Consider the following 57671-nt stretch of genomic DNA (forward strand, 5'->3'; position numbering starts at 1 on the left):
CATGCTGCTCAAGACCAGCGGCATGACCTACAAGAAGTACCGCACGGCCACGCTCAGCTCGGCCAAGACGCTCGACCCGACCTGCGCGCTGTTCAACAAGACCAAGGCCGCCTGGGACGCGATCAGCGTGCCCGCGCAGACCGGTGACCCGACCTGCACCGGCGGTCCCGCGCAGAACGACTTCTCCATGAGCTTCAACCCGAACTCGGGTACCGTACAGCCCGGTTCGTCGATCACCGCGACCCTGGGCACGACCGTCACCTCGGGTAACGCGCAGTCGGTCTCGCTGACCGCGGCCGGGCAGCCGGGCGACGTCACCGTGGCCCTGAGCCCGAACCCGATCCAGTCCGGCGCCTCCTCGACGCTGACCGCGACGGCCGCGGCGGGCGCCGCGAACGGCACCTACGTGATCACCGTCACCGGTACCGGGCCCAACGCCACGCACACCGCCCAGTACACCCTGACCGTCGGCACCGGCGGCCCGGGCGGCGACGCGATCAAGAACGGCGGCTTCGAGGACGGCACCGCCAACTGGACGCAGAGCGCGAACGACATCACCAACAGCTCGCAGAACGCGGCACACGGCGGCACCTGGTACGCGTGGATGATGGGCTACGGCTCCACCGCCACCGAGACCCTGTCGCAGTCCAACGTCGCGATCCCCAACACCGCCGCACCCACGCTGAAGGTGTGGATCAAGACCACGACCCAGGAAACGGGGTCCACGGTCTACGACACGCTCAAGGTGCAGATCAACGGCACCACCCTCGCCACCTACTCCAACGTCGGCGCCACCGGTGCCTACGTGCAGCGCACGGTGAACCTGAGCGCCTACAAGGGCCAGACGGTCACCCTGCAGTTCGCGGGCGCCGAGGACTCGTCGCTGACCACCACGTTCCTCGTGGACGACGTGACGATCTCCTGACCGCGCGCGGCCGATGACGGCCCTGCTTCCGGCGCCCCACGCCGGGAGCAGGGCTTTCGGGCGTACCGAGCGTGTTCGCGGGTTTGGCCGCCCGCCGATCCGGCGACCATCTCGCCCACGGTGGCCGTCCCCCGCGCGGGCGGGCGCGCGGCGGCCGGACCGCTACGCCGCGCGTCTGGAGAACGATGGCCTCGAATCAGTCCGTGCCCTGGGTCGGCGCGTGGCGGGTGCTGCGCAATCCGCGGATCTGGGTGGGCCCGTCGATCATCATCGGCCTGCTGGCCTTCCTGCTGTCGATGCTCTACATGGGCGGCATCCTCGATCCGCGCGGGGACCTGCGCAAACTGCCGATCGGCGTGGTCGACGCGGATCGCGGCGCCGGGGACGGCACGCCGAGCCTGGGCTCGCGGATCACCGCCGGGATCGCGGCCTCCCCCGGCGGCGCGGTGTCGTGGAAGCGGCTGGACGAGGCGGCGGCCCGCCGGGACCTGGCCTCGGGCAAGCTGTACGGGGCGATCCTGGTGCCGGCCGGCTTCACCGCGTCGGTGGCGGCACTGAACACGCCCGCGCCCAACCCGCCCGCACCGACCCGCCCGACGATCCTGGTGCTGACCAACCCGGGCGTGGGCAGCCTGGCCTCGTCGCTGGCCACGTCCATCGCGCAACAGGCCGTGCACGGCGCGTCGTTGCAGCTCGGCGCGACGCTGAGCGCGAGCACGCCGACCGGGCCGGACACCGCCGCCGGCCGGCTGCTGCGCGCCGATCCGATCGCCGCCGTCGTGACGGTCGGCCACGGCATCGGCCCCCGCACCGGCCTGGGTCTGACCGCGTTCTACTACACGCTGCTCCTGGTGCTCGCGGGTTTCCTGGGCGGCAACATCATCGGCAACATGGTCGACGTCGCGCTGGGCTACGTGGCGAGCGAGATCGGCCCGTGGCGTACCGAGCGACCACTGGTGCACATCACCCGTACGCACACCCTCGCGGTCAAGTGCACGATGTCGGCGGTGTTGTCCATGCTGACCGCCACCCTGATCATGGTGGCCACCGTCGGGATCCTGGACATGGACGCCGCGCACCTGCCGCTGCTCTGGATCTTCTCGGTCTGCGCGACCACCGCGGTCGGTATCGGCGTCCAGGCGATCAACGCGGCCTTCGGCGGAATCGGCCAGTTGGTGAGCATGTTCGTGTTCATCGTGCTGGCGCTGCCCTCGTCCGGCGCGACCATCCCGCTCCAGGCGCTGCCGCCGTTCTACCGGGTGTTGTCGGTCTTCGAGCCGATGCGCCAACTCGGCGACGGTGTCCGGGCCATCCTGTATTTCGACGCCCGCGCCGACGCGGGACTGACTCGGGCCTGGATCGGGATCGGGTTCGGGATCGTCGCCGGACTGGTCTTCGGTTTCGCGATGACCACCTACTACGACCGCAGACAACTGCACCGCATCCCACCGAAGACCGACTAGTCGGCAGCGGGTCCGGCTCGGCTCAGGCCGCCCGGTGCAACTCCCTGAGCATCGCGGAGATGTCCGCGTGCCCGCCCTCCACGCTCCGCAACCCGGCGATCAGCGTATCGACGGCCAGTTGCACGATGTCGTCGACGGGGACGTCGCCGTGGGCCAGCCAGTCCAGGCTGATCTCGTCCAGGTATCCCACCCAGCCGCGCAGCGCCGCGCGCAGGATCGGCGGCGGTGGTGTCTCGGATTCGAGGTCGAACAGTTCCAACACCAGGTCCACACCCGCCTGCCGGGCGGACTCGAAGATCCGCCGCACGTCCGCGTCGCCCAAGCCGGGGCGCATGAAGCCGATGAACGTCTGGGTGTGGCTGCCGATGTACTCGAAGTGGCGCCGGACCATGCCGTACAGGCGCGCCTCGGCGGTGACCTCGTCGGGGCGGGCGCGCTGGTACTCCTGGATGTCCCGGGCCACCTGGCCGAGCGCCTCCAGGTAGATCCCGCGCTTGTCCTTGAAGTAGTAGAAGAGCAGGCCGTGCGCGACACCCGCGGCGTCGGCGATGTCGGCGATGAAGATGTCCTCGTAGGGCCGCTCCGAGAAGAGCGCGACCGCCGCTTCGAGCAGTTGCCGACGGCGCTCGCCGCGCCGACCGGTGCCGGGGCCCGTGCCCGTGCCCAGCCGGTTCGACGTGCGCTTCTTCGCCGGCGCGACCGCCGCCGCGGCGCGTTTGCCGGCTCGCGGTCGAGCCGCCTTTTCCTCTGCTCCCTCAGCCATTCGTCGAGCATATCGAGCCGCGCGGAGTCGTCCGCATGAACTCTTTGACTTGAAATCAAAGTCTGGTTAACGTTGCGGCCACATCGACGGACGGCGTCCGGCCGAGGTGGCTCGACGACGCGCTCCATGCCGCTCGATGCCCCTCGGCCGGTGTCGCTCGGCGCCGCACGACGACGGCGCGTGACCAAGACAATGGGGAGTGCCGATGACCGTGGCAGACGTGGACGTGCTGGTGGTGGGCGCCGGTCCGGCGGGTCTGAGTACCGCCGTGCTGCTCGGGCGACTGGGCATCTCGACCCGGGTCGTCGAGCGCCGGGCGGCCGGCTCCGCCCACCCCAAGGCACACGTGGTCAACGCCCGCACGATGGAGCTGTTCCGTCAGTGGGGCGTCGCCGACGAGGTACGCGACGCCGCGCTGCCGCTCGACCGGGGCATCGGCGTCGGGTGGGTGACCCGACTGACAGGGATCGAGATCGGTCGGATCACCGCGGCCGACGCGCCCGACGAGTGGGACCGGATGTGCGCCGATTCGAGCGAGGCGCTGGTGTCCTGCCCACAGGACCGGATCGAGCCGATCCTGCTCGCGGCGGCCCGGCGACTCGGCGTACGGGTGGACTTCGGCGTCGAGGCGACCGGGCTCGGGCAGACCCCGGCCGGCGTCGACGTGCGGGTGCGGCACGCGGCCGACGGCGGTACGGAGACGGTGCGGGCCCGCTACGTGGTGGCTGCCGACGGGGCCCGCAGCCCGGTCCGCGAACTCCTGGCCATCGGCAACGACGCGGTCGCCCCGGTCGGACACCTGCTCAACGCCTATGTCGACGCCGACCTCGGCCCGTACACCGGCGGCCGGCCGTACGCGCTGTGGTGGATCCTCAACGCCCGAACGCAGGGCGCGATGATCGCCCTCGACGGCAAACGGCGCTGGACCTACAACTTCGCGTTCGACCCGGAGCGGGAGAGCATCGCCGACTACCCGCCCGAGCGCTGCGCGGAGCTGTTCCGCGAGGCGGTGGGCGTGCCCGACCTCGCGGTCACGGTGCGCAGCGTGCTGCCGTGGAAGCTGGAGATCGCCATCGCCGAGCGGTTCCGGGCCGGCCGGGTCTTCCTCGTCGGCGACGCGGCGCACCGCTTCCCGCCCACCGGCGGCTTCGGGATGAACACCGGCATCCAGGACGCGCACAACCTGGCCTGGAAACTGGCCGCCGTACTGCGGGGGTGGGCGGGCGAGGAGCTGCTCGCCGGCTACGAGGACGAGCGTATGCCGGTGGCCCGGGTCAACGCCGCGCAGAGCATGCGCAACGCGGAGCGGATGGCGGGCACCGGCGCGCTGTTCACCGATCCCTCGGTGCTGGCCTCGATCGAGGACGCCGCCGGGAAGGACCTGCGCGCCGCGCTGGCCGCGGGGATCCCGGCGCAGCGGGACCACTTCCTGTTCCAGGGGCAGACGTTCGGGCACGTGTACCGGTCGGCGGCGGTGGTGCCAGACGGCACGCTCGCGCCGCGCTCGACGGTCGCGGAGTACCGGATGGAGGCGCACCCCGGCGCGCTCGCGCCGCATACGTGGTTCCGCACGCCCGAGGGTGCGCGGCGGGCCACGGTCGACCTGTCGGCCGACACGTTCGTGCTGCTCGCGGGCGCCGAGGGGCGGGCCTGGGTCGAGGCGGCCGACGTCGCCTCGCGTCGGCTCGGCGTACCGATCGCGGCGTTTCGGGTCGGCGCGGACGGCGACCTGGTCGCGGAGGCGGACGGGTGGCGACACGTGTGGGGGATCACCCCGCACGGGTGCGTACTGGTCCGCCCCGACGGCCACGTCGCGCTGCGTGTGCCGGGCGCGGGAGCGGACGGTGTGGCGGACCTGATCCCGGCACTGCGCGCCGTCCTCGGCCGCCGCGCCGAGGCGGAAGCCCCGGCCGACACCCTCGATCCGGCCGATCCCGCCTTCCCCTGAACGGCTTTCCCACCACACCGAGAGGGATACGACGATGACTCCCAAGCTGCGCCTGGCGCACACCGTGTTGCAGACAAACCGCAAGCCCGAGATGTGCGACTGGTACGTGCGCGCGCTCGACGCCCACGTGGTGCACGAGACCGAGATGATCACCTTCCTGACCTTCGACGAGGAGCACCACCGGCTCGGCCTGATCGCCGCCCCGGTCCCGTTCGAGGAGCGCACGCCGATGACCGTCGGACTCGCGCACACCGCCTACACGTTCGCGAGCCTCGCCGACCTGCTCGACCGGTTCGCCGTGCTGCGCGCGGCCGGTGTCCGCCCGCACGTGTGTGTCGCGCACGGCCCGACCACCTCGCTGTACTACCGCGACCCCGACGGCAACACGGTCGAGTTGCAGATCGACAACTTCGCCGGCGCCGAGGAGACCACCGCATACCTCACCGGGCCCGAGTTCACCGCCGATCCGGTCGGTCCGGCGTTCGACCCCGACCGACTGCTCGCCGACTACGAGCGTGGTGTCCCGATCGCCGAACTCACCACGCGGACCTGGGCGGCGGCCGGAGCCGTACACAGCCACCCGCTGCTCGCGCTGACCGGCGACGAACCCGCCCGACCGGTATCCGCCGAATGACCGCCATCTCCGTCGACCCGCCGCGTCGACCCGGGGCGCCGACCGCCCCGCGGGCAGCGGCCGACGCCGCTGCCCGCGGTGACCGCAGCGCGTCCGACGACCGGTTCGGCGCGCCGGACGGGCGGGTCCTGCTGTCCGGCGTGCAGGCCCTGGTTCGGCTGATCCTGGACCAGCGCCGGGCCGACGCCGCCGCGGGGGCGAACACCCGGGCCTACGTATCCGGCTATCAGGGCTCGCCGTTGGGCACCGTCGACCTGGAGTTCGCCGGGCAGTCCCGGCTCCTCGACGAACTGGGGATCGTCTTTCGGCCCGGCGTCAACGAGGAGTTGGCGGCGACCGCCGTCGCGGGCAGCCAGCTCGCCGCCGGGCACGACGACGGCACGGTCGACGGCGTCCTGGGCGTCTGGTACGGCAAGTCGCCGGGCGTCGACCGCGCCGCCGACGCGATCCGGCACGGCAACCTGGTCGGCACCGGGCCGGCCGGCGGCGTACTGATGCTGGTCGGCGACGATCCGGCGGCCAAGTCCTCCACCGTGCCCGGCGCCTCGGAGGCACTGCTCGCCGCGCTCGGCGTACCGGTGTTCTCGGCCGGGGACATCCAGGAGCTGCTCGACCTGGGCCGGCACGCCATCGCGTGTTCGCGCGAGTCGGGCCTGTGGACCGCGCTCAAGGTGGTCACCCGGGTCGCCGACGCCACCGCGACCGTCGACGTGGGCGGCGAGCACGCACCCGACGGGCCGCCGGCCGGGCCCGGACACACGCCCGACGCGATGATGATCGGCCCACGACTGCTCGCCATGGAACGCGATCTGGTCGAGACCAGGCTCGCCCGGGCCCGCGCCTACGGCCGACGGCACGCGCTGACCCGGCTCACCTCGCCGGCGCCCGACGCACGCCTCGGCGTGGTCACCGCCGGTACCGCGTACCACGATCTGCGCCAGGCCATGGATCATCTCGGCGTCGAGGACGCGCTGGTGCGGGTGCTCAAGGTGGGCATGATCCACCCGATCGACACCGAGGCGGTGCGCGAGTTCGCGGTCGGCCTCGACGAGGTGCTGGTCCTGGAGGAGAAGGGCCCGTTCCTGGAGCCGCTGGTCAAGGAGGCGTTGTACGGCGCGCCGAGCACCCCGACGGTGACCGGCAAGCACGACCCGACCGGCGCGGCACTGGTCCCGCTCGCCGGCGTGCTGGACGCGGGCGTGGTCTCCAGGGTGCTCACCACCCGGCTGCTCGCGCATCACGATCTGCCCGACCTGCGCGCCGGCGGCGAGCCGGTCCCCGCCGCCCGGCGCACGCTGCTGCCACTGGTGAACCAGCGCACCCCGTTCTTCTGTTCGGGCTGCCCGCACAACATTTCGACGAAGGTGCCGGCCGGCACCCTGGTCGGCGCGGGCATCGGCTGCCACGGCATGGTCACGGTCAATCCGCAGGACCACGGCGAGATCACCGGCCTGAGCCAGATGGGCGGCGAGGGGGCGCACTGGATCGGCATGGCGCCGTTCCTGGCCCGGCCGCACCTGGTGCAGAACATCGGCGACGGCACGTTCGCGCACTCCGGCTCGCTGGCCGTGCGCGCCGCGGTGTCGGCGGGGGTGAACATCACCTACAAGCTGTTGTATAACGACGCCGTCGCGATGACGGGCGGCCAGACCGCCCAGGGCCGGCTGTCGGTGCCGGCGATCACCCGCCTCCTGGAGGCCGAGGGGGTGCGCCGGATCGTGATCACCACCGAGGACGTGAAGCGGTATCGGCGGGTTCGCCTCGCACGCATCGCATCGGTCCGGCCCCGCGAGGAACTGGACGCGGTGCAGCGCGAGTTGGCGGCGCTGTCCGGGGTGACCGTGCTGATCCACGACCAGTTGTGCGCGATCGAGAAGCGCCGCAAGCGGAGGCGTGGCGAACTCGCCGATCCGGCCGAGCGGGTGTTGATCAACGAGGCGATCTGCGAGGGCTGCGGCGATTGCGGCGCCACGTCGGGCTGCCTGTCGGTCGAGCCGGTGTCGACCGAGTTCGGCCGCAAGACCCGGATCCACCAGTCCTCCTGTACCAAGGACTTCTCCTGTCTGCGCGGCGACTGCCCGGCGTTCCTGACCGTCCGGCCCGGGCGCAGCCGCTCCCGGCCGGCCGGGTCGTCCAAGCCGTCCGGGCCGTCCGGGCCCGCCGCGCCCGCCGGCCGACTGCCCCAGCCGCCCGAACTGCCGCTCCCGCAGCCGCGCGTGGGCACCGACGACCTCCGGATTCGCCTGGTCGGCATCGGCGGCACCGGGGTGGTCACCGTCGCCCGGGTCCTCGGCGCCGCGGCGGCGCTGGCCGGTCTGCACACCGCCGGGCTTGACCAGACCGGGCTGAGCCAGAAGGCCGGTCCGGTGGTGTCCGACCTGCGGATCTCGGCCACGCCGGTAACCGGCTCGGCAACCGTGTCGACCGGTGGTGTCGATCTGCTGCTCGGCCTCGACGTGCTCGGCACCGCGGCGGCGGCCAACCTGGCCAACGCGAACCCCGAACGCACGGTGGCCGTGATCGACACCGGCCTGGCCCCGACCGGCCGGATGGCCACCGACGTCACCACACCCGCGCCCGATCCCGCCGCCGCCCTCGCGGTGATCGACGCACACACGCGGGCGGCGGACAACATCCGGATCGACGCGCGCGATCTCGCCGAGCGGGTCTTCGGCGACCACCTGCCCGCGAACGTGATCATGCTGGGCGCGGCCTGGCAACACGGCCTGCTGCCGGTCCCGTTGGCGACGATCGAGGAGGCGTTCCGGCGCAACGGCACCGCTGCCGAGCGTAATCTGCTCGCGTTCGGCTGGGGTCGCGCGGCGGTCGCCGCCCCGGAGGCGGTGGGCGAACTGCGCCGATCGCACGACGGCGAACCGCGGCTCACGGCGGTGGCCGCCGCCCTGGTCGAGCGGGTCGCCGACGCCTCGGGCGAGTTGCGCAGGCTGCTGACCATCCGGGTGCCGGAGCTGATCGCCTATCAGGACGCCGACTACGCCCGGCGCTACGTCGACGTGGTCGCCCGGGCGCACGCGGTGGCGGCCCGGCGGCTCGCGGGCGACACCGCGCCGGCCGAGGCGGTGGCCCGGGGGTTGTTCAAGCTGATGGCCTACAAGGACGAGTACGAGGTGGCCCGCCTGCATCTGGCCTGGCTGGTCGAGTCCTCCGCCGACGAGACGTTCGCGATCCACCTGCACCCGCCGGTGCTTCGGGCCATGGGCATGAACCGCAAGATCCGCCTGGGTCCGTGGAGCACCCCGCTGTTTCGCGTGTTGTACGCCGGTCGCCGGCTGCGCGGCACCCGACTCGACCCGTTCGGGCCCGCCGCGGTGCGCCGCACCGAGCGGGAGTTGGTCACGGAGTACATCGAGCATGTGCGCCACGCACTCGACCGGCTCACCCCCGAGACCCGGGACGTGGTCCTGGAACTGTGCGAACTCCCGGACACGGTACGCGGATACGAGCAGATCAAGCTGGCCGGCGTGGCCCGCTTCCGCGAGCGGGCCCGAGTGCTGCGCGCCCGGCTCGCCGACCCCACCCCATCGACCGCCGGAGCCGAACATGCTGCTGCACCTGGTACTCGCCACATGGAAGCCTGACGTGCGCGCCGAGGACGTCGCGGAACTCGTCGCGTCGGTGCGCCGGTTCGCCGACGACATCCCCGAAGTGCTGCTCGTCCGGGCCGGCGCCGACCTGGAGATCCAGGAGCACAACGCCGATTTCGGAATGGCGGCGGTCTTCGCGGACCCCTCGGCGCTGGGTGCCTTCGCCGCGCATCCCGCACATCTCGCGGTGTCGCAACGGCTGGCCACGATGGTCGCCTCGGTCACCCGCCTGCAATTCCCGCTCGCCGACGACGACCCGATCATCGGCCGGCCCGACCCCGTGAAGGCGTGAGGAGCCCCATGCGTACCGCGACGATCGACGACCGCCTGTACATCCTGGTGGACGCAGGCGCGATCGACGTACACACCACGAGCGGCGGCCGGTTCGCCCCGGACCCCGACGCCGCGTTCGAGCACTGGGACCGGCTGCGGGACTGGGCGGACACCCTCGATCCGGCGCGGGCCGTGCCGGTGGACGGGGCCCGGGTGGGGGCACCCGTGCGGCGGCCTCGGCAGGTGTTCGCCGTGGGGGCCAACTATCGCGACCACGCCGCCGAGGCGGGCTTCGAGATCCCGGCCTCACCCGTGGTGTTCGGCAAGTTCCCGAGTTGTCTGACCGGACCGTACGACCCGGTGACGCTGACCGGCGCGACGGTGGACTGGGAGGTGGAACTGGTCGTGGTCGTCGGCCGGTTCGCGCGCCATGTCGCCGCCGAGGACGGTTGGGCGTACGTGGCCGGGTTGACGGTGGGTCAGGACCTGTCCGACCGTACGGTGCAGTTCGACGGGCCGATCCCGCAGTTGTCCCTGGCCAAGTCCTGCCCCGGGTTCGGGCCGCTCGGCCCGGCGCTGGTCACCCCGGACGAGTTCGCCGACCCCGACGACCTGCGGCTCGGCTGCTCGATCGACGGCACCACGCTCCAGGACGGCCGTACCCGCGACATGGTCTTCCCCGTACCGGAGCTGATCGCCCGGTTGTCGGCGCACTGCACGCTGCTGCCCGGCGACCTGATCTTCACCGGCACTCCCGCCGGGGTCGGCGCGGTCCGTCGGCCGCCGCGCTTCCTGCGTCCCGGCGAGACACTGGTCAGCCACGTCGAGGGCATCGGCGAACTCCGCAACCCGATGGTGGCGCCGCCGACCCGGCCGTGACCACCCCGACCGGCGGCCCGCTCCGGCGGGGTCCGCCGGTCGGGTGCGTGCCGGTTCGATCAGGGGCCCACCGCGGCGAGCCCGGCGGTGTCGCGGCGAGCGGCCCGCGGGGCGCCGCCCGTTCCGGTCGGGGTCGCTCGGCGGTGCAGGGTCGCGGCCTCGCGGGCGTAGCGGTGCACCGGGAACTCGTCGGCCGCCGCGCCGAGGATCCGTACCGCCGTCGTGCTCGTCTCCATCGCGGCCTCCACGGCGACCAGTTCGGCCACCGACGCCTGGCGGGTGTACGACAGGCCGGCGTCGCGGCGGCGGGCGGCGTCCAGGTACATCGCCCGGGCCGAATCGATCGCACCCGCGCATTCGGCCAGGACCCCGCGGTCGGGTCGGGCGGCGCAGTCGGTCGCGATCTCCAGCGCCGCCTGGGCCAGGCCGGTCGCACACGCCGCCGCGCCGAGCCGCCCGGCGTCCAGGATCTCGAACGCGATCCGCAGGCCCCGGTCCCGGACGCCGATCAGCCGTTCGGGTTCCAGGTACACGCCGTCCCAGTAGGCGGTGGTGGTCGGGAAGGCGCGCAGCCCGAGCGACTGCTCGGGCGGGCCGAAGTAGAGGTATTCGTCGGCGCCGGGCGCCAGGAAGCACGAGACGTCGGGCCGCGCCGGGCCGGTGCGGGCGAACACGATGTGGAAGTGCGCCCGGCCGCCGTGCGCCAGTTCGACCTGGGTGCCCACCATCAGGTGGCCGCCCCTGGTCCGCTCGGCCCGACAGGCCACTGCCGACGGGTCGGCGCCCACGTGCGGCTCGGCACGGCCGTGGCCGCCGATCAGCGCGCCGTCGAACATTCCCGGCAACCACTGCTCGCGCTGCGCGTCGGTGCCGTGCACGGCCGTCGGCAGGCACGCCAGCGTGTGTACGTGTACCGCATCGGCGAGCCCCACCCAGCGCGCGGCCAACTCCTCCAGGACCTGGAGGTAGACCTCGTACGGCTGGCCGGCACCCCCATAGCGCACGGGGTAGGGCAGCCCGGAAAGCCCGGCCCGGCCGAGCGCGCGGAACAACCCCGTGGGGTAACGCGCCTCGGCCTCACAGGCGCCGGCCCGAGGCGTGAGCTCCCGATCCGCGAACGCCCGCGTGCGGGCGATCAGGTCATGGGCGGCATCAGAGGGGAGCAAACGGTCGACAGGCACGGGCGCCTCCCAGGGCCGACGGACGGCCCGGCCAGAAATCCGGGTCGGACGCCGAACCCGCACGACACCCCCCGCACCGGAGCCGCCCGAACCAACCCCGGGAAGCCCGGGACACGTGGGCACGGTAGAGCGCCGGCCCCCACCCACGGATCGTCCACCACGACAAACCCGACCCCCCTCCTTTGTCGCCCCCACCCACCTCCGGCCCCACCGGCCGCCCGGCCCGCACCCCGGCGTCGGTGGGCACCGCCCTCCCGCACACCCACCGACCACCCACAACATCCCACCGAACTCCCACCCAAACCCCGGTCGCCCCCACACCCCCGCCCGCCACCCATGGAAACCCGCCCCTCCACCACCGCACTCCCACCGAACCGCGCCCAACCTCACCCCACGCCCCCACCGCCTTCCGCCATGCATCCGCCGCCGGACGCGGCACCCCCTCGTCGTCCCGCCCACTTCGCACGTACCCCCGTCGCCCTCCACCGGCCCCGCCCGCACCCCTCGCGCCCCCACCCGCGCCGCCGGCCTCACCCGCCGCGTCCACTCCCCGCCCGGCTTGGCCGGCCGCCCGCCCAGGGCTCCCGTGCCCCACCCCCGCGCCCTCGCGGCTCTCTACCGCACGCCCGGCGCGCCTCCGGCCGCCCCCGCCGCGGTGCCCGTGGGCTCTTGTCCGCCCCCGGGGAGTGCGCAAGCGTTCGGAGGGGGTGTGTCGTCGTGGCTTTGTGCCCGGTTACGGAAACCATCGACAGCATTGGTCATTCGGACGAAGCACCCGGTGCGCGCCGCCGCCTAGCGTCGCTGACACACCGACCGGAAGGATTCGACATGGGTTCCGACCTGCACACCCGCGCCGTCGTCGCGGATACGCACAACGACCTGTTGATGGCGGTGGTCGAGCGACCACCCGGACGTTGGGCGAGCTTCTTCCGCGAGCAGTGGTTGCCGCAACTCCGCGAGGGCGGGGTGGACGTACAGGTGCTGCCGGTCTTCGTGGACGACCAGTTCCGGCCCGAGGGGGCGCTGCGCCGCACGCTGCGCATGGTCGAGTGCGCGCACGCCATCGCCGAGGGCAACCCGGACGACGTGCGCCTGTGCCTGAACGGCGACGACATCGACGCGGCGCTGGCCGAGGGCCGGATCGCCCTCGTCCTGGCCCTGGAGAGCGCCCCCGGCGTGGACGCCGACCTGGAGCTGTTCCGCACCCTGTACCGCCTCGGCGTCCGGGTCGCCTCGATCGCGCACTGGGGCCGCTCCCCGCTCGGCGACGGCAGCGGCGAAGACGCCACCGGCAGCCGGCTCACCCACGCCGGCGTCGAGGCGCTGCGCGAGATGGAGCGCCTGGGCATCGTCTTCGACATCTCCCACCTGGGTGCCTCCGGCGTCGCACACGTATTGCAGGAGGCCACCCGCCCGCTGCTCGCCAGCCACTCGGCGGCCCGGGCGCTGTGCGACCACCACCGGAACCTGACCGACGAGCAGATCCGGGGCGTGGCCGCCACGGGCGGTGTCGTGTGCGTCAACTTCGTGCCGGACTTCCTGAGCACCGAGCGCGCCGAGCAGACCATCGACCGCATCGTCGACCACATCGAGCACGTGATCGGCGTGGCAGGCATCGACCACGTCGGGATCGGCCCCGATTTCCTGCGCGAGGTGCTGGCCGACATCACCCCGCCGTGCTGCGAGGGCGTCGACTACACCGGCGTGGACACCTCGACCACCCTGCCGGGCCTGGACGGTCCGGCCGAACTCCCCGCACTGACCGAGGCATTGGTCCGGCGCGGCTTCGGTGAGAAGGAGATCATGGCGATTTTGGGCGGCAACGTACAGCGGCTGTTCCGCGCCGAGTTGGGGCGGGCCCGATGACCGGCCCGACGACCGACCCCACAGGCGCCACGGGCGCCGTCTCCGCCTTCGACACCGACGCCATGCTGGCCGATCTGGCCGAGCTGGTCACGTGCGAGTCCTTCTCCGCCGACCTGGCCGCGGTCGCCCGCAGCGCCGAGGTGGTCGCCGCGCAGGGTGCGCGCCTGCTCGGCGCCCAGCCGCGCCGGATCGTCATCGAAGGCGTGACCCACCTCCAGTGGACCTTCGGCACCCCGCGCGTATTGCTGGTCGGCCACCACGACACGGTGTGGCCGATGGGCTCGCTGATTACCCATCCGTGGTCGGTGCGCGACGGGATCGCCCGGGGGCCGGGGTGCTTCGACATGAAGGCCGGCCTGGTCCAGATCTTCCACGCGCTCGCCTCGCTGGACTCGCTCGACGGGATCGGCGTGCTGATCACCGGCGACGAGGAGGTCGGCTCGACCAGCTCGCGGGAGCTGATCGAGGACGCCGCACGCGGCTGTGCGGCCGCGTTCGTCCTGGAGGCGTCCGCCGACGGCGGCGCGCTCAAGACCGCGCGCAAGGGCGGCTCGCAGTACGAACTGGTCGTGCACGGCAAGGCCGCGCACGCCGGTCTGGAGCCGGAGAAGGGGATCAACGCCGCGATCGAGGCCGCGCACCTGGTGCTCGCCCTCGACGGCCTGGCCGACGTGGTCGACGAGGGGGCGACGGGCGACTGGCGCACCACGGTGACCCCCACGGTGGTGCGGGCGGGCGCGGTGTCCAACACGGTGCCGCCGCACGCGGCGGTGACGGTCGATGTACGGGTGCCCACGCGCAAGGCGCAGGACCGGGTCGACGAGCTGATCCGCGCGCTGCCCACGACCGTGCCGGGTGCCCGGGTCGAGGTATTGGGCGGCGCCAACCGCCCGCCGCTGGAGGACACTTCCTCGCGCGCGCTGTTCGACCTAGCCGGCCTGACCGCGGCCCACCTGGGCCTGCCGCCGCTGCACTCCGCGGCGGTCGGCGGCGCCTCCGACGGCAACTTCACCGCCGGCATCGGCTGCCCCACCCTCGACGGCCTGGGCGCCGTCGGCGGCGGCGCGCACGCCGACCACGAACACGTGATCGTGGCCGAACTGGCTCCGCGTGCCGCGCTGCTCGCGGGCCTGATCGACGCGGTGCGGCGATGAGCGCCCCCGTGCTCAGCGCCCCGGCCATCCGGGAGCTGCACGAGCTCGACGAACTCGAGGCCGTCTGCGCGCTGTTCTGCGAGATCTGGGGCACGCCGGCGAACAACCCGCCGATCAACGTGGAGCAGATGCGCGCGTTGTCGCACGCGGGCAACTACGTCGCCGGCGCATACGCCGACGGCCGGCTCGTCGGCGCGACGGTCGCCTTCTTCGGCGCGCCGACCGCCCGCACCATGCACTCGCACATCACCGGCGCGCTCCCCGGCCACGCGGCGGGCCTGGCGCTGAAGCTGCACCAGCGCGACTGGGCGCTCGATCGCGGCCTGCACCGGATCACCTGGACGTACGACCCGCTGATCGCCCGCAACGCGCACTTCAACCTGGCCAAGCTCGGCGGTGTGATCGACGCCTACCTGCCCAACTTCTACGGCACCGTGGACGACGCGATCAACGCCGGCACCGACACCGACCGCGCCATGGTCGGCTGGGACCTGGCCGAACCGCGCGTGGTCGCCGCGGCCCGCCGCGAGTCGATCCCGGTGGTCGTGCCGCCCGGCGCGGTGGCCGCGCTGACCGACCGCGACGGCCGGCCCGCGCTCGGCCGCACCGACGCCGAGGACCTGCTCGTCGGCGTCCCGGCGGACATCGAGAAGTTGCGGCACACCGACCCGGCCACGGCCCGGGACTGGCGACTCGCGCTGCGCGAGGTGCTGGCCGGGTTGCTCGCCGACGGCGCCCGGGTGACCGGCTTCCACGGCCGGTCCCGATACGTGCTCACCCGCAGGCCGGTCGCATGACCTGCCACCGAACCACCTCGAACCGATCAGGAGTCCAGGCACCATGAAGATCAACGCAATCGAACTGCGCCGGATCGCGATGCCGCTGCGCGCGCCGTTCCGCACCTCCTTCGGCGTCGAGACCGCCCGCGACATCGTGCTGGTGCGCGTGGTCACCCCCGAGGGCGAGGGCTGGGGCGAGTGTGTGGCGATGTCCGAGCCGCTGTACAGCTCGGAGTACGTGGACGCCGCGCTCGACGTGCTCAAGCGTTTCCTGATCCCAGCGCTGCCGGAAAAGGTGGACGCGCGGGCGGCGAAGCGGGCGATGAAGCCGTTCAAGGGCCACCGGATGGCGAAGGCGGCGCTGGAGACGGCCGTGCTCGACGCGCAACTGCGGGTCTCCGGCGAGTCGTTCGGCTCCTTCCTGGGCGCGTCGCGCGATCGGGTGCCGTGCGGGGTGTCCGTGGGCATCATGGACTCGATCCCCGAACTCCTGGAGTCGGTCAGCGGGTTCGTCGAGGAGGGCTATGTCCGGATCAAGCTGAAGATCGAGCCGGGCTGGGACCTGGCGCCGGTGCGCGCGGTGCGCGAGCGGTTCGGCGACGACCTGCTGCTCCAGGTGGACGCGAACGCGGCGTACACGCTGGCCGACGCCCGGCAGCTGGCCAAGCTGGACGACTTCGACCTGCTGTTGATCGAACAGCCGCTGGCCGACGACGACCTGGTGCAACACGCCGCGCTGGCCAAGCAGTTGAAGACCCCGGTGTGCCTGGACGAATCGATCGAGTCGGTCGAGCACGCCGCCGCCGCGATCACCCTGGGCGCGGCCTCGATCATCAACGTCAAGCCGGGCCGGGTCGGCGGCTACCTGGAGGCCAAGGCCATCCACGACCTGTGTGTGGCGCACGGCGTGCCGGTCTGGTGCGGCGGCATGTTGGAAACGGGCCTGGGCCGCGCCGCCAACGTCGCCCTCGCCGCGCTCCCCGGCTTCGTGCTTCCCGGCGACACGTCGGCCTCGCGCCGCTACTTCGCCACCGACATCACCACGCCGTTCGAACTCGCCGACGGACACCTCGACGTGCCCACCGGCCCGGGCCTGGGCATCGACCCGATCCAGGACATCCTGGATTCGGTGACCACGTCCAGCGAGTGGATCAAGTTCTGAGACGTCGGGAGCCTTTCCCGAGCGCTCGCTGAACGACCCGCGGCACCCGGACGATCGAACGGTCGTCGGATCACCATCCGATCCGACGACCGGATCGTCCGGGTGCTTCGGCATGCGCATCGGGCGCCGAACGTGTCCACCGGCTCCGGCACGGGGCGCCATCCGCATCATGAGACACGTTGGACGAGGCGTGGCGGGTGTGCGAACTTCGATGTCATGCGGCGTCGGGCGATTATTACCGACGGCGTGCCGACACCGGGCTGACCAGGACGACCATTCCCTGCGGCCCACCGTCCGCACGCAGACCTCTCGCGCTTCGCGAGGGGTCTTTCTGTTTTCTCCGACGGTTCGCCTCGAAACCGCGCACCCTCCCCCCACCCACGACAGGAGCACAGCGACCCATGGTCGACGACGGCACCCAGGTCCTCGATGTCGCTCGGTACGCCCCACCCGCCCCACGGCTCGGCCCACCGGACCGGCCCCGAACCGCCGACCCGGAGATCGCCCACCTGGTGGCCCGCATGCGCCATCACCAAGGCTCGCTGGCCCGGGTCGCCTCCGTCCTCAACAACCACGGCGTCCACCGACTGACCTACACCTCCACCGACCTCGGCGCCGCCACGGTGGAGGTGAGCGTGCATCGGCGCGATGCCGCCCGGGTCGAGGCCAGACTGCGCCGGCTGGTGGAAGTCACCGAGGTGACCCGCCTGTCGGCCGACTGACACGCGCCGCCGTCGGACCCGTGGCCCCGCCCACACCCGGGTGGGGCCACGCCGATTCCCGGATTGTCACCCGACTGGGCCTTGCGCCGGGTATGTGCGGTTGGCCAGCGTGTAGGGGCGCGCGCGACTGGGAGAAGTATCGCGTCGTGGCGAGCGGCCGACCCCCGTGGGCGGGTTCGTCCCGGCGGCGAGGACGCACGACGGCGACGGGAGTGTTGTGAGCGACCGCAACGGCAGCGGCAGGACGGGCGATGCGATCGTCCGGCTACGGATCCACCCGGCCATCGGCATCGCGCGTGTGGGCAACAGCACGCGCCCCGACGGCTGGTTCCTCGGTCCCGAGACGCCGAACCCGCCGGTGTCCCCGGCGGGTTCGTTCAAGGATCCCGACGGCGCGATCAAGCGGCAGGCGGCCCGGTTCCGGCTGTACGGCTACACCGCCGACGGCCGGGTGGTGCGCGAGGTGACCACCGCCGACCCGGGCACCAGGATCACCTGGGGCGTGCACGTGGCCAACCGCAAGGCCGGCTGGTACGAGTTCCATCTGCCGCTGGACATCCCCGACTCCCGCGACCCGGCGGCCAAGCCGTCGGTGCGGCGCAACCCCCGGGTGGCCGACCGGGGTTCGCTGGTGATCGACCCCGGCCGCAAGACCCTCGACGCGGCGAGCGACGCGACCGTGCCGTTCACCGGTGGTCGGTTCCTCGGCCGGGTCGACGTTCCGCTGGGTGAGATGCACGCGGACGAGGCGGGCCGGTTGGTGGTGCTCGGCGGACACGGCACATCCGGCTCCCCCGACCACACACCACTGAACTCGGTCACCAACAACGACGGTTGGTACGACGACATCTCCGACGGGCCGGTCACCGCGATGGTCACCGTCGACGGCATGCCGATCCCGGTGGATCCGGCATGGGTGGTGGTCGCGCCGCCGAACTTCGCGCCCGAGGTACGCACCCTGCGGACCCTGTACGACATGCTCTTCGACGTGTTCGTCTCGACGGGGCAACTGCCGTTCCCGGCCGCGGTCTCCTTCGGCGAGCACATCGAGCCGATCCTGCGCCGGTTCTGCGAACTCCAGTGGGTCAACGCGGGGTTCGCCGCGCAGTTCGGCTGGGCCGGTCCGGAGCACTTCCTCGATCCGGACAACCTGGCCCGGCTCGGGAGCCCGGCGGCCAAGTATCGCGAGTTGCGCCGGCAGGTGTACACGGCGCTGCGCGACTACGGCCGCGACGACAAGTCGCCGATGCCGTGGCCGTGGTTGTACGGGGACGGGATGGCGAGCGTGCCGCGCACGGTGCGGCAATACATGACGTTGTCCCCGACCCAGGACCGGCTGCTGCTCGCGTGGTCGCGGGGCGAGTTCGATCCGGCGCCGTTCCAGGGTCACCCCGCGAGGGTGGAGGACGCGCCGCCCGCCGCGCAGCCCGGGTTGTTGGATCGGGCCGCACTGGACTTCTGTGTGGCCGACGCGTTCCATCCGGGGATCGAGGTGACCTGGCCGATCCGGCACGCGTCGATGTTCGCCGAGCCGTTCCGGATCCTGCCGCGTGCCGAGGGTGCGCCCGATCCCGACTACGGCGACACGCTGACCCCGGACAAGGCGCAGGCCGCCGACGGGCCGTTGCACGCGCAGGGCCCGGGCGATCTGAGCCGTTGGATGGCGGTGCCGTGGCAGACGGACACCGCCGGGTGTCGGGCCGGGTACGAGTCGCAGGCCGGGCTCGGGCCGCGCTACGACCCGTATGTGCCCACGTTCTGGCCGGCTCGCGTGCCGAATCATGTGCTGAAGCAGAGCGACTACGAGAAGGTCAACCGCCCGGACGGCGACGGCTCGGTGGACCGTGAGGCCGCCTTCACGCACCGCGCGGTGTGGTTGCGCGGCCTGACCGGCACCACCCCGCAGGAGCAGCGCCGGCAGATGGTGGACGGCTGGTACAAGCTGGGCATCGTCGAGACCCGCCCCTACACCGTGGGCGACGGGCGTTTCCCGAAGGTGATGCAGGTCGAATCGACGCCCGAGCCGCCGTTCGATCAGGCCGCCGACACCCACAACCTGGTGAACGTGCACGTCCCGGCGCGGATGGAGGTCGAGACGGCGACCGCAGCCGTGGTCGAGGCGATCGGGCGCGACGCGGCGGAGGTGACGGTGGGCTACGTCGACAACATCGACCCCTACCTGGACACCCCGTGACCGGGGCCGGGGCGCCGCCCGGCCGTCGGCGCCACGAGGTGATCGTGGCGGGTGGCGGTCCGGCCGGCGCCTCGGCCGCGATCACCCTGGCCCGGGCCGGTCGTTCGGTCCTGCTCGCCGACGCGGGTTCCGGGCCGCCGGCGATCGGCGAGGCGCTGCCGGCGGCCGCGGGGCGGTTGTTGGCCGACCTGGGCGTGGCCGAGCACGTACCGGGGCCGGGTCACCTGCCCTGCCACGCCATGCGGTCCGTGTGGGGTTCGGCGCACCAAGTCACGGTGTCGGGCATCGCCGACCCGTACGGATCCGGCCGGCACCTGGACCGCGCCCTGTTCGACGCACGGCTGCGCGAGGGCGCCCGGGCGGCGGGCGCGGAGGTGGCCGGGCACACCCGGGTCGGCGCGCCGACGCGGCGACCCGACGGCACGTGGTCGGTACCGCTGCACTGCGGCGATCGGCACGAAGTCGCGGTCTGCGACCGGCTCGTGGACGCGACGGGCCGCCGTGCCGCCATCGCGACCGGCATCGGCGGCGCCCACCGCCGGACCCGGGACGCACTGGTCGCGCTGCACGTGACGCTCCCGGATGTCCCCACGTCGTACACCGACGCAAGCACCCTGGTCGAAGCGGCCCCCGACGGCTGGTGGTACACCGCCCTCGTTCCCGGCAACCGACTCCTGCTCGCCTACTTCACCGACGCGGACGCACCAACTCACGGGGCCGGCAGGGATGTCGCCTTCCGGGCCCACCTCGCCGAGACCACCCACACCGCCGCCCGAGTGGCCGGCGTGCCCTTCCCCCGCGACCTGGCCCCACGCCGCGCCCCCGCCCACGGCGCGCACCTGGACCGCGTCGTCGGCGACGGCTGGATCGCGGTCGGCGACGCCGCCGTGGCCTTCGACCCACTGTCCTCGCAGGGCATCCTCACCGCCCTGTACACCGGCCTGACCGCCGCCGAGGCACTCCACGCGAGCCTCGCGGGCGACCCGGGCGCCCTCGACGTATACCGGGAGCGCATCACCACCCTGCTCGACGCCTACCGCCGCAACCACGGCAACGCCTACGCCGCCGAACAACGCTGGGCCGACCGTCCCTTCTGGCGCCGACGCCAATCCGCGGACCAGGTCGCCGGCCGTTGTTGACTGATGTGTACAGAACTGGTTAGCGTCCTCTCATGAGCAGGCCGCGCGAGTTCGACGACCAGGCCGTCATCGACGCCGCGATGGCGGTGTTCTGGGAGAAGGGCTACGAGGCGACCACCACGCAGGACCTGTGCGCCCGCACGGGACTCGGTCGGGGCAGTCTCTACAACGCGTTCGGCAGCAAACACCGGCTGTACGAGGAGTCGGTGCGCCGCTACGGCCGCACCCTGGCCGAGGCGCAGGTGGCGATGTTGGCCGCGTCGGGCGGCTCGGTCCGGGAGCGACTGCGTGACCTGCTGCTGGGGATGATCGACCTCGACCTGGCCGACCCCGGCCGGCGCGGCTGTCTGGCGCTCAACGCCGCGACCGAGCCGAGCGGGCGCAGCGAGATGGTCGCGGACCTGGTGCACCGACAATTCGTCGACCTGGAGCAGGCCCTCTGCCACCTGATCACGATCGGCCGGGCCACGGGCGAGTTGACCGGCGACCGGCCCGTACTCCAGGTGGCCCGCACCTTCCAAAGCACGTACTACGGCCTGCGCACACTCGCCAAGGTCACCGACGACCGCGACGCACTCCTCGATGTCGTGGAGGGGGCCGTGGCGGCCCTGTAGGCAGGGCGGGGGTCGACCCGGGCTCGTACAACCACGGCATGGCCTCGGTCGGCATGCCCATTTTCTGTACTGCTCAGTAAAAAATAACACCCACATAACCCATCAAAACCCACACACATTCACCACGGGGAAACCACACATGCGCTCGATACGACCCGACGTCCCACCCGCCGTACCGGCCCTGATGTTGTGCGTGTTCGGCGTCACCACCGGCGAGTTCGTGATCGCCGGCATCCTGCCGGATGTCGCCGACGACATGGACGTGTCGATCTCGGCGGCCGGGCTGCTGGTGACCGCGTACGCCATCGGCATGATCGTCGGCGGTCCGGTGCTGACCGCGCTCACCGCCCGGGCGCGGCGCAAGCCGCTGATCACCGTGCTGCTCACGATCGTGGTGGTCGGGAACCTGGCCTCGGCGCTCGCCCCGAACTATCCGGTCCTGTTCGCGGCGCGCATCGTCACCTCGTTGGTCACGGCCACCTTCTTCGCCAACGCGATCGTGATCGCCGCGTCCACGGCGGCGCCGGGCAGGCAGGCGTCCACGGTGTCCACGCTGGTCTTCGGGATGAACCTGTCGATGATCCTGGGCGCGCCGCTGGGCACGCTGATCGGCAACACGTTCGGCTGGCGGTCCACGTTCGTCGCCATCGCGGCGTGCTGTGCACTGGGGCTGGCCCTGGTGTGGCGGCTGGTTCCGGACGTACGCGGTGCCGTGTCGGCCGGCTCGGCGGTCGCCGAACTGCGGGTGTTCCGCAGCCGGGACGTGCGGTGGGCGATCGCCGTCACCGCCGTCGCCAACGCCGGACTGCTCGCCGTCTTCACCTACTTCGCGCCACTGCTCACCGATGTCGCGCACTTCGCGGAGGGATCCGTACCGATCCTGCTGCTGACGTACGGCGTCGGCGCGGCGGTCGGCAACATCGTCGGCGGGCGGCTCGCCGACCGCGCGCCGATGCGCACCCAGATCGGCCTGTTGACCGCGCTCGCCGCGACCCTGGTCCTCATGTGGGCGACCGCGGGCAGTCGCGTGCCCACCGCGATCCTGGTCTTCGCCATCGGCGCCCTCGGCTTCGCGGTCATCCCCGGCATGCAAACCCGCGTCCTGACCACCGCCTCCTCCGCCCCCACCCTGGCCATGGCCGTCAACGCCTCCGCCTACCAACTGGCCGCCGCCCTCGGCGCCTGGCTCGGCGGCCACACCGCCGACGGCCCCGGCCTACGCGCCATCTACCTCCTGGCCGCGATCATCACCACCGTGGGCATAGCCACCAGCACCTACGCCCACCACCGGTCCCAAACCCCCGAACCGGCCCAAGCCCCCTGACCCGCTCACTCGTTCGGGGGACAAAGCCCGATACCCCACCCCACCGTCGAAATCCATGCGTACGGTTCAACCCGACGACAGCACATCGGCCCGGTCGATGGCCCGATCCGCCGTCGGCGGCAATCATGGAGAAATGACGCGCCACGAGCACCAGAAACGGAGGCCACCAGTGCACACGGTGACCGATCGTGCACGCATCTCGGTCGAATATTTTGAGCGTATGGCTCAACGCGCCCGTGAGAACCCCGACGACCTTTGGCCGGAACTGATCGACGGCAAGTGGGGGTTCAAAGCTATGCCCGACGGCGATCACGGCGAGATCGTAATGTGGCTGGTGAAACTGTTCGCCCGCATTCGATCGGAGCTTTCGCTCTACGTCGAGCAGGGTCTCAAGGTCGAGCAATATCGCAACGGTCGAGCCCGACCCGATGCCACACTCGCCCCGGAGGGCAGTTTCGTCGGTCAAGGCGAGTGGAGCGACCCGGCTCCGGTACTCATGGTCGTCGAGGTGACTTCGTTCGATGGGGACACGGACAAGCGGGACCGGGAGGAGAAGCCCCGCGCCTACGCCGAGACCGGAATTCCGCTGTATCTCCTGATCGACCGAGACCGTTGCGAGACGATCGTGCACAGCGAACCCGAAGACGGTCGATACACCGCCGTCATCGCACGATCCTTCGGCAAGCGCGTGCATCTTCCCGCGCCGGTCGACATCACGCTCGACACCGATCGGTTGCTGAACCTGGTTCGGTGACCGCCTACCGGTGGTGGGCCCCAGGCGAGCCCACCGCCGGTGTCGGGTCAGGCGTCCGTGGCCTCGCGTACGCTGCGGGGGCGCATGTCGGTCCAGACCTTGTCGATGTGGGACAGGCAGTCCTCGCGGGGGCCGGTGAAGCCTTCGGGGCGCCAGCCGGCCGGGATGTCGCGGTCGGTGGCCCAGACCGAGTACTGGTCCTCGTCGTTGATCACTACACGGCACACGGGTGTGGGTTGGTCGTCGGTGGTCATACCTTCTCCGGTTCGAGGTGGGCCGGGTTGGGCCCGGTGGATGGGGTCTTGGTGCGCTTGCGGCGTTCCTCGATGCCGATCAGATCGTCCGGCATGGCGTCGGGGACCTCGTCGTCGAAGCGCGAGATGACCCGGTGTCGGAACGAGGCGAGGGCCAGCAGGATCATCGCGGACGCGCAGATCAGGTACAGGAATCCGGTGCCGCGCCCCTCCCCCACGCCGATCACCCGGCCGACGCTGGAGGCGAGCGCGCCGTCCGGACGGAACAGCGGTTCGAGCAGATGCACGGACAGCGGCGCGATCACCCCGAAGCCCAGTGGGAGGGTCGACCACGCCACCATCGTGTTCAGCGCGATCACCCGGCCGTGGAACCGCTGCGGCACCTTGACCTGGATGATCGTCGCGTAGATGCCGTTGAGCAGCGACAGGCCGAAGAACACCCCGAAGAAGGAGATCCCGACCAGTACCGGCGAGGGCCGCAGCCCGGCCAGGAACGCGAACACCGCGATCAGCACCGTGGCGACCAGGATCCCGTGCATCCGCCGATGCCGCGGCCCGCCCCACACGCCCATGGCCAGCCCGCCGAGCAACGCACCCGCCCCGGCCGCCATGCCGACCGCGCCGGCCGTGTGTACCGAGCCGAACGACAACACCAGTGGCGTCATCAGCACCAACATCGGCGCCAGGAAGACGTTCAGCAGCGCGAAGTAGAGCAACATCGTGCGAAATCCCGCGTGCCCCATCGAGTAGCGCACCCCGTTGGCGATCTCCTTGACCATGCTCTCGCGCCGGGTCTGCGCCATCGTGTCGGGGAACGGCACGAACGCCACCACCGTCACCGCGATCACGAAGGTGGTGATGTCGATCAGCAGGATTCCGCCGAGCCCGATACCCGCGAGCAGCGCCACCGCGATCAGCGGCACCACCAACTGAGCCAGCCCGGTGCTCATTTGCACGATCCCGTTGGCGTGCCCCAGATAGCGCTTGGGCACCAGCTGCGGCACCGCCGAGTTGTAGGCCAGTCGTTGGAACGTCGCGGTCAGCGACAACACCACGAGCAGGCCGTACACCGCGCCCACCCCCAAATGGCCCGCCCACAGCAGCAACGCCATCGTCACCTGCACCAGACCCGCCACGCAGTCCGCGGCCAACATCACCGACCGGCGGCTGTTGCGGTCCACCACCGCGCCCGCGAGCGGCGCCACCACGATGCCCGGCACCAGGGCCAACACCGAGAACAGCGCGAACTGGGTGAGTGAATCGGTACGCAGGTAGATCCAGATCGGGATGGCGAACTCGGTCAGCGCCGACCCGGTGATCGAGGCGAGCTGCCCGAGCGCCACCGCCATGAAGCGGCCCATGCTCGGCCGCACCGCCGACCGACCCGCGGTCTTCACATCCGCGACCGCGCCCGACCCCGAACCCGGCACCGACTCGGCCGCCGAACCGGATTCGACCCCGGAGACCCCGTGCAGCCACCAGCTCGCGTCCTCACCGCGCACCGCCCGGGTCAGCGGCTCGGTACGCTCCCGCGCCACCGCCTCATGCGTCGCGGTGACGATCTCGGCCAACTCCTCGGCCCGGTAGCGCAGGAAGTAGTGGCCCGCCTCGTCGATCACCACCAGCGCCGTGGCCGAGGCCATGAAGTGCCATTCGCGATAACGCTCCTGGTAGAACTCGGTACTCGGGTCACGCTCGCCGATCACCGAGATCACCGGCGCGGCCAGCGGCGGCAGGTCCTGGGCCATGCGCTTGGTGAAGTAGGCCTCCGAAGTCAGCCCGTCCTTGCGCATGTTGCGGATGATGAAGCTCACCTGCTCCTCATCCAGGTCGCCGAGGTCGGCGCCCATCGAGGTCAGCCAGTTCAGATGCACCCGGTCCCCGCGCAGCCGCTCCAGGCCGGCGAATCGGGTCAACGCGCCGAGCACACCGCCCTCGGGCCGGGCGAACGGGAAGATCGCGCCCAGGTACACCGCCTCCAGGCGGCGCCCGGCCTGCTCCAGAAGATACGCGATCTGCGCGGTGAGCGCGCTGCCCACCCCGCAGTGCCCGTACAGCGCCAACGGCCCCTCGACCCCGGCCAAGATCTCGTCCGCACACTCCCGGGCGACCTCCTCGATCGGCCTGGGCGCCTCCGGCATGGACAAGTCGTGGCCGGGAATCGCCACCGAGTACAGCGCGTGCCCCGCCGGCAGCGCGTCCGCCAACGGCTGGTAGACCACCGCGCTGCCGCCGCCGTACGGCACGCACACCAGCGACAACACCCGCTGCCCGACCGGAATCGGCCGGGTCAACTCGTGCAGCAGCGAGCGTGGTTCGTCCGCACCGACCGGACGTTCGAGCAGTTGCGCCAGTTCGCGGATGGTCCGGTGCTTGAACAGTTCGAGCAGCGACACCTGCCGACCACCGGGCGGCAACACCTTGCGCAGCCGGGCCAACACCTGCATGGCGAGCAGCGAGTGGCCGCCGAGTTCGAAGAAGTCGTCCATCACGCCCACCGAGGTGAGTTCGAGGACCCGGGTCCAGATCTCGACAAGTGTTTCCTCGAGTTCGCTCGCGGGCGGTACACGCTCACCCCCACCCGCGCCCGCGGCCGTGTCGGGTTCGGGCAGCAGCGCCCGATCCACCTTGCCGTGCGCCTTCAGCGGCAGGCGATCCAGCCACACGAAACGCGACGGCACCATGTACTCGGGCAGTCGCAACAACAACGCGCGCCGCAACTCCGCACCGGCCGGACGCTCACCCGGAAGGGCCGATGCGTCCCCGTCCTCCTCCGGCGGCACCAGATACGCGATCAACCGCTGCGCACCGGCCGGGCCGCGCGCGTCCACCACGGCCTGCGCGACGCCCTCCTGTGCCCGCAACGCCTCCTCGATCTCGGCGGGTTCGACCCGATAGCCACGAATCTTGATCTGCTGGTCGCTGCGCCCCAGGAACTCGATGTCGCCGCCGGGCAGATACCGGCCGAGATCGCCGGTGCGGTACAGCCGCCCGCCCGGCGGGCCGAACGGGTCGGGGACGAACCGGTCCGCGGTGGCGCCGGGTTGGCCCAGATAACCCCGGGCCAGCCGCTCGCCGCCGATGTGGATCTCCCCGGTGACGCCGATCGGCACCGGTTCCAGGTGGGCGTCCAACAGGTACACCCGCGCGTTCGGCAGCGGCCGGCCGATCGGCGTCACGGTCGAGGTCACCGCGTCGTCGGGCCGGACCCGGTAGGTGGTCACCCCCACCGTGGTCTCCGTGGGCCCGTAGTGGTTGACCACCGCACAACCGCCCAGTGCGGCCAGGTCCCGGGTCCACTCCCACGACGAGCCCTCGCCGCCCAGGATCAACAGCCGCCGGGGCAAGAGCGGTTCGGTGCCGACCTCGGCGGCGAGCCCGGCCAGGTGCGAGGGCGTCATCTTGAGGTAGTCGACCGGATGCCGGGCCAGATGGTCGGCGAACTCGGCGCCGGACAACCGCTTGGGTATCAGGTGCAGTTCGCCGCCGGTGGTCCAGGCCAGGTACAGCGCGGTGATCGCGAAGTCGAAGGACAACGACTGCGCCAGTCCGTACACCGACCCGGGCACCACCTCGAACCGCTCGCGCACCCCCTCCAGATAGGCCAGCGCCTCCCGGTGCTGGACCGCGACTCCCTTGGGACGCCCGGTCGAACCGGAGGTGTAGATCACGTAGGCCAGATTCCCCGGCTGCGCCGTGCCCGGCACCGGATCCGCGCTCTCCGCCTCGATCACGGCCCGTTCGCGGTCGACCAGGACCACCGCTCCGGTGTGACCCACCGTACGTTCCCGCAGCACGGTGTCGGTCACCACCACCTGCACCGCCGAGTCGGTGAGCATGAACGTCAGCCGCTCCACCGGCTGTTCCGGATCCAGCGGCAGATACGCCGCACCGGCCTTGAGCACGGCGAGCACCGCCACCGCCAGGTCCAGGGACTGCTCCAGGCACAGTGCGACCGGCGTCTCCGGCCCCGCCCCGGCCGCCCGCAACCGCCGGGCCAGCCGATTCGCGCGCGCGTCGAGTTCGCCGTAGTCGAGCGTGTCACCCTGGTGGGTCACCGCCGGCGCACGCGGATCGCGGGCCACCTGCGCCTCGATCGCCCGGGCCAGCGTGGGGTGTTCGGACAGCGGACGATCCGTGTCGTTCCACTCGGTGAGCAACCGGGTCCGCTCGACCGCGCCGAGCAGGTCGATCCGGGACAGCGGCACGTGCGGATCGGCGACCACCGACCGCAACAGCGTGGCCAGATGCCCGGCCAGCCGCTCGATCGTGGCCGCGTCGAACAGGTCGGTGTTGTAGGTCATCAAACCGTGCATCCCGGTGCCGACCTCGAACACGAACAGGCTCAGATCGAAGCGGGTCACCCGGGAGTCGGCGGTGAACCAGTCGTGCGCGAGACCGGTGAAGCCGTGCTCTCCGCGCCCATAGTTCTGGAGCGCGAAGGTGACCTGGAACAGCGGTGTCCGGGAGACGTCGCGCACCACGTTCTGCCCGCGCACCACCTGATCGAACGGCAGATCCTGGTGGGCGTAGGCATCCAGGCTGCTCTCCCTCACCCGGCCCAGGAGTTCGGCGAAGGTCGGATCACCCGCCAGCGGCGCCCGCATGGCCAGCATGTTGACGAACATGCCGATCATCGGCTCCAGATCCGGATGCGGACGCCCCGCGATCGGGGAGCCGACCGCGAAGTCGCTCTGCCCGCCGTGCCGGGACAACACCGCCTGCCACGCCGCCAGCAGCGTCATGTACTGCGTGGCACCGTGGGCCCGCCCCAGCGCGGTGACCGCGTCGCACAGTTCCGGGTCGAGCACGAACGAGTGCCCGTCCCCGGAGAACGTCTGCTGCGGCGGGCGCGGCCGGTCGGTGGGCAGCGCCGGCGTACCCACGCCCGCCAAGCGTTCGCGCCAATAGGCGGCGGCACGTTCGCCCTCGGCACCGCCGAGCCGCCGCTGCTGCCAGGCCGCGTAGTCGCCGTACCGTACCGCCGGCGCGGACAGCGGCGATTCGAGCCCGGCGACGAAAGCATTGTAGTCCGCCATGAGTTCGTTCACCATCAGGTGCACCGACCAGCCGTCGCCCACCAGATGGTGCAGCACCACGACCAGGATCGTGTCGTCCCGGTCCAGCCGCACCAGCGCGGCCCGGAACAGCGGGGGCACCTCCAGGTCGAACGGCCGGGCGAACTCCTCGCCCACGAGCGCCGCGGCCCACCGCTCGCGCGCCCCGAGATCCAGGTCGAGGGGCGCGCTGCGCCGAGTCACAGGGACCGGCGCCGGCGGGTGCACGGTCGCGGTCGGGTGACCGTCGGCGCTGGTCCCGAACGTGGTGCGCAGGCTGTCGTGCCGGGCGAGCAGTCCGGTCAACGCCCGCTCCATCGCCGCCTCGTCCAGCAGCCCGCGCAACCGCAGCGCGAACGGGATGGTGTAGGCGGCGGTGCCCGGTGTCAGATTCTCCATGAACCACAGCGGGATCTGCGCCGAGGACAGCGGAATCGCGGCCTCGTCCGGCAGCCGGGGAATCGACGGCGGGGCGGCGGCCGTCGACCGGCGCAACCGCTGTTCCAGCAGGGCCCGCTTCGCGGCGGACAGGCCGCCCGCTCGGGTCGGGGGTGAAGTGAGCGTCATCGCGCGTCCCCCGTCTCGGTTGCGTCCAGCACCAGTCGTTCGGCGTCCGCCTCGGACAGGTCGTCCAGTTCGACCATCAGCAGTTCCTCGATCGCCGCGGCCAGACCGGCCACGGTGGGATCGGCGAACAGGGTTCGGATCGGCACCGCGAGTTCGATCGCGGCGCCGAGTCGGGCCACCGCCCGGGTGGCCAGCAGCGAATGGCCGCCGAGCGCGAAGAAGTCGTCCAGCGCGCCGACCCGGGACACCCCGAGCACCTCACCGAAGGTCTCCGCGACCAATTCCTCGGCGCTGCCACGCGGCGCCACGAACGACGCTTCGGGCGCCCCGTGTTGCTCCGGCACGGGCAGCGCGGCCCGGTCCAGCTTGCCGTTCGGGGTGAGCGGCAACCGATCCAGCGTCACGAACGCCGCGGGCACCAGATGGGCCGGCAGCGTGCGGCCCAGCGCGGCCCGCAGCTCCGCCGCGTCCGGCACGGGCATCGACCCGCCCGCCTCCGGCACCACGTAGGCGACCAGCCGTCGATCACCCCGTTCGTCCCGGACCACCACCACCGCTTGGCCGACGTCCGCCCGCGCCACCAGGGCCGCCTCGATCTCGCCGAGTTCGATCCGGTAGCCGCGCAACTTGACCTGGTGGTCGTCGCGGCCCAGGAACTCCAGGGCTCCGTCCGGTCGCAGCCGGGCCCGGTCGCCGGTGCGGTAGAGCCGGGCGCCGGGCGGCCCGTACGGGTCGGGCACGAAGTGGCGGGCGGTCAGGGCGGGGCGGCCGAGATAGCCGCGCGCCAACCCGGCGCCGCCGATGCACAGTTCGCCGGCGACCCCGATCGGCACCGGCTCCAGGTGTCGATCCAGCACATGCACGCGGGTGTCCGCGAGCGGGCGACCGATCGGCGGCCGGGAACCGTCCCAGGCCCCGGCCGCACCCCCGACCAGGTCCGCCGCGGTGGCGATCACCGTGGCCTCGGTCGGACCGTACGTATTGACCACCTCGACCCGCTCGCCGAACACCTCGTGCCAGCGCCGCATCGAGGCGGCGTCGGCCTGATCCCCGCCCAGGATCAGCAGCCGCAGCGCCTCCGGCCAGGCCAACCCCGGTGTCTGCGCGACAAGTTCGTGCCAGTAGGACGTCGGCAGGTCGAGCACGCTCAGCGTGCGCCCGGCCGCGGTGCCGAAGAAGTCCGGCAACAACCCGTCGGCGGGGGCGAGCACGAGCGTGGCGCCGCCGAGCAGACTCGGATACAGCTCCTCGACGTGCGTATCGAAGCCGAACGAGGCGAACTGCAGCACCCGGTCGCCCGGCCCGCTCCGATACCGCTCGCGCATCCATGCCACCCGACCCGCCAGCGCCTCCCGGGTGATCGGGGTGCCCTTGGGTCGGCCGGTGGAGCCGGAGGTGTAGATGATGTAGGCGAGGTGGTCCGGACCGGCGATCCGGGCGGGCGGCTCCTCATCGGTGTCGTCACGCGGATCCGCGTCGCCCTCGTCCAGCAGCGACACCGGCAACTCGCCGCCCGCGAACCGGTCGGCGAACCGCGCCCGGCACAACACCCGTTCCGCCCCGCCGTCGGCCAGCATCCACCCGATCCGCTCGGTCGGCAATGTCGGGTCGATCGGCAAATACGCGCCACCCGCCTTGAGCACGGCCAGCAGGGCGACGACCGTCTCGATCGAGCGTTCGGCGCAGACCGCGACCACCGAGTCCGGTCCGATGCCGGCCCGGCGCAACACCCGGGCCAGCCGGTTCGCGCGGGCGTCGAGGTCGGCGTAGTCGACCCGGCTGTCGCCCGACTCGACGGCGACCGCATGCGGGGTGCGCAGCGCCTGCACCTCGAAGGCCACGACCGGGTCGGGGCATTCGCCGCCGGTCGGTCCCATCGCGCCCGCCAGCACCCGGACCCGCTCCGCCGCCGACAACAGCGGCAGCCGGGACAGCGGGGTGTCCGGATGCGCGACCGCGCCCGCGAGCAGGGTCTCGAAGCAGCGGGCCAGTCGGGCGATGCTCTCGGGAGCGAAGCGGTCGGTGTTGTAGACGAACTCGGTTACCAGCTCGTCGCCTTCCGGCCAGACCTCCAGCGCCAGATCGAACTTGGCCTGCCGGAAGCCCGATTCGAACCCCTCGGCGGCAACCCCGGCCAGAAGCAATCCGGCTCCGGCCGGTGGGCGCAGGGTCAGCATGGTCTGGAACACCGGTGGGCTGTCCGGATCGCGGTCCACGTCCAGCGCGCCGAGCAGCCGCTCGAACGGTACGTCCTGATGCTCGTACGCCTGGAGGGCCACCGTGCGGGTACGGCCCAGGAAGTCGCGGAACGACGGGTCACCGGCGGTACTGCCGCGCAGGACCAGGGTGTTCAGGAAGTAGCCGACCAGTGGCTCGTAGTCCTCCTCGTCCCGACCCGCCAGCGGCGAGCCGACGCAGACGTCCTCCTGGTCGCAGTAGCGGGCGAGCAGGGTCTGGTATCCGGCGAGCAGGGTCATGTAGAGGGTGACCCTTTCACGCCGGGCGAGTTGTTCGATTCCGATGCGCAGGGAGGCCGGAAGGTGGTGGGTGACCGTACCGCCATGTCCGGACTCGGTGTCGGTGCCGCTGCCCCGGGGCCGATCGACCGGCAGGTCCAGGGTCGGCGCGCCGGCGAGTTGCCGGGTCCAGTAGGTCAGTCGTTCCTCGAAGCCGGGCTCGTCGAGGAGTTCGTGTTGGCGCCGTACGTAGTCGCCGTAGCTCAGCGGCAGCGGGGTGAGCGGCGAGGGGCGGCCCTCGGTGAACGCCGCGTAGAGAACCGCCAGTTCCTCGTCGACCACGTTCATCGACCAGCCGTCGGCGACGATGTGGTGCAGGGCCAGGCACAACACGTGGTCCCGGCCGGCGGCATCCAGGTGCAGCAGGCTCGCCGTGAACAGCGGGCCCCGGGCCAGGTCGAACGCACGGTTCGTGCGTGCGGCGACCAGGTCGCGGGCGCGTTGTTCGCGCTCGGCCGGGGCGCCGTCGACCCGCACCCGCTCCAGGACGAACGTCCCGGGCGCGCCGATCACCTGGATCGGTACGCCGTCCTCGTCGGGGAAGGTCGCGCGCAAGCTGTCGTGCCGGTCGACCAGTTCGGACAGGGCGCCGTCGAGGGCGGCGACGTCGAGCGGGCCGCGCAGGCGGTGGACCTGGAACATGTTGAACGCCGCGTCCCCGGGGTTGATCCGGTCGAGCAGCCACAACCGTTCCTGGCCGGCGGACAGCGGAATACGCCGCGATCGGAGGGACACGGACGCCGGGTCGGCGGGCCGGTCCGGCGCCGACAACGGGTGCGGGTCGTGGCTTCGGGTCGGGTTGTTCATGGCCGCCGCTCGCTTCGCATCGCGCATACCGCGCTGGTGAGTCCGGAGATGGTCGGGGTTTCGAAGAACACGTGCAGCGGTACGTCGACGCCGAGGCGTTTGCGGATCCGCGCACCGATCCGGGTGACGGTCAGCGAGTGGCCGCCCAGGTCGAACAGGTCCTCGTCGGGGCGGATGTCGTCCAGGCCGAGCACTTCGCGCCAGATCGCGGTGATCTCGGCGGCGGGCCCGGTGTCGGCGGGGACGTCCGCCTCGTCGACCGGGTCGGGTTCGACCGCCCGCAGGCGCGGCGGGGCGGGCAGCGCGGTCCGGTCCAGCTTGCCGTTGGGGGTCAGCGGCAGGCGCTCCAGCGGCACATAGACGCCGGGTACCAGGGCCCGGGGCAGCGTCGCGGCCAGATGCACCCGCAGTTCGGCCGCGCTCGGCGTGGCGGCGCCGCGCGGGACCAGGTAGGCGACCAGGAGCGGCCCGTCGGCACCGTCCTCACGCACTGTCACGGCCGCCGCCGCGATGCCCTCGTGGTCGAGCAATGCGCTTTCGATCTCGCCGAGTTCGACCCGATGGCCGAGGATCTTGACCTGGTGGTCGTCCCGGCCCAGGAACTCGATCCGGCCGTCGTCGCGATAGCGGGCCAGGTCGCCGGTGCGGTAGAGGCGGGCGCCGGGCGGGCCGTACGGGTCGGGCCCGAAGCGGTCGGCGGTGACGCCCGGCAACCGGCGGTAGCTTCGGGCCAGTCCGTCGCCGCCGATGTACAGGTCGCCCGCGACGCCGACCGGGGTGGGGGTCAGGTGTCGGTCCAGCACGTACATCCTGGTGTTGGCGATCGGGCGGCCGATGGTCACCTCGTCGTCGTCCGGGCCGATCTCGGCGGTGCTGGACCACACCGTGGTCTCGGTCGGCCCGTACGCGTTCACCAGGCGGCGGGCCCGGCGGCGCAACTCCCGTGCGAGCGGCACCGGCAGCGGTTCGCCGCCGGTGACGGCGAACACCGCCGGCTCCTCGAAGCCCGCGTCGAGCAGCATGCGCCAGCCGGACGGGGTGGCCTGGACATGGGTCACCCGTCGGCCCCGGATCAACCGGAGCAGCGCCCGGCCGTCCCGGGTCTCGCCGTCCTCGGCGAGCACGAGTCGCCCCCCGGTGATCAGCGGCACGTACAGCTCGACCGCCGAGATGTCGAAGGACGCCGAGGTCAGGCCGAGCCACACCGAGTCGGCGGCGCAGGCCAGGACGTCCCGCATCGAGGCGAGCAGGTTGCTCAGCGCGCGGTGTTCGATCTCCACGCCCTTCGGGCGGCCCGTGGAGCCGGACGTAGCCAGCACATAGGCGAGTTCGCCGGGCATCGGCGGGGGTGCGGCCACCGGGTCGGAACCGACCGGGTCGATCACCGCCGTCCCGGTGACGGTCCCGTCGATCAGCAGCGCTTGATCTCCGCGTCCGGGGAACCGGCCGAGCAGGTCGCGTTCGGTCAACAGGGCATCTGCGGCGCAGTCTTCGAGCACCATCGCCAGCCGGGCCGACGGGTATTCCGGGTCCAGCGGCAGATACGCGGCACCCGCCCGCAGCACCCCGAGCAGCGCGGTGGGCAGCGCGGCCGTACGGCGCACGCAGACCGCGACCAGGTCGCCCCGGCCGATCCCGGCGCCTCGCAACCGCCGCGCCACCGCGTCGACGGCCGCGTCGAGTCGGGCATAGGTGAGCCGGGTCGTGCCGCACTCCACCGCGATCGACTCGGGGGTACGGGCAGCCTGAGCCGCGAACTGCGCGGGCAAGGTGTCCTGTTCCATCTCCCGCCCGGTGTCGTTCCAGTCCCGCACCATACGTTCGTGTTCGTCGGCGCTCTGCAGGGCGAGGCGGGACAGCGGGGTTTCCGGGTCGTCCACGATCGCCCGCAGCAGGGTCCGGTAGTGGCCCGCGATCACCGTCGCGGCGCCCTCGTCGAGGGTGTCGGTGGCGTAGTGCAGGTGCAGTGCGAGGCGATTCGGGTCGTCCAGGCACTGCATGTGCAGGTCGCCGCGCGCGGCGTGGTTGAACACGGTCCAGTCGATCGACACGGGCAGGCCCGCGAAGTCGGGCACCGAGGTACGGCGGCGATAGCTCATCGACACCGGCGCCAGCGCCAGTCGCGGGGTCAGGCCGGTGACGACCCGGCCGAGCGGCACGTCGCGGACCGGGAAGAGGTTGCGCAGGTCGGCCCGCAGCGCCTGGACGAAGGCGCGGAAGGTGAAGTCCGCGGACGGCGTGGTGTGGACGGGGAGTTCGTTGACGTATGGACCCACCCGGTCACGGCTGTGCGGGGTGCGGGTGCCCAGGTCGATGGCGACCGTGGCCCGTTCGTTGCCGTAGCGCCACAGCTGGGTGTGCAGCGCGCCCAGGAGCAGCGCGAAGGTACTGACGCCGAGGAGTTCGGCGGTGGCGGCGACGGCCACGCGCAGTTCGTCGTCGACGGGGATCGGGACGGACCCGCCGGTGCCGCCGTCGATCGCCGTCCGGCGACGTCCGGGCAGGATGACGGCGGGTGGTTCACGTTCCTCGTCGGCGAAGCGGATCGCGGCCAGGCCGACCCGGCGCTCGGCCTCGGCCGCCTCGCGGGCGATCCGCTCCGCGTCCTCCGACTCCTCCAGGTCCGGCAGATCCGGCTTGATGCCGGTGCCGAACGCGGCGTAGTGCGCGGCCAGATCGCGAACGAGGATGTCCTTGGAGTTGCCGTCGAAGGCGAGGTGGTGGGCGACCACGAGCAGGGTCCGGTGTCCGGGGCCCGCGTCGACCAGGGTGAAGCGCACCAGCGGCCCGGTCTCCGGGTCGAACGCGCGCAGTGTCTCGCGGTGCAGCAACTGCGCCACCATGTCGCCGCGTTGGTCTTCGGGTGTCTCGGTCAGGTCCTCGATCACCAGGTGCGGAACGGTGTCGGCGGGGACCAGCCACGGTTCCCCGTCGAGCTCGCGCAGCGCGCTGCCCAGGACCGGGTGGCGCACCACGATCGCGTCACAGGCGTGCGCGAGCGCGGCCGGGTCGAGGTCGCCGGTGAACCGGATGCTCAGCGGCATGTGGTGCGCGGTGCCCGTGGGTACCGCGAGTTCGGTGAACCGGATGCCGTGTTGCGCCGGGGACACCGGGGCTCGGCACGGGGAATCCGGCGGCAGGGATACCGATCGGGTGGTGCGCATCAGCGGCCCTCCTGGGAGGCGGTGGGTGCGTGAACCAGTGCGGCGGTGTCCCCGAACACCGGCGCCTGGGGGTGGTCGATCGCGAACTCGCAGGCCTCGACGAAGGCCTGGGCCAGGTCTTCGACGACGGACGGGGCGAACGCGTGGTCGTTGTACAGCAGCCAGCCCGCGATCGTGCCGTCGGGCTGTTCGGTCAAGGCCAGTTCGGGCACGCCCAGGTCCGGGCGGCCGTCCGGCGTGGGCCATTCGGCGTCCAACTGCCGCGGCAGATCGAAGGGTTCTGAGACCAGGCCCAGGAAGTGCGCCTGGTTGCTCCAACTCTCGTAGCGGACCCAGGCCGCGTCCGGAAAGCGCGGGTAGAACTCGGCGAACGGGTAGCACTGGTGCTCGGTCGCGGCCACGGCGGTGGTGCGGACCCGGTCGAGCAGGTCGTCGTACGACGGGTCACCACCCAGGTCGACCCGGATCAGCAGGGACTGCACGAGGCAGCCGATCAGGTTCTCGCTGCCGGGTCGGGTCCGACCGGGTACCGGCGACATCACCACGATGTCCCGGATGCCGGACGCCCGTGCCAGGACGCTCGTCCAGCACGCGGTGGCCACCATGAACGGCGTCGCGCCCCGCTCGCGGGCGGCCGTGCGCAACCGCTCGACCAAGTCGGCGGCAAGGCCGAAACGCACCGAACCGCTGTGCAGCAGACCGGTGGCCGCGCGCCCGGGGAACGGGTCGAGGGCGGCGGGCGCCCCGGCCAGGGTCGCCTCCCAGAACGGGCGGGTGCGCGGCCATTGCGCGCGGGCCCAGCCCAGGTGTTCCGAGCAGGTCGGCGTGGGCGGCGGCAGCGGAGCGGTCCGACCGGTGTGCAACGCCGAGTAGACGAGGGCGAGTTCCCGGAGCAGTACACCCATCGACCAGCCGTCGAACACCATGTGGTGCACCGCGAGGATCAGCACGTGGTCCTCGGGGTCGAGTTCGATCAACAGGGCGCGTACGAGGGGTCCGTGTGCGAGGTCCCAGTGTTGTTCGCGTTCGGCGCCGGCATGCTCGCGGGCGAACCGTTCGCGGTCGGCGTGCGTGGCGCCTTCGGCCCGGATCCGCCGCATCTCGGGCGGCAGTTCGGCGAGTACGACGGCGTCGGCGGTGCCGTCGGCGTAGTGGAAGACGGTGCGCAGCGCCTCGTGCCGGCGCACCACCTCGCCCAGGGCGGCTTCCAGGGTGTCCTGGTCGAGGGTGTCGGTGATCCGGATCCCCACACTGACCGGGCCGACGTCGCGCGGCTGGTCGGTGGCGTACATCCAGACGAAGAAGTTCTCCTGCTGCGAGCTGAGCGGCATGCGCACGACCGGCTCGCCGGCCGACGCGCGGCACGCCGCCTCGGGCCGCGCGCACGCCGGTTCCGTCGGCGTGTCCGCGCCTTCCGATTCCGTCCGGGCCGGTTCCGGTCGCGCCCGGGCAGTGTCGATCCAGGCCGCCTGGGCGGCGAGTTCGGGTCGGTCGAAGGCGAGCGAGACGGGCACGTCGAGGGCGAACAGACGGGTCGCGGCGGCGGCCAGCCGGGTCGCCTTGAACGAATCCCCGCCCAGGGCGAAGAAGTTGTCGTCGGGACCGGCGCCGGGCCTGCCCAGCACCTCCGCCCACAGGCCGCCTACGGCGGTCTCCGTCGCGGTCCGGGGCATGCTCGACCGCTCGGCGTCGTCCCCGGCCATCCGGGCCCGAAGTTCCGCCTTGACCACCTTGCCCGCCGGGTTCCGGGGCAGGGCGTCCACGCGCAGGAATCGGGTCGGGATCTCGTGCCGGGCCAGGCGTTCGCGCAGGAACACCCGCAGGTCGTCGGCCGCGACCTCGTCCCGCAGGACCAGCGCGGCGGCGACCATGGTGCCCATCACGGCGTGTGGCACACCGAACACGGCCGCGTCGGCGACGGCCGGGTGTTCGTGGAGCGCGGCTTCCACCGCGAGCGTGGCGACCTTGTTCGCACCGGACTTGATCAGGTCGCTTTCCCGGTCGATCAGGTACAGGTAGCCGTCGGCGTCGAGTCGGCCGATGTCGCCCATCCGGATCCAGCCGTCGGTGAACACCCCGGCGTCCGCGCCCGGGTCGCGGTAGTAGGTGCGCGAGGTCGTGGGCGAGTGCAGCCAGATCTCGCCGGCCTCGCCGGTCGGTACGGGTTCGCCGTCCGGGCCGACGATGCGCAGGTCGTCCAGGCCGGTACCGCGCCCGACCGAAGTCGGCCGGCCGGGGTCGAAGACCATGGTGGTCTGAGCCGGGGCCGCCTCGGTCGAGGTGTAGGAGTTGACGATCACGGCGTCGGGGAAGATCTCGGTCAGGGCCAGTGCGGTGGCCGGCGGCAGTGCGGCGGCGGTCGAGCCGAAGAGTTGCACCGAGTCGAGATCGTGCCGGGTCCAGGCCCGCGAGTTGACCAGGTCGGTCGCCATCGCGGGCACGGTGAACACGGTGCCGACCCGGTGGGCGGCGATCAGCGCGCAGAACTCCTCGGCGTCGAACGCCGGGGCGCACAGCGCGGTCGGCTCGGCGGTCAGCGCGTTGAGCAACATCGTCTGCCCGGCGTTGGTGCCGATCGGGAACGCGTGCAGGAAGTGCTTCGAGTGCGCCAACTGCCTCCGCCGGGGGGCCGGTTCGAAGCCGTGGGTGAGGTTGGCGTGGGTGGCGACGACACCCTTGGGGGTGCCGGTGGTGCCGGAGGTGTAGAGGATCTGCGCGAGGTCGTCGGGATGCGGCTCGGCGAGGGCCGGGGGTTCGACGGGTTCGACGGGTTCGGCGGGTTCGGCGGGCTCCGGGTGTTCGTGCGGATCGACGGGGTCCGGCGCCGGGAGTGCGGCCGGAATCGAGCGGGCCCGCGCGTGCGCGTCGGCTTCGACGGTCGTCGAAATCGCGCTCCACGCACCGGTGTTCGGTGGCTCGATGTCGACGCCGTGCAGGATGCCGGCCGCCGCGCAGTGCACGAGCAGGGCCTGCACGGCGGCGGCCGGCAGGCGTTCGGGCAGCGGTACGGCGACCGCGCCGGCCCGCTGGACCGCGCAGTAGGCGACCGCGTAGTCGGCCCATTCGCGACCGGCGAAGATCAGCGCGACCCGATCCCCCGCGCGTACCCCCCGATCGTGCAACTCGTGGGCCAGGGCGACGGATCGGCGCCACCAGTCGATGAAGGTCAGTCCGGTGCCGGGAGCACCCGGAACCAGGATCGCGACGCGATGCGGGTCGAGGTCCGCGCGGGCTGCCAACAGGCCCGGCACGGTGCATCGATCCTCGGGACGCCCCGAACCGGATAACCCGGGCCGGACGTCGGGGGCGGTCACGGCGCGCCCTGCTTCGACGTCGCCGGGCACGGACGTGGTTGAGCTCTGCGCATGGTTCTTCTCCGGGGTAGGAGTGCAAAGTTCGGTACGCCGACGGAGCAGTGTCGGCTCACGCTCGAATTGGGCGGAATTGCCGTACGGGAACCACCGACGAGCCATGGAGCGATGACCGTCGGCGACGTGCCCAAGACTGTCAATGGACTAGACCAATGACAAGAGCCGTTCCGAATCCCGGACCACGTTCGAGATGGAAAACCGGCCGGTCGCAGCGTCGCGAGGGCCCATCGATCACCCCCGGCCGCCCGTCGGGCCGCGTGCGAACCACTCGATTCCGGCCTGGGAGTGGAGAATTCGCCTCGTTGCGCGGAAGTCTGTCGCGGACGACACCCGGGCGCTAACGTGTGCCTGCCGCACTTCCCTCACCCAGGGTCGATGATCGTTGAACCCGGTGTACCCGCCGGTAGTCATCGACATCGGCGGAAAGGTATCGTCATGCGCACTGCATCGAATGCCACGCGGAACACCGTCGTCGACGCCTGGCGCTCCGGCGCCGAGACGGCCGACGGCGTGGAGAACCCCGCCGGTTCGCTCTACATCGGCGGATCCGCCACGGAACAGGGCCTCACCGAGATCGACGTCGCGGCGATCAGCTGTGGCACCGCCTGTTCGTGGTCGCGCACCCGCGCCTGTTGTTGACCGAAGCTCGCCGGTCCGCCGTTCGGCGCCGATCGCACGTGCGATCGGGGTCGGGCGGCGGGTCCGTCTCGATTGGGTGGCGATCCGCAGATGGCGATTCCGGTCCGGCCCCGTCCCGTGGTGAGCTACGACGACGCGGGTGAGTTCGACACCGCGTTCGAGCCGCTGATCGGCCCCGCCCTGAACCGCTTCCGGCGCCGATTGCGCGCCGTGCCGGACCCGCTGTCCACCACCGAGCGGGAGATCCTGCTGCGCGCCGCCCGACGCGGCCTGTTGGACTCCGTGCGCCCCAAGGCCAACCGACTGCTCCTGCTCGAACTGCACGCCGCCCGGATGTCCGGCCGACTCACCCGCGCGACCAGCGAACAACGCTGGCAGGAATTCCTCGAACGTGCCGCCGAGCCCGGGTTCTGGAGTGAACTCGACGCCGACTACCCGGCGTTCGCCCCGCGCCTGGACCGGGTGATCCGCAATCGGGGCACGGCCCTGCTCACCCTGGCCCGCCGCATCGCCGCCGATCGCGACCGCCTCACCGACCTGCTCGGCAGGCGCCCCGGCGAACTCGTCGAGATCGGCACGGACGCGGGCGACTCGCATCGCGGCGGCCGTACCGTGGCCCTGCTCCGCTTCGAGGCCGGCCGTGTGGTGTACAAACCCCGCGCACTCGCCGTGGACGTCGCCCTGGCCACCACCGTCGACACCCTCCTGGCCCACATCCCGCGCGAGGAACGCATCGCGGTCCCAAGGGTGTTGCTCGGCGCCGACTACGGCTGGGCCGAACACGTCGAACACCGCTACTGCGCCGACGCCGCCGAACAGTCCCGCTTCTACCGCGGCCTCGGCGAGTGGATGTGCGTCGTACAACTCCTCGGCGGCACCGACCTGCACTCGGAGAACGTGATCGCCTGCGGCCCGGTCCCGTGGGTGGTGGACTGCGAGACACTGTTCAGCCCCGAACCCCGGGTCGGCGCAAGCGGACTCGGCGACGCCTTCGACACCGCCGCCGCCTCGGTCCGGCGCACCGTGCTGCGTACCGGCCTGTTGCCGATGCGCCTGGGCCAACTCGCCCTGCAGGGCGTGGACATGTCCGCCGTCGGCGCCCTCCCCGACCAGCAACCGCGCGTCCCGGTACCGGTGATCAGCGGCGCCGGCACCGATCTGGCCCGGCTCACGATGGAGCCCGCCGACGTGGCCGGATCGGCCAACCTGCCCGCCCCCGACGCCGACCCGCTCGCCCACCAGGACGACATCGTGCACGGCTACCGCGACCTGCGCGCCCGCCTGGACGGACTCGACGCGGCCGGGCGGCTGCGACCCATGCTCGACGTGTTCACCGGCTGCGAGCTGCGGGTGGTGTTGCGCCCCACCCAGGTCTACGTCGAGATCGCCCGGATGCTCTGGCATCCCGCATCGCTGCACGACGAGGGCCCGGCCGTCGAGCGCGCGCGGGATGTACTGATCCGCCAGGCCAAGGCGCTGCACGGCGCCCCCGACACGCCGGAGGTGGTCGGCGCCGAGGTCGCCGATCTCCTCGACGGCGACATCCCGTTCTTCGGCGTCCGGCCCGAGCGGGGGCGGATGACCGGACCGCGCGGCACCGAATGGGGCGATCCCGCACACCTGCTCGACGAGAGCGTCGCCCGCTGGCGGGCCGGGGACCCGGAGTTCGAGGAGGTGATGATCCGCTCCTCGCTGCTCGGCGTCTACCGCGACCGCAGCGCGATGCCCGAGGGGGAACGACACCGCGAGGTGACGGTACGACCCGACCGACGGGAGGAACGCCGGCGTGCCCTCGCCACCGAATCCGCGCGCGACCTGTGCGCCCGGGCCGTCGTCGGCGCGGACGGGACGGCCACCTGGATCGGGCCGGTGTACACCGACAGTGGCTTCAACGTGCGCCCGTTCGCCGCCGACCTGTACAGCGGACAGGCCGGCGTCGCACTGGCCCTGCGGGCGTATCTGACCGAGTCCGGCGCGGGCCGGGTGCCGGCCGTGGACGGGCTGCCGGCGCTGACCGAGGGGGCGATCCGGGCACTGGCGGCGATGGAGGACGCGGTACCCACCACCCGGGTCGGCGCGTTCGACGGGATCGGCGCGGCGGTCCGCACCTGGCTGGCCCTGCACACCGCGTCGGGTCGGCCGGCCGACCTGGACCGGGCGATCCGGCACGCCGAGCGCGCATCGGGCCTGTTGGCCGAGGACACCATCCTCGACCTGGCCGGCGGCGCCGCCGGGCTGATCGTGCCCATGCTCGCGCTGGCCGACCGTACCGGCGACCGCCGTTGGCGAGACGTCGCCGAATCCGCCGCGGAACTGCTCGGGCGACACGCCGTGGTCGAGGAGGACGCCCGCGGCCGACGCACCGCCCGCTGGCCGACCGTACTCTTCCCCGACGGCATCGGCGGCTTCGCGCACGGCGCCGCGGGCATCGCCTGGGCACTGACCCGACTCGGTCTGGCCGCGGACCAGCCGGAGTGGTTCGAACTCGCGGACCTGGCCTGGGCGTTCCAGGAGGCCCTGTACGACCCGAAGGTGCGCAGCTGGCTGGACGGCCGGCAGCGGGACGAGGTCCTGTTCCTCGACTCCTGGTGCCACGGCAGCACCGGCATCGGCCTGGCCGGCTGGGACCTGTACCGGCGCACCGGCGCCCCCGAGCAGCTGGACCGAGCCCTGCGCGCGGCCGCCGCGACCTGGCGCACCGGCTTCGGCTGGGACTACACGCTGTGCCACGGCGACCTGGGCTCGTGGGAACTCCTGGACACGCTCCTGCGCGGCGCCCCCGAGCAGCTTCGATCCCACCTGCCGCAGGCCCCCACCCGGGCCCACCTCGACGCGCTCCTGCTGACCGGGCTCGAAACCTACGGCCCGCACACCCCGTCCACCCGGCACACCACCACGGCATCCCTGCTCCCGGGCAGCGCAGGCGCCCTGCACCAACTCCTGCGCATGCACCCGACGAGCACGGAGCGTCCGCCGTCACTGCTGCTTCTGGACGAACTCTGAGCGATGGGATGGGTGTTGTCCTGTCCGGTCAGTCCACGTAGGCCGACGCCTGGATGCGATACAGGTCGGCGTATTCGCCGTTCTCGCGCATCAGTTCTTCATGGGTGCCGTGCTCGACCACCTCGCCGGCGCGCAACACGACGATCCGGTCGCACTCGCGAACCGACGCCAACCGGTGGCTGATCAGCACCACCGTGCGACCGGCCGCGAGCCGGCGGATATTGGCGTAGACCGCGTGCTCCGCGCGGGCGTCCAGGGCCGCGGTGGGCTCGTCGGCGATCAGCAGGCGGGCGTCCCGGTAGAAGCCGCGCGCGATCCCGATCCGCTGCCACTGGCCGCCGGACAGGTCCACCCCGGCGCGGAACTTCTTCGACAACAACGTGTCGTAGCCGTACGGGAGTCGCGAGATCAGACCGTCCGCATCCGCGTCCCGGGCCGCCCGGGTCAGCGCGGTCCCGTCCGCGTCCGGCCGATCGGCGCGCCCGAGCACGATGTTGCCGCGCGCCGTCAGCGGCCACCGGGTGGGCTGTTGCATCACCAGCGCCACCTGCTCGCGGACCCCCACCGGGTCAACCATGGCCAGATCGGTGCCGTCCCAGTGCACGGTGCCCTTGTCCGGCCGGTGCAGCGCGGCCAACAGCAGGGCGAGCGTGGTCTTGCCCGACCCGTTCTCCCCGACCAGGGCCACCGTCTCGCCCCGGCGAATCACCAGATCCACCCCGCGCAACGCCGGGCCGGCGCTATCGGGATACGCGAAGTAAACGTCCCGTAACCGGATTTCGGCAAACCCGTCCGGCACCTCGCACACCGCCGGCGGGCGGGCCCGGCCGGCCGCCTCGGCCAGGAAGGCGTGATAGTCGGTGATGTACAGGGACTTCTCATAGAGGCGGTCCACCGCCACCATCAGCGTGGCCAGCGAACCGCTCGCGGTACGCACCGCCAACACCGCCGTACCGGCCACCGCGAGCGGCACGATCTCGGCCCGCACCAGCAGTCCCAGGGCCACATAGGTGGCCCCCAACGCCAGGCCGGACAACGTGCGCCCGACCACGCCCACCCGCACCTGGGCGTAGCCCACCCGCACCTCGGCCTGCTCGACCAGCCGGGCCAGGCGCCGGAATTCGGTCAACAGCGCCTCCTCGGCGGTCCCGGCCCGCACCTCCGCCGCCGCCTCCCGGGCGGTGAGCAGGTCGGCGAACAACCACAGGCGCCGATACAGCGTCATGCGCTGGACCATGCCCTCGAACCCGATCCGGGCCGAGCGCAGCGCCGCCCATCCCTGCGGCGCGATCGACAGCGCCAACAGCGGCAGCAGTACCGGGTGCAGCCCGGTCACCACGCCGATGCCGACCAGCAAACCGACCAGGGCGCCGAGCAGTTCGACCGCGTGCGCGAGGGCCAGTTGGGCGTGGTCGATGCCGCGGTCGCGCGCCCGGGCGAGCGCGTCGTGCCAGTCGGCGTCGTCGAACGCGGCCAACTCGGCGCCGACCGCCGCCGTGTGCAAGCGCTCCTCGGCGACCCGACGGATCCCCGGCGACAGGCGGGCCTGGGTCGCCTGCACCACCGTCTCCAAGCCGGCGCGGGCCGAGGTCGCGAGCACCACCGCGATCACCGCCGGCACCGCGTCGCCGACCCGGTCCGCCGCCGGCCCCGAGGCGAACAGCGCCGACAACGCCCGCGACGTGGCCAACAGGGCCAGTGCGGTGGCCACCCCGGCGGCGGCCTGGGCGCATACCAACACCACCGCCGCACGCCCACTGGCCGCCCACGCCAGGCGCCACACCTGCGCCAACGCGACCGGCAACCGGGTGACCATACGACCCAGTCCCGCGTTCGCCGCCTCCCCGTCGAAGGGCGTGTCGTAGCCCTCGCCCAGCTCGTCGAACTCGCCCAACTCCGGTGGCACATGCCCCGCCATCCCGAACCCCTCCCGGCCGACAAGTGGGGTATGCCCGGGGCCGAGGCACGCTACGGGTACCAAAGGGAGCGCACGGGTGGCCGGAGGGGCGCCCGGACCGTCCCGCGAAGCCCGCACCGGGCACCACCGCGACAGGCCGCCGGACAGGGCCTAGTCGGGGATCAACCCGCTGCGCCGCGCCAGGGCGACGGCCTCCGTGCGGCGGGAGGCGCCGAGCTTGGCCATGATGTTGGACACGTGCACGCTCGCGGTCTTGGCGCTGATGTACAGCTCCTCGCCGATCTGCCGATTGCTCAACCCACGCGCCAGCAGCTCCAACACCTCACGCTCGCGCGCCGTCAGCGTCACCTCGTCGGCCGACGCCGCCGCACCGGCCAGTCGCCCGCGCCGCACCATGGCGTCCACCGCGTCGCGCAGCGGTACCGCCCCCAGCCGCTCCGCGGTCTCCCGTACCCGCTGTGCCAGGGCGGTCGCCTCCTCCCGCCGGTCGGCGGCCACCAGGGCCTGGGCCAGCCGCAGTTCGCTGCGCGCCTGCTCGAAGACGTTGCCGTAGCCGTACGCCTCGGCGGTCTTCTCCCACAACGCGACGTCGACCTCGCCGCGCACCCGCGACCACTCGGCCTCGGCGCGCGACAACCAGGCGACGCTCTCGGGTCCGGTGCGCGGGAAGCGCCGATTGGGCCAGGACATCGTGGTGCGGGCCCGCTCGATGAACGGCTCCGCCCGCGCCACCTCCCGGGCCGCCGCCTCGGTGTCCCCCACCGCCCGCAGTTCGGTCGCGGTGTCGCCGATCGCGGACAGGGCCAGGGCGGAGATCCGGATGCCCGCGTCGGGGTAGGGGTTGCGGTCCTCGGACAACGCGTCGAGCGCGCGCCGCGCCCACTCGGCCGCCGCCGTGGAATCGCCGCGCCAGGCCGCCTCGTCGGTGAGCACCAGGCTGCCGACCAGGGTGCCCATCCAGTTGAACGGCCGCTCCTCGAACAGGGCGCGGGCCCGCTCCGCGACGCCCGGCTCGCCCCGACCCAGCGGGACGTACAGCGCCGCCTCCGCGACGTGTCGGAACGCGGACGGCACCGTCTCGGGCACCACTTCGAGCGCCTCGTCCCAGCGGCCGAGGGTGTACAGGAGCTGGGCGCGCAGGTATTGCATGTCCAGCGGGTAGGGCGAGGTGGATCTGGTGGTGCGGCGGGCCAGTTCCAGGCCCTCGTCCAGCCAGCCCAGGCTCTCCGCGAGTCGGCCGGACTCGAAGCTACCCATGGCCAGGTTGAACAGCGCCCGCAACTCGATCGTGGTGTTCCCCGACTTGTGCGCCAAGTCGCGTGCCTGGCTCAGCCGTTCGCGTCCCTCCAGGACCTGGCGGCTGCCCCATTCCAGCCCGGTCAGCGAGATGATCGCGTCGGCGAGCGCATCGTCGGTGCCCAACTCCTCGGCGGCGGCCAGTAGTTGGTGGCCCAGCCGGCGCGCGGTCTCGTCGTCGTTGAGGTAGTAGGCGGCCTGGATGTGGGTGGCCGCCGCCCACAACCACGTGCGCGAGGGCGGGTCGGCGGGGATCATCGCGAGCGCCTGGCTGCTGTACTCGAACGCGGCGTGGAGGTTGTCCACGTTCATCAGGCTGGAGGCGAGGGTGTAGCGCACGGTGACGGCGAGGTCGACGTCGGCGTGTTCGCCGACCCGGTCCAGCGCGCTGCGCGCGAACGCGACGGCCCGATGCGCCTCGCCGGCCCGCACGGCGGCGGCCGAGGCGCGCATCATGAGCGTCACGTCGTCGCTGTCCACCAGTTCGCGGGCATTGGGCACCGCGTCCCACACCTCCAGGGCCGCTTCGAGGCGGCGCATCTCCTCCGCCGGCGCACCCATCCGGGCGGCGGAGTCGGCGGCCTCGACGGAGGCGGTGAGCGCGCCGGGCAGGTCGTGACCGGCGCGGTAGTGGTGGGCGCGCTCGGCCGCACTGCCCGACCGCCGGCCCGGCTCGCCGAGCAGCCGGGCGAACACGGCGTGGATCCGGACCCGCTCGCCCGGAAGCAGGTCCGCGTACGCCGCCTCGCGGGTCAGCGCGTGCCGGAACGCGTACGTATCGCCCTCGTCGGCGACCAGCAGGTGCCGCCCGACGGCCTCGCGCAGCGCGGTCTCCAACTCGTCGTCGGGCAGCTCGACGGCGTCCCGCAGCAGTCCGTGCTCGACTCGGCGCCCGGCCACGGCCGCGGTCCGAAGCACTCGCTGGGCCACGCTCGACATCTGCTCGATCCGGGTGAGCAGCACCTCGGCCAGGCCGCTGGGCACGCCCCCGTCGATGTCGTCGGTGGCGGCGCGCAGTTCCTGGGCGTAGAAGGCGTTGCCCTCGGCGCGCTCGACGATGGTCCGGACGGTGTCCTCGGGCAGCGGGTCGGCGGCCAGACCGCGGACGAGGCGGGCCACGTCGTCGTCGTCCATCGGCCGCAGGTCGAGCCGCCCGACGGACGGCAGGCGCACCAGTTCGGCGAGCAGCGGGCGCAGCGGGTGGCGGCGGTGCAGGTCGTCGGAGCGGTAGGAGACGAGTACGGTCAGCCGCTGGTAGCCGGCCGCCCCCGGGCGTTGCGGCAGGAGTCGGCTGAGCAGGAAGCGCAGCAGGTCGCGGGTGGACTGGTCGGCCCAGTGCAGATCCTCGATCGCCAACAACACCGGCGCCTGCTCGGCCAGGTCCCCGAGCAGTCCGGCGACGTCCTCCAGAAGCCGCAGCCGCACCCCGGAGTCCGGCATCTCGCCGGCGTGCTCCCTGCCCCCGCCGGCCCGCAACAGTCGCTCCACGGCCGGATGCGCGGCCAGCACGGCGGCATGGCGCTCGTCCGCCTCCAACCGCCGCAGCACCTCGACGAACGGCAGATAGGGCAGCCCGACGTCGCCGAGGTCCACGCAGTGCCCGGTCAACACGGTCATCCCGGCTCCGGCAGCCCGAGCCGCCGCCTCCGCCAACAACCGCGTCTTGCCCACACCGGCGTCCCCGGCCACGAGCAGGGCACAGGGATCGCCCTCCCGCCCACGCCCGAGTGCCTCCTCGAGTCGAGCGACCTCCTCGCCCCGCCCCACCAAAGCCGCATCCCAGCCCACATCCGTCACCGGGCCATCTTCACACGCCCCACCCACAGCCGGTGGTCGCGTGTCCCGGCGCGACTCGCCCGAGGAGGCGGCGGGGCTCGATCGGCGCACCGGTGGTGGCCGGACAGCATGGACAACCATATGGTTGTGCAGTTGACGCGGTATGCGGCCGCCGTGTGGGCGACCCGCCGGGCATGCGGAAGGCCGCCGCGGGAGAGCGGCGGCCTTGCGGTGCATGGGAAGGGTCGGGGTCCCGGGTCGGGGGGATCCGGGACCGCCGTGGGTCGGGGTCAGCTCTTGATCGAGTAGCTGTCCCCGTAGACCTTCCAGTTCAGGGGCGGGTTGAGGTCGAGGTTGCCGGCCTTGAGGAAGACGCGTTGTTCGGTGTCGACCCGACTGGTGTCGCTGTGCGCGTCCTCGTGCTTCATGGCGACCTTGCGGGCGTCGAGGAAGGCGTTGAGGTAGGTGGTCTCGTTGCCGCCCTGGGCCGGCGGCTTGGCCTTCTTCAGGGCGTTGGCGCGGATCGAGCTGAAGCTGTCCCGGTCGCCGCCGTCGCCGTGCATGACGATGGCGTCGTAGTACATGAACTGGCCCAGCGCACCCAGGCCGTCCGACTTGCCGCGGTTGACCGCCGGGTTGAAGTACACCCGGTCCCGTTCGTCGTCCTGCGCCTTGCGGAAGTCGGCGTCGCCTGCGGCGGTGGCCCAGGCCTTCTCGAACGAACTGCCCAGCCCGGAATGCGAGTCCGAGCCGTTGACCTTGCGCAGCGCGGGCAGGAACTTGGCCAGCACGTTGCCCGGCTTGCGCGCGGTGTACAGCTCGACCAGGTCGAGCATGTCGCCCGTGCCGGAACAGAAGCCGATGATGCCGGCCGTGTAACCGCGGCCGTCGTCGATGTCCTCGATGTACTTGTACTGCGCCTTCCAATCCAGGGAGGAGTTCTCCGCGCTGGACACCAGTTGCATCGCGATGTCCTTCTTGTGCGGGTCGTCCAGGTCGACGCGCGCGGCGGCCGTGGCCGAGGCGGTCGAACCCGACGAGGCCGCGCCGGTGGTCGCCGCGTGGGCCAGCGGCCCGGGTACGGCGATCAGCAGGCCGGTGGCCACAAGCAGGGTCAGGCGCTTGCGGCTGCGTCCGAGTTGAGCGTGCACGTGCGTCTCCGTTCCGGCCGATGACGGCCATGTTCGGGGGGCTTGGCGTGCTGCCGGCTGAAACCCTTTGTTAGGAAAGTTTCCTAACTAGGACGAGTCACATTGAAGCACTGCGGGGTTCCGTCGCCAAGAGGTAGAGCCCAATCGGCCAAACTCGCCCACCACGATTCACCGTCCCGTCACCAGGATTTGATGATCCATCAGGTGTGCGGCAGGCCCGCGTGACGACGACGACCGCCATCACGCCGCACCCCGACCGCCCCCACACCGTGATCCGACCCCCGCGCCTGCGGGAGCCGATGGTGTCGGGGCCGGCACCGGGGAAGTCGACACGCGCCAGGGGTATTTCGGACAGCCCCGGACGGACCTCCGCCGGACCCGAGCCGCTCCCGGGGTGGGATTCTCGGCCATGGACGCGCGCGGACTCCTCGCCCCGCTCCCGGATTTCGGGGCAGCGGGGGCCATCGGTCGGATTCGCCGACGGATCCGGGGAACCGATCGGGGTCGGCGTGCGTGAATGTAGTGGACGTCACCAGGCCGCCCCACCCCCTGTGCGAGCCGGTGAATCAGGCCGAACCGGCCCATTTCGAACAGGGCTTGGTCGTCTTGCCCTGAATGGGTTGGGATGCCGTTTGCCAATCGATTGGGCTTCTGTGGCAGCCAACCACACCGTCACGTGACAGCATCGGGGGATGGACGAGCATCAGCGACAGCCCGAGGCCGAGCCCGAGTGGCTCGACAACGACGACTTCGAGCGACTCCTGGCCGAGGTTCTGCCGGAGCTGGAGCCCGCGTTGCCGCCGGGCCGAGGCAAGCGGATCCACGAGCGCGCCGCCCACGGGGACTCCGCGGCCGGGTGAACCGACCCGCGTGACCCCACTCGAATCGATCCATGTCGGCCGGCGCGACCGCACGTTGGCACAGACCCCCGCGACGCCCCGGCCACCCATCGGCCGGGGCGTCGCCCCGTTGTCCGCTGTCGGCTGTCGGCTGTCGGCTGTCGGCTGTCGGCTGTCGGCTGATCAACCGCCAACGGTGATCGGGAGTTCGCCGTATCCGCGCAGAAGCAGGCGGTCGTCCCGAACCGCGCCCGGCGCCTGGGCAGACGCGGGAAAGCGGGCCAGGAATCGCGGGAAGGCCACCGTCGCCTCCAGTCGAGCGAGCATGGCGCCGACGCAATAGTGGATCCCCGCGCCGAAGCTCAGCGGCGCGATCTCGGCCCGCCAGGGATCGAACCGCTGCGACTCGGGAAAGCGCGCCGGGTCACGGTTGGCCGCGCCGATCAGCAGCAGCACCTCGGCGAACCTGGGCACGGCGACGCCCTCGATCTCCAGGCCGTCGCGGAGCGCGATCCGCGAGGTGAGTTGGACCGGCGAGTCGTACCGCAGCACCTCCTCGACGAAGTCGCCCGGCGGCAACGTCCCCCCGGCCAACGCGGTGCGCGCACCGTCGTGCCCGAACAGCAGCGCCAGGCCGTTGCCGAGCAGATTCGTGGTGGTCTCGAACCCGGCCACCAGGAGCAGCACCAGGTTGGCGATCAGCTCGGCGTCGGTGATCCCGCTGTCCGGGTCCGCGTCGCGCCGCGCGACCAGGGTGGCGACCAGGTCCTCACTCGGGTGCGCCCGCCGCTGCGCGACCAACTCCGCGAAATAGGCCTGGAGTTCCACGGCGGCCCGGTCCGCGGCGGTCAGGTCGCGCTCGACGGTCATGAACTCGAGGGCCGCCATGAGGTCGTGCGCCGACCCCCGGAATCGACGTCGATCCGCCTCGGGCACCCCGAGCAGTTCGCAGATCACCCCGACCGGCAGGGGGAAGGCGAACCGGTCCATGAAGTCGACCGGTTCGCCGCCACGTCCGGCCGCGGCCAGGTCGTCCAGGAGCCGGTCCACCGCCCGCTCGACGGCCGGTCGCATGGCGGCGATCCGGCGGGGGGTGAAAACGGCCGCTATCGGGGCACGCATCCGGGTATGCGCGGGCTGATTGGCCTGCAGGATCGAGCGGCCGAACAGTTCCAGCGACGGGGGTTCGGGACAGTCGCCGAACATCGTGGCGGTCAGCTCGGGGTCGACCACGCCGAAGTCCCGATCGCGCAGCACGCGGTCGACGGCGGCGTACCCGGTGACCAGGACGAGCATGTCGCTCACCCGCGCCACCGGGCCCAGCCGGTGGGCCTGTTCGTACAGCGGATAGGGATCGGCCCGGGTCTCGGGAGTGTCGAGCAGTTCGACGATCGCGGTCGCGTCCACGTGGTTGCCTCTCGTCCCCCTCGGACGGGCCGGCCCGGATAATCGGCGCCGGCCACCTGTCATACCGTCAACCTTCGCCACGGCTTGCGGAGTTCCCCGGTCCGGGTCCGCGATACGCAAGCGGCGCGAGCCACGGCCCGTGCACCCCGACGACGGCCGCGCGGCCGGGCTCGCGTCGCGCAAACCGTGCAGCTCGCGCGAGGAGGCCATCGTCGAGGCACCGCCCGCGCGGGAGCAGGCGGGCGACACGCCGAGGCTCAATACTTTATGTGATGCTCCGGTTGCTGTATGTGAGCTTCCGGGTGACCGTTGATGAGCACTCCCCATTTCCTTATGGAAGGGTCCATCAGTCATGCGCAACACCCGGATCGTCGCCGCCGCCACCGGCTTGTCTCTCCTCATGGGTGCCGGGGCGGCGGTGGCCGTCACCGAGGTCGGCACCGCCTCGGCAACACCGCGCACCATCGCCGCAGCTCCCGCGGCCGTACCCGTGCCGGACGCGGCGATCAAGCTGATCGACCAGTTGGGCGCGGTCGGTGCGGTGACCAAGGCGGTCGGCGACCTGGTCGCGGCCGCCACGGCCGTCCCGCCCGACGTGGCCAAGGTCAAGGAAGCGGTCACGTCCCTGGAGGCCCTGGCCAAGGCGCTGCTGGGCAAGCTCCCCGCCACCCCCGTCGCCCCTCCGGTACGCGCGGGGTCGTTGCCCGTGCCGCTGTCGCCGCCCGACGCGGTGGCCGCGCTGCTCAAGGACGGCCAGGACCTGCTCAAGGCGGTTCAGGCGCTGGTCGCGGTTCCCCCGGGCACCCCGAACCCCGACGTGCCGACCGTGGTCGCCAACATCGCCAAGGACCTCCTCGGCCTGGTCACGAGCGTGACGACCGCGCTCGCGGGCGTCGCGCCCCCGGTGTAGTCGGCGCTCGCGGCCCGGGTCGCGGCACCACCCTCACGACGGGGTCCGGTCGATCACCGACCGGGCCCCGTCGGCCGTGCCGGGGCGGGCAGCCCCGCGAGAGTCCGGCGCCCTGCGAGCGTCCGGCGCCCGGTGATCGTCCGGGGCCCACCGCCGTACCGCCACCGCCGCCGCCAGCGTGGCCGCCGCCAACGAAGCCCACAACAACCCCGGCCCCACCGCGAACAACGCCATCAGTACCGCCGGCGACGCCGCAGCGCCGAGCCCGGAGGAGAGCTGGAAGCGGGACAGCGCGCGGCCGAGGCGATGGGCGGGTGTGGTGGCCACGATCAGGGCGATGGCGCTGCCGGTGTACATGATCTCGCCGGCTGTGTAGAGCACCGACACCAGCGCGATGGCCGCCGCCCCGCCGTTGCCGCCCAGGCCGCCGGCCGCCCAGAATCCCAGGTAGGACACGGCGAGCACGAGCCCCGCGCCGGCCAGGGCCGAGCGCCTGGGGTATCGGGACAGCCAGACCACGACGGCGATCTGGGTGGCGACCACGATGACCGTGTTGCCCACGAAGATGCCGGCGGACCAGGCCGGCGACGCGTGCAGGTGGGAGACCAGCACCGCGGGCAGCGCCACCTCCAGGACGTTGAAGCAGAACGCGTACGGGAGGTTGGCCACGTCGAGCGCGGTGATCCGCGACCCGCCGGCGGCCCGCGATTTCGGCTCGTTCGGCCCGGAGGTGTCCCGATCCCCCGACCGGCCCGTCGCGGTCACCCGCAGCGAGCGGACCAGGAACGCGGCGACGGCGTAGCCGATGCCGGTCACCGCCGCGAGCATCCGCAGCGCCCCCGTACCCCCGGCCATCGCCACCGTGGCGATCAGCGCGCCGGCCCCCAGGCCCGCGTTGCGCAACGACCGGCCGGCGGCGAGCGCGGCGTCCCGATATCGCTCGTCGGCGACCGTACCGACCAGCGCCGCGTGCGCCGGCGCCCAGCACTGGTCGCCGATGCCCAGGAACAGCGCGGCGACGGTGAACGCCCACACGGCGGAGCCACCCCATGCGGCGCTGCCGAGCAGTATCGCGACGCCCACGACCCGGATGGACATCGCCGCGGCCACCGCCGCACTGCGCGCGCCGCGATCGAGCCACCGGCCCAGGAACGGCACGGCGGTGAGGCCGAACAGCATGCCGATCGACATCGCGGTGCCGGTGCGGGCCACGCCGAGGCCGAGCACCTGGATCCCGTACAGCAGCAGGAACGGGCGCAACATCCCGGTTCCGAGCGCGTCCACGGCGAGCGCGGTCGTGTAGCGGGGGCCGCCGGAGGTCCGCATCAGGGTGGCCAGGCGCGGGCGCTGGGGTCGCTCGCGTACCGGCGTCGGCCCGAGCCGCCCCGCGGCGGGCCCGGCGCGGCCGTCGCCCATGGTCGGGGCGGACGCGGTGTCGTCGGGGGTCGCGGCGGCCGGGGTCGTGGTCATGGCGACACCGTGGCCGGCGAGCCCGGCGGCCGTCACGTCGATTGACGATGGTCGTCAATCGAGATCGGCACTACCGCCACCACCTGCGATGATCCCGGGGTGAGCCTGACCATCGACATCACCGGCGTGCCGGCCGAGCGGCTGTTGTTCGCCGTGTCCCCGCTGGCCGAGCTGACCGCGATGTTGCATGTACTGGCCGAGCCCGCGCACCATCCCGCGCACCGGGAATGGGCGATCGAGACCCGGTCGGCGCTGCGGCCGGAGTTGGCCGAGCAGTTGCTGGAGGCGGAGTTCCTGTGGCGGGCCTCGCAGGCGGACTTCCTGCTGCCGGGGCATCCCGAGCCGACGCTGGCGGCCGAGTTGGACCGGGTCGACCTGCTCGACGACGACACCTACGTGACCGCCGCACTGGTCGCCACCTGCGGTACGGACCGGCTGTTGCTCGGCAGGCCGTCGCCGCTGCGGGACGCACCCACCCGGGAGCGGACCCTGGACCTGGCGTACGCCCGGGGCACGCGGCAGGCGTCCTTCGCGGAGCGGCTGATCGCGGATCCGCCGATGGTGCGGGCCCGGGTGCGGCGCATGATGGAGGAGTGCGAGGCCGTGTTCTTCGCCGCGGCCTGGGCCCGGGTCCTCCCCCGGCTGACGGCGGATCTGCGGCTGAAGAGCGATCTGCTGGCCCGGCGCGGCGTCGCCGAGGCGCTGGCGGCGGTGTCCGGGGCGATCGAGGTGGACGAGCACCGGCAGCGGATCGTGGTGGACAAGCTCCAGGACACCACGACCAGCGCGGTGGGCGACGGGGTGACCTTCCTGCCCACCGTCTTCGGCGCGCCGCACCTGATCGTGGTGCATGCACGCGGGTGGCGGCCGGTGGTGCAGTATCCGGTCGCGGTCCCCGATCACAAGCCGGCCGAAGCGGTGCCGATGGAGTCGGTGCGGCTGCGGTTGGCGGCCCTGTCGCACCCGGTACGGCTGCGCCTGGTCCGCACCCTCGCGCGCGGCGCGCACACCACCGGCGAGTTGGCCTCGACGTGGTCGCTGAGCGCGCCGGAGGTCTCGCGACACCTGGCGGTACTGCGCCGGGCCGGCCTGCTGACGGCGCGGCGGCGCGGCCGGTACGTGATCCACGAACTCGACACCGAGGCGACGGCGGCGCTCGGTACCGATCTGCTGACGGCTGTGCTGCGCTAGCGCGTGTCTTCGATCTCCCGCCGAGCTCCACGACGGGACATCGAAGACACGCGCCAGGGGTGGGCGGGTCAGCTCGCCGTGCGGACGCGGTGTACCGCCGGCGCGGTGGCCGGGGCCACGTATTCGGTGAAGAGTTTGGCGACCAGTTCGCCTCGGCTGGCGACGCCGACCTTGCCCAGCACCGACTTGATGTGGTCGCGCACGGTGTGCGTGGAAATGTGCAGCCGGCGGGCGATCTCGTCGGTGGCCAGGCCGCTCGTGACCAGCCGGGTGATCTCCGTCTCGCGCGCGGTCAGTTCGAACGTCTCGACGATGATCGTGGACACCTCGGACGCCGGGGCCGCCTCGATCATCACCACGGTGAATGCGTCGTCGCCGCTCAGCCGGGACGCGTGGCACACCAGCCAGCGCCCGGATCGGGTACGCACCCGGACCCGGCCGGTCCCGGCGGCGGCCAGGGTGGCGATCCAGATCGGCGTCATCGGCGCCGCGGGATCGCCCGGTTCGCCGGTCACGCTCGCGATCCGGGCGCGGGCCTGTTCGTTGGCCGAGACCAGGCGTCCGGCGCGGTCGAAAAGCAGTACGCCGGTGGCCTCCTGCGCCTCGGCGACCGCGCCGGCCGGGACCTCCGCCGGCCGCAGGAAACCGCGCAGCCGCCCGGCGAGCGGCGCGGACAGGCCGGCGACCAGTTCGGTGTCGGCGGCGGTGAAGGCGGGCCGGTCCCGGTCGCGGAACAGGCTCACGCTGCCCCACGGCCGTCCGCCCACCCGCAACACCGCGCGCAGTTCGTCGCCGAAACGACGCGGGCGCAGGTACGCGTCGTAGAGGGGGCCGAGTTCGGGCCGATCGCCGGTGCTCTCCCGCAGCGCCGCCGCCGGGACGCGGGCGTCGACCAGGTCCCGGAACGCGTTGACCGTGTTCGGGTCCGACTCGCTGGTCCAGAACGCGGCGCAGCCCTCCTCGTCCAGGTTCTCCACCCGGATCGGCGCGGCGATCAGCCCGGTGAGCGGATCGGTGGCACGCCACACGGCGGCGTCGAAGGGAACCAGGCGGCGCAGCCGGGTGGACGCGCCGGCGAACAACGCGAGCGCGTCCGGCGCGTCGGCGGCGCGGGCAAGCAGTTCGTCGCGCTTCCAGGCGTCGGTGTCGGGTCGGCGGGTCATGGGGTCCGTCCTGGTCGGGGGCGGGGCGGGGCGGGGGTTGGTCGGGGTTGGTCGGGTCGAAGGCTTTCGGATCCGGTTTTCGGACCCGATCTTCGGATTCAGTCAACCTCCGGGATCAGTAGAAGCTTCCCGGTCGTTCGGCGGCTCTCCAGGTCCTCGTGTGCGCGGCGGGCGTCGGCCAGCGGGTAGCGGCCGCCCAGGTGCGGGCGCAGCGTGCCGTTGCCGGTGCGGGCGAACACGTCGCGGGCCCGGAGCAGGAGTTCGTCCCGGTCGCGGATGTAGTCGGCGATCCCCGGTCGGGTCAGGTGCAGTGACCCGCCGGTGAGTAGTCGGCCGGTGTCGAAGTCGCGGACCGGGCCGCTGATCCCGCCGAGCAGCACCATCGTGCCGCGCGGGCGCAGGCTCGCCAGGCCGGCGTCGAAGGTGGCCGCGCCGACGCCGTCGTAGACCGCGTCCACGCCCTGCCCGGCGGTCGCCTCGCGGACCCGGTCGGCGAATCCGGCGTAGTCGAGCACGAGGGCGGCGCCGGCGGCACGGGCCCGGGCGTGTTTGTCGGGTCCGGAGACGGTGGCGATCACGCGGGCGCCGCGGGCGACGGCGTACTGGGTGAGCAGGCCGCCCAGGCCGCCGGCGGCGGCGTGTACCAGGACGGTGTCGCCGGGGCGGATCCGGTAGGCGTCGTGGGTGAGGTAGTGCGCGGTCATCCCGTGCATCAGGACCGCGGCGGCGGATTCCGCGTCGAGGCGGGGCGGGATCGGTACCAGGCGGTCGGCGCGGACCACGGCGCGCTGCGCGTAGGCGCCGTGCGCGGTGGTCACCGAGCCGTCCATGGCCCAGGCGACCCGGTCGCCGACGGCGACGCCGGCCACGTCCGGGCCGGTTTCCAGGACGGTGCCGGCGCCCTCGACGCCGGGGACGAACGGGGTGGGTACGGCGAACACCCCGCGGCGTTGGCTGATGTCGATGTAGTTGATCCCGCTCGCGGCGACCGCCACCAGGACGCGGCCCCGGGTGGGCCGCGGCTCGGGGTGGGCGTCGACGGTGCTCAGCACCTCGGGTCCGCCGTGGCGGGTGGCGATGACGGCCTGCATGCTGCGCGCTCCTGGGGTGGGCGGATTCCGACCCGATCGATCGTGCGCGGCGGGTGGGCGGGTGCCCATCCCTCAGGTGGGGGATGGGCAGCGCGCTCGTGATCACCCCTGGGGCAGGATCTCGACGTCGCGGGCGGCGGGGTCGGCCGGCGCGGCGAACGTACACAGCCGGGCCGCCTCGGCCATGACCGCGTCGGTCGTTTCGGCGGACAGCGGGGCGAAGGGGATCAGGCGCAGGCCGGTGGGGTGTACGGACCAGGTACCGGCAATGAACCCGTCGACGAGAAAAGTGGGCAACACGAGCGAGTTGCCCGGCAGGACCCGGCGGCGGTGCTCGTCGGGCAGGATCCGGGTCCGGTCGGCGTGGCCGAGCACGGCGTTGTCGAAGGCGGGCAGGAACCGGACCGGCGCGGGGGCGTCCTCGGCGGCCAGTTCGGCGTCGGGAAGGTCGTACAGGTCGCGCCCGTCCGCGTCGCGCAACACCCGCAGCGGCATGGCCTCGATCACCGCACGCAGCCGCTTGAGCCCGGACCAGGCCTGTACGTCCGCCACGCTCGCCGGGCCGAACGCGGCCAGGTAGCGCTCGACCAGCTCGCGGACGTCACGGGTGGGGTCCATCGCCCGCCCGGTCCAGACCGGCGCCAGGGCCATCGGCACCGACGGCCGGTTGCCCCAGCCGCCCCACACGCCGTTGGGCGTCGG

The 57671-nt window shown here is 72.4% G+C and carries 36 protein-coding genes and 1 pseudogene (1 of these 37 running past the window's edge); 22 read left to right on the top strand and 15 right to left on the bottom strand.

Annotated elements, in window-relative coordinates:
* Positions 1-925 (top strand): annotated as a pseudogene (locus tag ACWGR4_RS24770) (hypothetical protein); the annotation flags it as partial.
* A gap of 185 nt (positions 926-1110) precedes the next feature.
* Entirely contained in the window at positions 1111-2388 is a 1278-nt protein-coding gene (locus ACWGR4_RS24775) for a DUF3533 domain-containing protein (RefSeq protein WP_452134000.1), read from the top strand.
* Positions 2389-2410: 22 nt separating this feature from the next.
* Here the strand turns inward: ACWGR4_RS24775 and ACWGR4_RS24780 are convergent, their stop codons facing one another.
* The gene (locus tag ACWGR4_RS24780) at positions 2411-3151 is read right to left on the bottom strand and encodes a TetR/AcrR family transcriptional regulator (RefSeq protein ID WP_380007110.1); all 741 of its coding nucleotides are present in this window, start codon (positions 3149-3151) and stop codon (positions 2411-2413) included.
* Positions 3152-3356: 205 nt separating this feature from the next.
* Here ACWGR4_RS24780 and ACWGR4_RS24785 point away from each other — a divergent pair, with 205 nt between their 5' ends.
* The 5 genes from ACWGR4_RS24785 to ACWGR4_RS24805 are packed head-to-tail and all read left to right on the top strand — an operon-like array spanning position 3357 to position 10490.
* The gene (locus tag ACWGR4_RS24785; RefSeq protein WP_452133999.1) at positions 3357-5099 is read left to right on the top strand and encodes an FAD-dependent monooxygenase; all 1743 of its coding nucleotides are present in this window, start codon (positions 3357-3359) and stop codon (positions 5097-5099) included.
* 34 nt (positions 5100-5133) lie between these two features.
* Entirely contained in the window at positions 5134-5733 is a 600-nt protein-coding gene (locus ACWGR4_RS24790; protein WP_380007116.1) for a VOC family protein, read from the top strand.
* The gene (locus tag ACWGR4_RS24795; protein WP_452134239.1) at positions 5730-9332 is read left to right on the top strand and encodes an indolepyruvate ferredoxin oxidoreductase family protein; all 3603 of its coding nucleotides are present in this window, start codon (positions 5730-5732) and stop codon (positions 9330-9332) included. Before ACWGR4_RS24790 ends, ACWGR4_RS24795 begins: the two co-directional genes overlap by 4 nt.
* A complete protein-coding gene (locus ACWGR4_RS24800) occupies positions 9295-9630 on the top strand; it encodes a Dabb family protein (protein WP_452129784.1) in 336 nt (111 codons plus the stop codon). The genes ACWGR4_RS24795 and ACWGR4_RS24800 overlap by 38 nt, the downstream gene beginning before the upstream one ends.
* 8 nt (positions 9631-9638) lie before the next feature.
* Positions 9639-10490, top strand: coding sequence for a fumarylacetoacetate hydrolase family protein (locus ACWGR4_RS24805; protein WP_452129783.1), 852 nt, complete (start codon positions 9639-9641; stop codon positions 10488-10490).
* Positions 10491-10549: 59 nt separating this feature from the next.
* Here the strand turns inward: ACWGR4_RS24805 and ACWGR4_RS24810 are convergent, their stop codons facing one another.
* On the bottom strand, positions 10550-11671 hold the full coding sequence (locus ACWGR4_RS24810) for an acyl-CoA dehydrogenase family protein (protein WP_452129782.1): 1122 nt from the start codon (positions 11669-11671) through the stop codon (positions 10550-10552).
* 828 nt (positions 11672-12499) lie between these two features.
* Between ACWGR4_RS24810 and ACWGR4_RS24815 the strand changes: the two genes are divergently transcribed.
* From ACWGR4_RS24815 to ACWGR4_RS24860, 10 genes are all read left to right on the top strand, one after another.
* Positions 12500-13537 (top strand): dipeptidase, encoded by a 1038-nt coding sequence (locus ACWGR4_RS24815; protein ID WP_452129781.1) that lies wholly within the window; start codon positions 12500-12502, stop codon positions 13535-13537.
* Positions 13538-13599: 62 nt separating this feature from the next.
* Positions 13600-14691, top strand: coding sequence for a M20 family metallopeptidase (locus tag ACWGR4_RS24820; protein ID WP_380007442.1), 1092 nt, complete (start codon positions 13600-13602; stop codon positions 14689-14691).
* Positions 14688-15488: a GNAT family N-acetyltransferase gene (locus ACWGR4_RS24825; RefSeq protein WP_380007135.1), complete on the top strand. Its 801-nt coding sequence runs from the start codon at positions 14688-14690 to the stop codon at positions 15486-15488. The genes ACWGR4_RS24820 and ACWGR4_RS24825 overlap by 4 nt, the downstream gene beginning before the upstream one ends.
* Before the next feature lie 43 nt (positions 15489-15531).
* Entirely contained in the window at positions 15532-16632 is a 1101-nt protein-coding gene (gene menC, locus ACWGR4_RS24830) for an o-succinylbenzoate synthase (RefSeq protein WP_380007138.1), read from the top strand.
* Between the two features lie 401 nt (positions 16633-17033).
* The gene (locus ACWGR4_RS24835; RefSeq protein ID WP_452129780.1) at positions 17034-17354 is read left to right on the top strand and encodes a hypothetical protein; all 321 of its coding nucleotides are present in this window, start codon (positions 17034-17036) and stop codon (positions 17352-17354) included.
* Between the two features lie 217 nt (positions 17355-17571).
* Positions 17572-19548, top strand: coding sequence for a LodA/GoxA family CTQ-dependent oxidase (locus ACWGR4_RS24840; RefSeq protein WP_452129779.1), 1977 nt, complete (start codon positions 17572-17574; stop codon positions 19546-19548).
* A complete protein-coding gene (locus ACWGR4_RS24845; RefSeq protein WP_452129778.1) occupies positions 19545-20687 on the top strand; it encodes a tryptophan 7-halogenase in 1143 nt (380 codons plus the stop codon). The genes ACWGR4_RS24840 and ACWGR4_RS24845 overlap by 4 nt, the downstream gene beginning before the upstream one ends.
* 32 nt (positions 20688-20719) lie before the next feature.
* Positions 20720-21301, top strand: a complete 582-nt coding sequence (locus ACWGR4_RS24850; protein WP_380007150.1) for a TetR/AcrR family transcriptional regulator — start codon at positions 20720-20722, stop codon at positions 21299-21301.
* Between the two features lie 139 nt (positions 21302-21440).
* Positions 21441-22625, top strand: a complete 1185-nt coding sequence (locus ACWGR4_RS24855; RefSeq protein ID WP_452129777.1) for an MFS transporter — start codon at positions 21441-21443, stop codon at positions 22623-22625.
* Positions 22626-22680: 55 nt separating this feature from the next.
* Positions 22681-23379, top strand: a complete 699-nt coding sequence (locus ACWGR4_RS24860; RefSeq protein WP_452129776.1) for a Uma2 family endonuclease — start codon at positions 22681-22683, stop codon at positions 23377-23379.
* A 47-nt stretch (positions 23380-23426) separates the two neighbouring features.
* On the opposite strand, the gene ACWGR4_RS24865 is transcribed toward ACWGR4_RS24860, so the two are convergent.
* The 5 genes from ACWGR4_RS24865 to ACWGR4_RS24885 are packed head-to-tail and all read right to left on the bottom strand — an operon-like array spanning position 23427 to position 38995.
* Positions 23427-23633 carry an MbtH family protein gene (locus ACWGR4_RS24865; RefSeq protein WP_452129775.1) on the bottom strand — a complete coding sequence of 69 codons (207 nt, stop codon included), beginning with the start codon at positions 23631-23633 and terminating at the stop codon, positions 23427-23429.
* Positions 23630-29257, bottom strand: coding sequence for a non-ribosomal peptide synthetase/MFS transporter (locus ACWGR4_RS24870; protein ID WP_452129774.1), 5628 nt, complete (start codon positions 29255-29257; stop codon positions 23630-23632). Before ACWGR4_RS24870 ends, ACWGR4_RS24865 begins: the two co-directional genes overlap by 4 nt.
* Complete coding sequence (locus tag ACWGR4_RS24875) at positions 29254-32580, bottom strand: amino acid adenylation domain-containing protein (RefSeq protein ID WP_452129773.1); 3327 nt, start codon at positions 32578-32580, stop codon at positions 29254-29256. Before ACWGR4_RS24875 ends, ACWGR4_RS24870 begins: the two co-directional genes overlap by 4 nt.
* Entirely contained in the window at positions 32577-35744 is a 3168-nt protein-coding gene (locus ACWGR4_RS24880; protein ID WP_452129772.1) for a non-ribosomal peptide synthetase, read from the bottom strand. Before ACWGR4_RS24880 ends, ACWGR4_RS24875 begins: the two co-directional genes overlap by 4 nt.
* Positions 35744-38995 carry an AMP-binding protein gene (locus ACWGR4_RS24885; protein WP_452129771.1) on the bottom strand — a complete coding sequence of 1084 codons (3252 nt, stop codon included), beginning with the start codon at positions 38993-38995 and terminating at the stop codon, positions 35744-35746. Before ACWGR4_RS24885 ends, ACWGR4_RS24880 begins: the two co-directional genes overlap by 1 nt.
* 555 nt (positions 38996-39550) lie before the next feature.
* Between ACWGR4_RS24885 and ACWGR4_RS24890 the strand changes: the two genes are divergently transcribed.
* Both ACWGR4_RS24890 and ACWGR4_RS24895 read left to right on the top strand, forming a co-directional pair.
* Entirely contained in the window at positions 39551-39754 is a 204-nt protein-coding gene (locus ACWGR4_RS24890; RefSeq protein ID WP_380007174.1) for a DUF6229 family protein, read from the top strand.
* A 90-nt stretch (positions 39755-39844) separates the two neighbouring features.
* Complete coding sequence (locus ACWGR4_RS24895) at positions 39845-42757, top strand: type 2 lanthipeptide synthetase LanM family protein (RefSeq protein ID WP_452129770.1); 2913 nt, start codon at positions 39845-39847, stop codon at positions 42755-42757.
* A gap of 28 nt (positions 42758-42785) precedes the next feature.
* Here the strand turns inward: ACWGR4_RS24895 and ACWGR4_RS24900 are convergent, their stop codons facing one another.
* The 3 genes from ACWGR4_RS24900 to ACWGR4_RS24910 all read right to left on the bottom strand — a co-directional run bounded on the left by ACWGR4_RS24900 (position 42786) and on the right by ACWGR4_RS24910 (position 48853).
* The gene (locus ACWGR4_RS24900) at positions 42786-44675 is read right to left on the bottom strand and encodes an ABC transporter ATP-binding protein (protein ID WP_380007180.1); all 1890 of its coding nucleotides are present in this window, start codon (positions 44673-44675) and stop codon (positions 42786-42788) included.
* Positions 44676-44825: 150 nt separating this feature from the next.
* Entirely contained in the window at positions 44826-47768 is a 2943-nt protein-coding gene (locus ACWGR4_RS24905) for a helix-turn-helix transcriptional regulator (protein WP_452134240.1), read from the bottom strand.
* A 269-nt stretch (positions 47769-48037) separates the two neighbouring features.
* On the bottom strand, positions 48038-48853 hold the full coding sequence (locus ACWGR4_RS24910; protein WP_380007448.1) for a chitosanase: 816 nt from the start codon (positions 48851-48853) through the stop codon (positions 48038-48040).
* A gap of 737 nt (positions 48854-49590) precedes the next feature.
* Between ACWGR4_RS24910 and ACWGR4_RS24915 the strand changes: the two genes are divergently transcribed.
* On the top strand, positions 49591-49758 hold the full coding sequence (locus ACWGR4_RS24915) for a hypothetical protein (protein ID WP_380007183.1): 168 nt from the start codon (positions 49591-49593) through the stop codon (positions 49756-49758).
* A gap of 162 nt (positions 49759-49920) precedes the next feature.
* Here the strand turns inward: ACWGR4_RS24915 and ACWGR4_RS24920 are convergent, their stop codons facing one another.
* A complete protein-coding gene (locus ACWGR4_RS24920; RefSeq protein WP_452129769.1) occupies positions 49921-51144 on the bottom strand; it encodes a cytochrome P450 in 1224 nt (407 codons plus the stop codon).
* A gap of 352 nt (positions 51145-51496) precedes the next feature.
* On the opposite strand from ACWGR4_RS24920, the gene ACWGR4_RS24925 reads away from it, so the two are divergent.
* The gene (locus ACWGR4_RS24925; protein ID WP_452129768.1) at positions 51497-52054 is read left to right on the top strand and encodes a hypothetical protein; all 558 of its coding nucleotides are present in this window, start codon (positions 51497-51499) and stop codon (positions 52052-52054) included.
* A gap of 33 nt (positions 52055-52087) precedes the next feature.
* Here the strand turns inward: ACWGR4_RS24925 and ACWGR4_RS24930 are convergent, their stop codons facing one another.
* Positions 52088-53380, bottom strand: a complete 1293-nt coding sequence (locus tag ACWGR4_RS24930; protein ID WP_452129787.1) for an MFS transporter — start codon at positions 53378-53380, stop codon at positions 52088-52090.
* 243 nt (positions 53381-53623) lie between these two features.
* Here ACWGR4_RS24930 and ACWGR4_RS24935 point away from each other — a divergent pair, with 243 nt between their 5' ends.
* The gene (locus tag ACWGR4_RS24935; RefSeq protein WP_452129767.1) at positions 53624-54715 is read left to right on the top strand and encodes a DUF5937 family protein; all 1092 of its coding nucleotides are present in this window, start codon (positions 53624-53626) and stop codon (positions 54713-54715) included.
* Positions 54716-54783: 68 nt separating this feature from the next.
* Here ACWGR4_RS24935 and ACWGR4_RS24940 read toward each other — a convergent pair whose 3' ends face one another.
* The 3 genes from ACWGR4_RS24940 to ACWGR4_RS24950 form a co-directional block, all read right to left on the bottom strand.
* Complete coding sequence (locus ACWGR4_RS24940) at positions 54784-55878, bottom strand: LuxR C-terminal-related transcriptional regulator (RefSeq protein WP_452129766.1); 1095 nt, start codon at positions 55876-55878, stop codon at positions 54784-54786.
* 98 nt (positions 55879-55976) lie between these two features.
* On the bottom strand, positions 55977-56969 hold the full coding sequence (locus ACWGR4_RS24945) for a quinone oxidoreductase family protein (protein ID WP_380007200.1): 993 nt from the start codon (positions 56967-56969) through the stop codon (positions 55977-55979).
* A gap of 102 nt (positions 56970-57071) precedes the next feature.
* Positions 57072-57671, bottom strand: partial view of a winged helix DNA-binding domain-containing protein gene (locus ACWGR4_RS24950; RefSeq protein WP_452129765.1) — the 3' portion only. The gene runs 537 nt beyond the window's last position; the window shows 600 of its 1137 coding nt (coding positions 538-1137); its start codon lies off the right edge, out of view — the gene reads right to left on this strand; the stop codon is at positions 57072-57074.

Source organism: Embleya sp. NPDC055664 (assembly GCF_053618075.1).

Excerpts from the sequence above, each read along its gene's own strand:
- ACWGR4_RS24775 (WP_452134000.1), top strand. The coding sequence starts at position 1,111 with ATGGCCTCGAATCAGTCCGTGCCCTGGGTCGGCGCGTGGCGGGTGCTG.
- ACWGR4_RS24780 (WP_380007110.1), bottom strand. The coding sequence starts at position 3,151 with ATGGCTGAGGGAGCAGAGGAAAAGGCGGCTCGACCGCGAGCCGGCAAA.
- ACWGR4_RS24785 (WP_452133999.1), top strand. The coding sequence starts at position 3,357 with ATGACCGTGGCAGACGTGGACGTGCTGGTGGTGGGCGCCGGTCCGGCG.
- ACWGR4_RS24790 (WP_380007116.1), top strand. The coding sequence starts at position 5,134 with ATGACTCCCAAGCTGCGCCTGGCGCACACCGTGTTGCAGACAAACCGC.
- ACWGR4_RS24795 (WP_452134239.1), top strand. The coding sequence starts at position 5,730 with ATGACCGCCATCTCCGTCGACCCGCCGCGTCGACCCGGGGCGCCGACC.
- ACWGR4_RS24800 (WP_452129784.1), top strand. The coding sequence starts at position 9,295 with ATGCTGCTGCACCTGGTACTCGCCACATGGAAGCCTGACGTGCGCGCC.
- ACWGR4_RS24805 (WP_452129783.1), top strand. The coding sequence starts at position 9,639 with ATGCGTACCGCGACGATCGACGACCGCCTGTACATCCTGGTGGACGCA.
- ACWGR4_RS24815 (WP_452129781.1), top strand. The coding sequence starts at position 12,500 with ATGGGTTCCGACCTGCACACCCGCGCCGTCGTCGCGGATACGCACAAC.
- ACWGR4_RS24820 (WP_380007442.1), top strand. The coding sequence starts at position 13,600 with ATGCTGGCCGATCTGGCCGAGCTGGTCACGTGCGAGTCCTTCTCCGCC.
- ACWGR4_RS24825 (WP_380007135.1), top strand. The coding sequence starts at position 14,688 with ATGAGCGCCCCCGTGCTCAGCGCCCCGGCCATCCGGGAGCTGCACGAG.
- menC (WP_380007138.1), top strand. The coding sequence starts at position 15,532 with ATGAAGATCAACGCAATCGAACTGCGCCGGATCGCGATGCCGCTGCGC.
- ACWGR4_RS24835 (WP_452129780.1), top strand. The coding sequence starts at position 17,034 with ATGGTCGACGACGGCACCCAGGTCCTCGATGTCGCTCGGTACGCCCCA.
- ACWGR4_RS24850 (WP_380007150.1), top strand. The coding sequence starts at position 20,720 with ATGAGCAGGCCGCGCGAGTTCGACGACCAGGCCGTCATCGACGCCGCG.
- ACWGR4_RS24855 (WP_452129777.1), top strand. The coding sequence starts at position 21,441 with ATGCGCTCGATACGACCCGACGTCCCACCCGCCGTACCGGCCCTGATG.
- ACWGR4_RS24860 (WP_452129776.1), top strand. The coding sequence starts at position 22,681 with ATGCGTACGGTTCAACCCGACGACAGCACATCGGCCCGGTCGATGGCC.
- ACWGR4_RS24865 (WP_452129775.1), bottom strand. The coding sequence starts at position 23,633 with ATGACCACCGACGACCAACCCACACCCGTGTGCCGTGTAGTGATCAAC.
- ACWGR4_RS24870 (WP_452129774.1), bottom strand. The coding sequence starts at position 29,257 with ATGACGCTCACTTCACCCCCGACCCGAGCGGGCGGCCTGTCCGCCGCG.
- ACWGR4_RS24875 (WP_452129773.1), bottom strand. The coding sequence starts at position 32,580 with ATGAACAACCCGACCCGAAGCCACGACCCGCACCCGTTGTCGGCGCCG.
- ACWGR4_RS24880 (WP_452129772.1), bottom strand. The coding sequence starts at position 35,744 with ATGCGCACCACCCGATCGGTATCCCTGCCGCCGGATTCCCCGTGCCGA.
- ACWGR4_RS24890 (WP_380007174.1), top strand. The coding sequence starts at position 39,551 with ATGCGCACTGCATCGAATGCCACGCGGAACACCGTCGTCGACGCCTGG.
- ACWGR4_RS24895 (WP_452129770.1), top strand. The coding sequence starts at position 39,845 with ATGGCGATTCCGGTCCGGCCCCGTCCCGTGGTGAGCTACGACGACGCG.
- ACWGR4_RS24900 (WP_380007180.1), bottom strand. The coding sequence starts at position 44,675 with ATGGCGGGGCATGTGCCACCGGAGTTGGGCGAGTTCGACGAGCTGGGC.
- ACWGR4_RS24915 (WP_380007183.1), top strand. The coding sequence starts at position 49,591 with ATGGACGAGCATCAGCGACAGCCCGAGGCCGAGCCCGAGTGGCTCGAC.
- ACWGR4_RS24925 (WP_452129768.1), top strand. The coding sequence starts at position 51,497 with ATGCGCAACACCCGGATCGTCGCCGCCGCCACCGGCTTGTCTCTCCTC.
- ACWGR4_RS24930 (WP_452129787.1), bottom strand. The coding sequence starts at position 53,380 with ATGCGGACCTCCGGCGGCCCCCGCTACACGACCGCGCTCGCCGTGGAC.
- ACWGR4_RS24940 (WP_452129766.1), bottom strand. The coding sequence starts at position 55,878 with ATGACCCGCCGACCCGACACCGACGCCTGGAAGCGCGACGAACTGCTT.
- ACWGR4_RS24945 (WP_380007200.1), bottom strand. The coding sequence starts at position 56,969 with ATGCAGGCCGTCATCGCCACCCGCCACGGCGGACCCGAGGTGCTGAGC.